Annotated in this window: 67 protein-coding genes, 5 tRNA genes and 2 pseudogenes (2 of these 74 only partly in view); 26 read left to right on the top strand and 48 right to left on the bottom strand. The window is 31.9% G+C overall.

All coding sequences use genetic code 11. From position 1 onward, the window contains the following. The 13 genes from dnaG to FBF22_RS07945 form a co-directional block, all read left to right on the top strand. Positions 1-1,051 carry the 3' portion of a DNA primase gene (gene dnaG, locus FBF22_RS07885; protein ID WP_002871885.1) on the top strand. It extends 767 nt beyond the left edge of the window, so 1,051 of the gene's 1,818 nt are visible here — the last part of the coding sequence; its start codon lies off the left edge, out of view; it ends in the stop codon at positions 1,049-1,051. An 81-nt stretch (positions 1,052-1,132) separates the two neighbouring features. Further along, a complete protein-coding gene (locus tag FBF22_RS07890; RefSeq protein WP_002858971.1) occupies positions 1,133-1,405 on the top strand; it encodes a NifU family protein in 273 nt (90 codons plus the stop codon). Next, a complete protein-coding gene (locus FBF22_RS07895) occupies positions 1,392-1,943 on the top strand; it encodes a hypothetical protein (protein ID WP_002851410.1) in 552 nt (183 codons plus the stop codon). The genes FBF22_RS07890 and FBF22_RS07895 overlap by 14 nt, the downstream gene beginning before the upstream one ends. Beyond that, positions 1,927-3,210: a UDP-N-acetylmuramoyl-L-alanyl-D-glutamate--2,6-diaminopimelate ligase gene (locus FBF22_RS07900; RefSeq protein WP_002885436.1), complete on the top strand. Its 1,284-nt coding sequence runs from the start codon at positions 1,927-1,929 to the stop codon at positions 3,208-3,210. Before FBF22_RS07895 ends, FBF22_RS07900 begins: the two co-directional genes overlap by 17 nt. Positions 3,211-3,213: 3 nt before the next feature. Next, positions 3,214-3,525, top strand: coding sequence for a YbaB/EbfC family nucleoid-associated protein (locus FBF22_RS07905; RefSeq protein WP_002851172.1), 312 nt, complete (start codon positions 3,214-3,216; stop codon positions 3,523-3,525). After that, on the top strand, positions 3,522-4,616 hold the full coding sequence (locus FBF22_RS07910; protein ID WP_002885437.1) for a PDZ domain-containing protein: 1,095 nt from the start codon (positions 3,522-3,524) through the stop codon (positions 4,614-4,616). Before FBF22_RS07905 ends, FBF22_RS07910 begins: the two co-directional genes overlap by 4 nt. After that, a complete protein-coding gene (locus FBF22_RS07915) occupies positions 4,613-5,458 on the top strand; it encodes a polyprenyl synthetase family protein (protein WP_002851379.1) in 846 nt (281 codons plus the stop codon). Before FBF22_RS07910 ends, FBF22_RS07915 begins: the two co-directional genes overlap by 4 nt. Positions 5,459-5,467: 9 nt before the next feature. After that, positions 5,468-7,366: a transketolase gene (gene tkt / locus FBF22_RS07920; protein ID WP_002858974.1), complete on the top strand. Its 1,899-nt coding sequence runs from the start codon at positions 5,468-5,470 to the stop codon at positions 7,364-7,366. Position 7,367: 1 nt separating this feature from the next. Further along, positions 7,368-8,477: an ABC transporter permease gene (locus FBF22_RS07925; protein WP_002885439.1), complete on the top strand. Its 1,110-nt coding sequence runs from the start codon at positions 7,368-7,370 to the stop codon at positions 8,475-8,477. Further along, complete coding sequence (locus FBF22_RS07930; RefSeq protein WP_052777724.1) at positions 8,478-9,200, top strand: ATP-binding cassette domain-containing protein; 723 nt, start codon at positions 8,478-8,480, stop codon at positions 9,198-9,200. It begins immediately after the preceding gene. A gap of 2 nt (positions 9,201-9,202) precedes the next feature. Then, the gene (locus FBF22_RS07935) at positions 9,203-10,093 is read left to right on the top strand and encodes an MlaD family protein (RefSeq protein WP_165433228.1); all 891 of its coding nucleotides are present in this window, start codon (positions 9,203-9,205) and stop codon (positions 10,091-10,093) included. Beyond that, positions 10,093-10,692: an ABC-type transport auxiliary lipoprotein family protein gene (locus tag FBF22_RS07940; RefSeq protein WP_057096983.1), complete on the top strand. Its 600-nt coding sequence runs from the start codon at positions 10,093-10,095 to the stop codon at positions 10,690-10,692. Before FBF22_RS07935 ends, FBF22_RS07940 begins: the two co-directional genes overlap by 1 nt. 55 nt (positions 10,693-10,747) lie before the next feature. Beyond that, the gene (locus tag FBF22_RS07945) at positions 10,748-11,248 is read left to right on the top strand and encodes a flagellar FLiS export co-chaperone (protein WP_002851413.1); all 501 of its coding nucleotides are present in this window, start codon (positions 10,748-10,750) and stop codon (positions 11,246-11,248) included. Positions 11,249-11,618: 370 nt separating this feature from the next. Here FBF22_RS07945 and map read toward each other — a convergent pair whose 3' ends face one another. The 6 genes from map to FBF22_RS07975 form a co-directional block, all read right to left on the bottom strand. After that, the gene (gene map / locus FBF22_RS07950; protein WP_002858980.1) at positions 11,619-12,377 is read right to left on the bottom strand and encodes a type I methionyl aminopeptidase; all 759 of its coding nucleotides are present in this window, start codon (positions 12,375-12,377) and stop codon (positions 11,619-11,621) included. Between the two features lie 9 nt (positions 12,378-12,386). Further along, positions 12,387-13,130 (bottom strand): glutamate racemase, encoded by a 744-nt coding sequence (gene murI, locus FBF22_RS07955; protein ID WP_002868283.1) that lies wholly within the window; start codon positions 13,128-13,130, stop codon positions 12,387-12,389. Position 13,131: 1 nt separating this feature from the next. Further along, entirely contained in the window at positions 13,132-13,590 is a 459-nt protein-coding gene (locus tag FBF22_RS07960) for a C40 family peptidase (RefSeq protein WP_002826385.1), read from the bottom strand. A gap of 8 nt (positions 13,591-13,598) precedes the next feature. Continuing rightward, complete coding sequence (gene nhaA / locus FBF22_RS07965) at positions 13,599-14,768, bottom strand: Na+/H+ antiporter NhaA (RefSeq protein ID WP_002868282.1); 1,170 nt, start codon at positions 14,766-14,768, stop codon at positions 13,599-13,601. Next, on the bottom strand, positions 14,765-15,913 hold the full coding sequence (nhaA, locus tag FBF22_RS07970; protein WP_002799206.1) for a Na+/H+ antiporter NhaA: 1,149 nt from the start codon (positions 15,911-15,913) through the stop codon (positions 14,765-14,767). Before nhaA (FBF22_RS07970) ends, nhaA (FBF22_RS07965) begins: the two co-directional genes overlap by 4 nt. A gap of 142 nt (positions 15,914-16,055) precedes the next feature. After that, entirely contained in the window at positions 16,056-16,238 is a 183-nt protein-coding gene (locus FBF22_RS07975) for a YjfB family protein (RefSeq protein WP_002787583.1), read from the bottom strand. A 322-nt stretch (positions 16,239-16,560) separates the two neighbouring features. Here FBF22_RS07975 and FBF22_RS08570 point away from each other — a divergent pair. From FBF22_RS08570 to traF, 9 genes and pseudogenes are all read left to right on the top strand, one after another. Then, positions 16,561-16,763: pseudogene (locus FBF22_RS08570) on the top strand (hypothetical protein). A gap of 351 nt (positions 16,764-17,114) precedes the next feature. Next, entirely contained in the window at positions 17,115-19,205 is a 2,091-nt protein-coding gene (locus FBF22_RS07985) for an FTR1 family protein (RefSeq protein ID WP_165433229.1), read from the top strand. Beyond that, positions 19,202-19,741 (top strand): iron transporter, encoded by a 540-nt coding sequence (locus FBF22_RS07990; RefSeq protein ID WP_002778842.1) that lies wholly within the window; start codon positions 19,202-19,204, stop codon positions 19,739-19,741. Before FBF22_RS07985 ends, FBF22_RS07990 begins: the two co-directional genes overlap by 4 nt. A gap of 82 nt (positions 19,742-19,823) precedes the next feature. Beyond that, positions 19,824-21,227, top strand: coding sequence for a Fe-S-containing protein (locus FBF22_RS07995; protein ID WP_002860100.1), 1,404 nt, complete (start codon positions 19,824-19,826; stop codon positions 21,225-21,227). Next, positions 21,214-22,506, top strand: coding sequence for an ABC transporter permease (locus FBF22_RS08000; RefSeq protein WP_079264878.1), 1,293 nt, complete (start codon positions 21,214-21,216; stop codon positions 22,504-22,506). The genes FBF22_RS07995 and FBF22_RS08000 overlap by 14 nt, the downstream gene beginning before the upstream one ends. Next, a complete protein-coding gene (locus FBF22_RS08005; protein WP_002884234.1) occupies positions 22,496-23,614 on the top strand; it encodes an FtsX-like permease family protein in 1,119 nt (372 codons plus the stop codon). Before FBF22_RS08000 ends, FBF22_RS08005 begins: the two co-directional genes overlap by 11 nt. Then, positions 23,611-24,264, top strand: a complete 654-nt coding sequence (locus FBF22_RS08010; RefSeq protein ID WP_002858988.1) for an ABC transporter ATP-binding protein — start codon at positions 23,611-23,613, stop codon at positions 24,262-24,264. Before FBF22_RS08005 ends, FBF22_RS08010 begins: the two co-directional genes overlap by 4 nt. Next, a complete protein-coding gene (locus FBF22_RS08015; RefSeq protein WP_002884226.1) occupies positions 24,261-24,749 on the top strand; it encodes a TlpA disulfide reductase family protein in 489 nt (162 codons plus the stop codon). Before FBF22_RS08010 ends, FBF22_RS08015 begins: the two co-directional genes overlap by 4 nt. Beyond that, positions 24,710-25,213, top strand: a complete 504-nt coding sequence (gene traF, locus FBF22_RS08020; RefSeq protein ID WP_002851157.1) for a conjugal transfer protein TraF — start codon at positions 24,710-24,712, stop codon at positions 25,211-25,213. The genes FBF22_RS08015 and traF overlap by 40 nt, the downstream gene beginning before the upstream one ends. 9 nt (positions 25,214-25,222) lie before the next feature. Here the strand turns inward: traF and FBF22_RS08025 are convergent, their stop codons facing one another. From FBF22_RS08025 to recA, 12 genes and pseudogenes are all read right to left on the bottom strand, one after another. Further along, on the bottom strand, positions 25,223-25,660 hold the full coding sequence (locus FBF22_RS08025) for a DUF411 domain-containing protein (RefSeq protein ID WP_002858990.1): 438 nt from the start codon (positions 25,658-25,660) through the stop codon (positions 25,223-25,225). A gap of 280 nt (positions 25,661-25,940) precedes the next feature. Next, positions 25,941-26,366: a hypothetical protein gene (locus FBF22_RS08030; protein ID WP_002884223.1), complete on the bottom strand. Its 426-nt coding sequence runs from the start codon at positions 26,364-26,366 to the stop codon at positions 25,941-25,943. A gap of 195 nt (positions 26,367-26,561) precedes the next feature. Next, positions 26,562-26,646 (bottom strand) — tRNA-Leu (locus FBF22_RS08035). Between the two features lie 4 nt (positions 26,647-26,650). Next, positions 26,651-26,727 (bottom strand) — tRNA-Arg (locus FBF22_RS08040). Positions 26,728-26,741: 14 nt separating this feature from the next. After that, positions 26,742-26,818, bottom strand: a tRNA-Arg gene (locus FBF22_RS08045). A 3-nt stretch (positions 26,819-26,821) separates the two neighbouring features. Continuing rightward, positions 26,822-26,898: transfer RNA gene (locus tag FBF22_RS08050), tRNA-His, on the bottom strand. A 24-nt stretch (positions 26,899-26,922) separates the two neighbouring features. Then, positions 26,923-27,000 (bottom strand) — tRNA-Pro (locus FBF22_RS08055). A gap of 42 nt (positions 27,001-27,042) precedes the next feature. Beyond that, positions 27,043-27,890 (bottom strand): annotated as a pseudogene (locus FBF22_RS08060) (DNA ligase). Beyond that, on the bottom strand, positions 27,890-28,546 hold the full coding sequence (gene cgpA / locus FBF22_RS08065; protein ID WP_002884222.1) for a glycoprotein CgpA: 657 nt from the start codon (positions 28,544-28,546) through the stop codon (positions 27,890-27,892). Before cgpA ends, FBF22_RS08060 begins: the two are co-directional and overlap by 1 nt. Beyond that, positions 28,536-28,739 carry a hypothetical protein gene (locus FBF22_RS08070; protein ID WP_002839177.1) on the bottom strand — a complete coding sequence of 68 codons (204 nt, stop codon included), beginning with the start codon at positions 28,737-28,739 and terminating at the stop codon, positions 28,536-28,538. The genes cgpA and FBF22_RS08070 overlap by 11 nt, the downstream gene beginning before the upstream one ends. A gap of 65 nt (positions 28,740-28,804) precedes the next feature. Further along, complete coding sequence (gene eno / locus FBF22_RS08075) at positions 28,805-30,049, bottom strand: phosphopyruvate hydratase (RefSeq protein ID WP_002856489.1); 1,245 nt, start codon at positions 30,047-30,049, stop codon at positions 28,805-28,807. After that, the gene (gene recA, locus FBF22_RS08080; protein ID WP_002884219.1) at positions 30,049-31,080 is read right to left on the bottom strand and encodes a recombinase RecA; all 1,032 of its coding nucleotides are present in this window, start codon (positions 31,078-31,080) and stop codon (positions 30,049-30,051) included. Before recA ends, eno begins: the two co-directional genes overlap by 1 nt. A gap of 105 nt (positions 31,081-31,185) precedes the next feature. Here recA and FBF22_RS08085 point away from each other — a divergent pair, with 105 nt between their 5' ends. The 3 genes from FBF22_RS08085 to FBF22_RS08095 are packed head-to-tail and all read left to right on the top strand — an operon-like array spanning position 31,186 to position 33,100. Then, positions 31,186-32,046, top strand: a complete 861-nt coding sequence (locus FBF22_RS08085) for a menaquinone biosynthesis family protein (RefSeq protein WP_002856256.1) — start codon at positions 31,186-31,188, stop codon at positions 32,044-32,046. 11 nt (positions 32,047-32,057) lie between these two features. Continuing rightward, positions 32,058-32,327, top strand: coding sequence for a flagellar biosynthesis protein FliQ (fliQ, locus tag FBF22_RS08090; protein ID WP_002851290.1), 270 nt, complete (start codon positions 32,058-32,060; stop codon positions 32,325-32,327). Next, entirely contained in the window at positions 32,324-33,100 is a 777-nt protein-coding gene (locus tag FBF22_RS08095; RefSeq protein ID WP_002884217.1) for a UDP-N-acetylmuramate dehydrogenase, read from the top strand. The genes fliQ and FBF22_RS08095 overlap by 4 nt, the downstream gene beginning before the upstream one ends. A 23-nt stretch (positions 33,101-33,123) precedes the next feature. Here FBF22_RS08095 and FBF22_RS08100 read toward each other — a convergent pair whose 3' ends face one another. The 6 genes from FBF22_RS08100 to topA form a co-directional block, all read right to left on the bottom strand. Beyond that, complete coding sequence (locus tag FBF22_RS08100) at positions 33,124-33,894, bottom strand: hypothetical protein (protein ID WP_074482806.1); 771 nt, start codon at positions 33,892-33,894, stop codon at positions 33,124-33,126. 40 nt (positions 33,895-33,934) lie between these two features. Next, positions 33,935-34,699 (bottom strand): 3'(2'),5'-bisphosphate nucleotidase CysQ, encoded by a 765-nt coding sequence (locus tag FBF22_RS08105; protein WP_002868269.1) that lies wholly within the window; start codon positions 34,697-34,699, stop codon positions 33,935-33,937. A 79-nt stretch (positions 34,700-34,778) separates the two neighbouring features. Beyond that, positions 34,779-36,047, bottom strand: a complete 1,269-nt coding sequence (locus FBF22_RS08110; protein ID WP_002851494.1) for a citrate synthase — start codon at positions 36,045-36,047, stop codon at positions 34,779-34,781. Between the two features lie 114 nt (positions 36,048-36,161). Further along, positions 36,162-37,337 carry a cation:proton antiporter gene (locus tag FBF22_RS08115; RefSeq protein WP_002884215.1) on the bottom strand — a complete coding sequence of 392 codons (1,176 nt, stop codon included), beginning with the start codon at positions 37,335-37,337 and terminating at the stop codon, positions 36,162-36,164. Then, entirely contained in the window at positions 37,318-38,154 is an 837-nt protein-coding gene (locus tag FBF22_RS08120; protein ID WP_002884213.1) for a biotin synthase, read from the bottom strand. The genes FBF22_RS08115 and FBF22_RS08120 overlap by 20 nt, the downstream gene beginning before the upstream one ends. 1 nt (position 38,155) lies before the next feature. Continuing rightward, the gene (gene topA, locus FBF22_RS08125; RefSeq protein ID WP_002884212.1) at positions 38,156-40,258 is read right to left on the bottom strand and encodes a type I DNA topoisomerase; all 2,103 of its coding nucleotides are present in this window, start codon (positions 40,256-40,258) and stop codon (positions 38,156-38,158) included. Positions 40,259-40,452: 194 nt separating this feature from the next. Here topA and FBF22_RS08130 point away from each other — a divergent pair, with 194 nt between their 5' ends. After that, positions 40,453-41,724, top strand: coding sequence for an MFS transporter (locus tag FBF22_RS08130; RefSeq protein ID WP_002873254.1), 1,272 nt, complete (start codon positions 40,453-40,455; stop codon positions 41,722-41,724). A 27-nt stretch (positions 41,725-41,751) separates the two neighbouring features. Here FBF22_RS08130 and secY read toward each other — a convergent pair whose 3' ends face one another. The 24 genes from secY to rsmA all read right to left on the bottom strand — a co-directional run. Next, positions 41,752-43,017: a preprotein translocase subunit SecY gene (gene secY, locus FBF22_RS08135; RefSeq protein ID WP_002864789.1), complete on the bottom strand. Its 1,266-nt coding sequence runs from the start codon at positions 43,015-43,017 to the stop codon at positions 41,752-41,754. Beyond that, positions 43,017-43,409, bottom strand: a complete 393-nt coding sequence (gene rplO, locus FBF22_RS08140) for a 50S ribosomal protein L15 (protein WP_002851292.1) — start codon at positions 43,407-43,409, stop codon at positions 43,017-43,019. Before rplO ends, secY begins: the two co-directional genes overlap by 1 nt. A gap of 4 nt (positions 43,410-43,413) precedes the next feature. Further along, positions 43,414-43,857 (bottom strand): 30S ribosomal protein S5, encoded by a 444-nt coding sequence (gene rpsE / locus FBF22_RS08145; protein WP_002779428.1) that lies wholly within the window; start codon positions 43,855-43,857, stop codon positions 43,414-43,416. A gap of 11 nt (positions 43,858-43,868) precedes the next feature. After that, positions 43,869-44,225 carry a 50S ribosomal protein L18 gene (gene rplR / locus FBF22_RS08150; protein ID WP_116491749.1) on the bottom strand — a complete coding sequence of 119 codons (357 nt, stop codon included), beginning with the start codon at positions 44,223-44,225 and terminating at the stop codon, positions 43,869-43,871. Between the two features lie 9 nt (positions 44,226-44,234). Then, positions 44,235-44,771 (bottom strand): 50S ribosomal protein L6, encoded by a 537-nt coding sequence (rplF, locus tag FBF22_RS08155; RefSeq protein WP_002851302.1) that lies wholly within the window; start codon positions 44,769-44,771, stop codon positions 44,235-44,237. 78 nt (positions 44,772-44,849) lie between these two features. Continuing rightward, complete coding sequence (rpsH, locus tag FBF22_RS08160; protein ID WP_002851353.1) at positions 44,850-45,245, bottom strand: 30S ribosomal protein S8; 396 nt, start codon at positions 45,243-45,245, stop codon at positions 44,850-44,852. Positions 45,246-45,254: 9 nt separating this feature from the next. Then, a complete protein-coding gene (locus FBF22_RS08165) occupies positions 45,255-45,440 on the bottom strand; it encodes a type Z 30S ribosomal protein S14 (RefSeq protein ID WP_002851478.1) in 186 nt (61 codons plus the stop codon). Between the two features lies 1 nt (position 45,441). Then, positions 45,442-45,987: a 50S ribosomal protein L5 gene (gene rplE / locus FBF22_RS08170; protein WP_002851453.1), complete on the bottom strand. Its 546-nt coding sequence runs from the start codon at positions 45,985-45,987 to the stop codon at positions 45,442-45,444. A gap of 3 nt (positions 45,988-45,990) precedes the next feature. Beyond that, positions 45,991-46,224 carry a 50S ribosomal protein L24 gene (gene rplX, locus FBF22_RS08175; protein WP_002779437.1) on the bottom strand — a complete coding sequence of 78 codons (234 nt, stop codon included), beginning with the start codon at positions 46,222-46,224 and terminating at the stop codon, positions 45,991-45,993. Next, a complete protein-coding gene (rplN, locus tag FBF22_RS08180; protein ID WP_002779438.1) occupies positions 46,224-46,592 on the bottom strand; it encodes a 50S ribosomal protein L14 in 369 nt (122 codons plus the stop codon). Before rplN ends, rplX begins: the two co-directional genes overlap by 1 nt. Beyond that, positions 46,592-46,843 carry a 30S ribosomal protein S17 gene (rpsQ, locus tag FBF22_RS08185; RefSeq protein ID WP_002851549.1) on the bottom strand — a complete coding sequence of 84 codons (252 nt, stop codon included), beginning with the start codon at positions 46,841-46,843 and terminating at the stop codon, positions 46,592-46,594. Before rpsQ ends, rplN begins: the two co-directional genes overlap by 1 nt. 9 nt (positions 46,844-46,852) lie before the next feature. After that, on the bottom strand, positions 46,853-47,038 hold the full coding sequence (gene rpmC / locus FBF22_RS08190; RefSeq protein WP_002851566.1) for a 50S ribosomal protein L29: 186 nt from the start codon (positions 47,036-47,038) through the stop codon (positions 46,853-46,855). After that, complete coding sequence (gene rplP, locus FBF22_RS08195) at positions 47,025-47,450, bottom strand: 50S ribosomal protein L16 (protein WP_002779441.1); 426 nt, start codon at positions 47,448-47,450, stop codon at positions 47,025-47,027. The genes rpmC and rplP overlap by 14 nt, the downstream gene beginning before the upstream one ends. A 2-nt stretch (positions 47,451-47,452) precedes the next feature. Next, positions 47,453-48,154: a 30S ribosomal protein S3 gene (gene rpsC / locus FBF22_RS08200; protein ID WP_002884209.1), complete on the bottom strand. Its 702-nt coding sequence runs from the start codon at positions 48,152-48,154 to the stop codon at positions 47,453-47,455. Continuing rightward, entirely contained in the window at positions 48,154-48,579 is a 426-nt protein-coding gene (gene rplV, locus FBF22_RS08205) for a 50S ribosomal protein L22 (RefSeq protein WP_002884207.1), read from the bottom strand. Before rplV ends, rpsC begins: the two co-directional genes overlap by 1 nt. A gap of 10 nt (positions 48,580-48,589) precedes the next feature. Then, a complete protein-coding gene (gene rpsS / locus FBF22_RS08210) occupies positions 48,590-48,871 on the bottom strand; it encodes a 30S ribosomal protein S19 (protein ID WP_002884204.1) in 282 nt (93 codons plus the stop codon). Between the two features lies 1 nt (position 48,872). Next, a complete protein-coding gene (gene rplB, locus FBF22_RS08215) occupies positions 48,873-49,703 on the bottom strand; it encodes a 50S ribosomal protein L2 (protein ID WP_002884202.1) in 831 nt (276 codons plus the stop codon). Between the two features lies 1 nt (position 49,704). After that, positions 49,705-49,986, bottom strand: a complete 282-nt coding sequence (locus tag FBF22_RS08220; RefSeq protein ID WP_002779446.1) for a 50S ribosomal protein L23 — start codon at positions 49,984-49,986, stop codon at positions 49,705-49,707. Positions 49,987-49,988: 2 nt separating this feature from the next. Continuing rightward, positions 49,989-50,603 carry a 50S ribosomal protein L4 gene (gene rplD, locus FBF22_RS08225; RefSeq protein ID WP_002783544.1) on the bottom strand — a complete coding sequence of 205 codons (615 nt, stop codon included), beginning with the start codon at positions 50,601-50,603 and terminating at the stop codon, positions 49,989-49,991. After that, on the bottom strand, positions 50,600-51,175 hold the full coding sequence (gene rplC / locus FBF22_RS08230; RefSeq protein ID WP_002779987.1) for a 50S ribosomal protein L3: 576 nt from the start codon (positions 51,173-51,175) through the stop codon (positions 50,600-50,602). The genes rplD and rplC overlap by 4 nt, the downstream gene beginning before the upstream one ends. A 9-nt stretch (positions 51,176-51,184) precedes the next feature. After that, positions 51,185-51,496, bottom strand: coding sequence for a 30S ribosomal protein S10 (gene rpsJ, locus FBF22_RS08235; RefSeq protein ID WP_002779353.1), 312 nt, complete (start codon positions 51,494-51,496; stop codon positions 51,185-51,187). 197 nt (positions 51,497-51,693) lie between these two features. Continuing rightward, entirely contained in the window at positions 51,694-52,455 is a 762-nt protein-coding gene (locus FBF22_RS08240) for a pseudouridine synthase (RefSeq protein WP_002853086.1), read from the bottom strand. Between the two features lie 35 nt (positions 52,456-52,490). Beyond that, positions 52,491-54,485 (bottom strand): ribonuclease J, encoded by a 1,995-nt coding sequence (locus tag FBF22_RS08245; RefSeq protein ID WP_079264877.1) that lies wholly within the window; start codon positions 54,483-54,485, stop codon positions 52,491-52,493. Beyond that, positions 54,454-55,057: the 3' portion of a 16S rRNA (adenine(1518)-N(6)/adenine(1519)-N(6))-dimethyltransferase RsmA gene (gene rsmA / locus FBF22_RS08250; protein WP_002860133.1), read on the bottom strand. Its footprint extends 197 nt past the window's final position; 604 of the gene's 801 nt are visible here — the last part of the coding sequence; the start codon falls outside the window, past its right edge; its stop codon occupies positions 54,454-54,456. Before rsmA ends, FBF22_RS08245 begins: the two co-directional genes overlap by 32 nt.

The raw sequence follows: 55,057 nt of genomic DNA on the forward strand, positions 1-55,057 counted from the left end.
CATGGATGCAATAGCTTTTCACAAAGCAGGGTTTAACAATGCTGTAGCAGTTCTTGGAACAGCATTAACCGAACATCATCTACCCTTAATCCGCCGTTATGATGCAAAAGTGATTTTATGTTTTGACAATGATGAAGCAGGATTAAAAGCTGCGACACGATCTGCATTTTTATTAAGCACAAACAAAATAGACGGTAAAGTGGCAATTTTGCAAGGCGGAAAAGATCCTGCTGAGCTCGTAGCAAAAAATGAAAGCACAAAACTCCATAATATACTCGATGAAGGAATAGAGCTTGGTGAATTTTATATCAGACGCTTAATATCCACTCATTCCATAATTTCTGCTCTTGATAAACAAAAAGCTTTAGAAACTATACAAAAATTCACCTTTAATCTTGAACCTTTAGTGGCAAATTCTTACACTAGTCTAGTTTCAAATTTATTAAAAGTGGATGAAAAATTTATTGTCTTATCACAAAATTCAAAAAAAACCATACAAACCCCTTTAATTTCTCAAAATAAATACAATTTTCCTAAAGAAAAAATTCACATTGCAGAATTAGAACTTATAGCCTTTTTAAAACAGCATCCAGATATATGTAACGATTTTAAGCAAATTAGTGATAGTGTTTGTTTTAAACATAAGATTTTATTGGATAAAATTTTAGAAAAAAAAGGTTATGAAGATAGTGATATTAGAGAATTTGAAAGTAAAAATATTCGAAAAAATTTAAACTATAGCGAATTCTTGTTAGGTATTTGCAAGGTTAATTTAGCTTTTTTAAACAATGTAAAAATTAAAAATTCTACACTCGCATTAAAAAAACAACTTTTTACGCTTATTGATAAAAATTTAAATCTTTTAATTAAAAATTTAAATACCGAAGAATTAAATAATTTTTTAAAAGAATATTTAAGCTTCTTAAAATATGAAAAAAACGAAGAAATTCTGCAACAATCATTTAGAAACTTAAATGGAATTTTTGGTAACAAAAACTTTACAGCTTATGATTTAGGATTTAGCATACAAAATAATGACGAACCTTTTTAATTTATTTAAATTTCAAGCCTTAATTTACCTTTTTTTAAACACAATCACGCTAAAGTATATAAAAATTTTTAAGGATAAATTATGATGCCTTTTAGTGATGAAGAGCTTATAAATCCTGTTAAAGCAAGTTTAGAAAAGAGCTTGCCTATGCTTGAACGTGATGGCGGAGGGCTTGAATTTTTAGGAATTAAAAATGGGATCGTTTATGTCCATTTAATAGGAGCTTGTAAAGGCTGTGCATCGAGTGGAACAACGCTAAAATACGGTCTTGAAAGGCAACTTAAGATTGATATTCATCCGGAAATCACTATAATCAATTTAAACGGCGGAGCAGACGAATTTGCAAAATTATAAAAAACTTGGAATTGAACATTTTTACAAGAAAGATTTTAAAACTGCAAAAATGTATTTTTCTATGGCTTATGAAAAACGCAAAAATAAACGCTTGCTAAATTTTATCTGCCTTTGTGATCTTGCTTTAAAATCTCCTAAAGAAGCTTCTTTACTTTTTGATTTTTATATAGAACATTACAAAATCTCTAGCATTGATAAAGACTTAGAAGAAATTTTAAGTACAATTGAATTTAAAAAACAGGAAAACAAACAAGAAAACGAATTTGAAGATGGGCATGCACTAAATTATCAAGATTTTTTAAAAAGCGAAGAAGAACTTGGCTTTCAAAAAAGTTTTGAAAATATCATTAACAGCACTAAATTAGTTATTGATAATCGTGATGATTTTTTAGATTTTTTGGAAAAATTACTTGATAATGGCTATAAAGATATGACTTTAAATTACATAGAAAATGTTATGCCTCATTTTTGGGCAAATGATAGATTTATCAAACTCCAAGAAAAACTCATGGGATTTAAAAGTGAAATTAAAACTTGAAAATTCATTCATTACAGATAACACCTTAGAGTGTGAAAAAGAATACTTTTTTTTGCAAACCACACAAAATGCTAAATTTCACGCTCAAGCCTTAGAAAAAGGTGCAAAAATCATTGATGTAAATGAGTGTAAAAAACTTTTAAAAATCGATGAAAAGATTCAAATCATAGGAATCACAGGAACCAATGGCAAAACCACAACCGCAGCAGCGATTTATTCTATCTTATTGGATTTAGGTTATAAGTGTGGGCTTTGTGGGACAAGAGGAGCTTTTATCAACGATGAACAAATCGATGAAAAATCCTTAACCACCTCCCCTATTCTTAAAACCTTAGAATACCTACAAATAGCCACTCAAAAAAAATGTGATTTTTTCATCATGGAAGTAAGCTCACACGCCTTAATTCAAAACCGCATCGAAGGCTTAAATTTTGCTGCTAAAATTTTTACCAATATCACTCAAGATCATTTAGATTTTCACGGTACTTTTGAAAATTATAAAGAAGCAAAAGAACTTTTTTTTACCGATGAGAGTTTAAAATTTATCAACAAAGATGCTTTGGCTATTAAATTTAATGTGCGTAATGCTTTTACTTATGGCATAGAAAATCCTGCTTTATATCAAATCAAAGCTTATTCTTTAGAAGAAGGCATTAGTGCTATTGTAACAAATAAAAATCAAACTTTTCACATAGACTCGCCCTTGCTAGGACTTTTTAATCTTTACAATCTTCTAGTTGCTAGTGCTTGTGTGAATGAACTCGTAAAGCCTGATTTAAAAGACTTGGAAAAAGCTATCAGTGGATTTGGCGGGGTTTGTGGCAGGGTAGAACAAGTAGCAAAAGGTGTGATTGTAGATTTTGCTCATACGCCCGATGGCATTGAAAAAGTGCTTGACACTCTTAAAAATAAAAAACTCATCGTTGTTTTTGGAGCAGGTGGAGATAGAGATAAAACCAAACGCCCTTTAATGGGAAAAATCGTCGAACATTTTGCAAAAATTGCTATCATTACAAGTGACAATCCACGCAGCGAAGAACCAAAAACCATCATGGAAGAAATTTTATCAGGCTTTACTAAAAAAGAAAAAGTTTTAATGATAGAAGATAGAAAAGAAGCTATAAAAAGAGCTTTAGAACTAAAAGAAAATGACGATTTAGTCGTTATTTTAGGCAAAGGTGATGAAACTACTCAAGAAATTAAAGGGATAAAATATCCTTTTAGTGATAAAGTAGTTGTTAATGAAATTTTAAAAAATCAAGGATAATCAATGTTTGAAAATATGGATTTTTCTAAAATGGGAGAACTTTTAAATCAAGTTCAAGAAAAAGCAAAAAATATAGAACTAGAACTTGCAAATCGTGAATTTAGTGCCAAAAGTGGAGCAGGACTTGTTAAAGTAAGTGCCAATGGAAAGGGTGAAATTATCGATGTTAGCATTGATGATTCTTTACTTGAAGATAAAGAATCCTTGCAAATTTTACTTATTTCTGCAATTAATGATGTTTTGGCTATGGTTGCACAAAATCGTTCAAGTATGGCGAATGATGTTTTAGGCGGTTTTGGAGGTATGAAATTATGAAAAAAATTTTAATTATTTGCATGCTTTTTACTTTGTCTTTTGGTATAGAAAGACCTAAATTTGAAGATTTTTTAGCAGGTTATGAAAGAAATAAGGCAAGCATGCTCAACTATGAAGGAATACCAGCTTTTGCACTCAGTGAAAATTTACTTGCTGTGTTAAAACAGCCTAATGCTAAGCTTAACAAATATGTAAAATACGATCCATTTTTAAATTTATATCTTGTAAGAACTGACTTTAGCCTAATCCCTACTCCTATGGGTGATGAAGAAAAACTTACTCGTAATGATTGGGTTGGAATTTGGGATCCTAATAAACCTTATATAGGGCATATTAAGTATTTAGCTCAAAATATTGATGAAAAAGATCAACTTGATTTTAATTCTAAAATAGGACTTTTAGGGACTCCATGCTGTGAAATGATGGGGATTGCTTTAAATAATAGCTCTTTTATAGGCAATCGCTATTTAAAACATTTTATGAAATATAACGATGTTTATTGGGGGGATATTGGTGTTGATTTTGTTGTTCGAGAAAATAAAATTTATGTTAACAATGTAAGAAAAAATCCACAATTTTTAATCAACGATCAAGTTGTAAGTGTTGATGGCTTGCCCGCCAATGATTTAAGAAAACTCAATGAAAAAATTCTTTTTGCAGATCGCGGAAGCACTCTTTATTTTCAAGTGTTGCGTGATAATATGGATTTAAATATTTCTACTGAAGTTTTTGCAAAAGATTTGAGCAAATTTAACCTTCCTGATTCTAAACCAAAACCAAAAATTACAAATTTCACAAGCAATCTTGGTTTAACGGTTAATACTAGTCTTGTTGTAACCAAAATAGATCCAAAATCAAAAGCATCAAATGCAGGATTTATGGTAGGAGATAAAATTTTACGCGTTAATAATATTATTTTAAATAATTTTAAAGAATTACAAAATATTTTAAGTGCTGGTAATGACTTTAGCATCTTAATTGAACGCAAAAGTACTAAATTACCTTTATCAAATTTCAACAATGAACTAGGCGGAAATGCCAACTCAGGTGGCGATGGTAAATTTCAATTTTTCATAAGGCTTACTAAGTGAATTTAAAAGAACTTTTTATCCATCACTTAGAAAAAAATCTACCTAAAGTTGAAAGCTTTCATCCTTTTTTTAATGAAGCTTTAGCACTTATGTTAAAAGCGGGGGGAAAGCATTTTCGCGCACAATTGCTTTTAAGCGTAGTACAAAGCAATAAACCTGAACTTTTAAATCAAGCTTTAGATGTGGCTTTAGCTTTGGAGTTTATCCATACTTATTCACTCATACACGATGATTTACCCGCTATGGATAATGCAGACTTTAGACGAGGAATTCCAACCTTACACAAAAGCTACGATGAAACTACAGCCATCTTAGTGGGTGATGCTTTAAATACTGAAGCTTTTTTAGTTCTAAGTCATGCTCATTTAAAAGATGAAATCAAAATCAAACTCATCAAAACCCTTGCCTTTAATGCAGGACTTAATGGAATGGTCATAGGACAAGCTATTGATTGTTTTTTTGAAGACAAAAGACTGAGTTTAAATGAACTTGAGTTTTTACACACACATAAAACCGCAAGATTAATCGCTGCAGCTTTAAAAATGGGTTGTGAAATTTGCGAACTTAACAACGAAGAAAGCAATCAAATTTACAAACTTGGTTTAAAACTAGGACTGATTTTTCAAATCAATGATGATATTATCGATGTAACCACAAGTCAAGAACAAAGCGGAAAGCCTACTAACAACGATATTCATAAAAATTCTTTTGTCAATTTACTTGGACTTGAACAAGCCATAAAAACAAAAGAAAATCTTCTTAGTGAATGCGAACAAGACTTAGAAAAACTTAATGAAAAACTCGCACAAATGATACAAAATTTAATAATTCAATACTTATAAAGGCAAAAAATGGACATTCAAATTTTACAAGAACAGGCAAATACTCTAAGATTTTTAAGTGCCGATATGGTGCAAAAAGCAAACTCAGGACACCCAGGTGCACCTTTGGGTTTAGCAGATATTTTAAGTGTTTTAAGTTATCATTTAAAACACAATCCTAAAAATCCCACTTGGCTAAACCGCGATAGACTTGTATTTTCAGGCGGACATGCAAGTGCTTTGCTTTATAGTTTTTTACATTTAAGCGGCTATGACTTAAGCTTAGAAGATCTTAAAAATTTCCGCCAACTTCATTCTAAAACCCCTGGACACCCTGAAATTTCAACTCTTGGAGTAGAAATCGCTACAGGCCCTTTAGGACAAGGCGTTGCCAATGCTGTAGGCTTTGCTATGGCAGCAAAAAAAGCACAAAATTTGCTAGGCAGTGATTTAATCGATCATAAAATTTATTGTCTTTGCGGAGATGGGGATTTACAAGAAGGCATTTCTTATGAAGCTTGTTCTTTAGCAGGACTTCACAAACTTGATAACTTCATACTTATTTATGATAGCAACAATATCTCCATAGAAGGCGATGTAGGTTTAGCCTTTAACGAAAATGTAAAAATGCGTTTTGAAGCACAAGGATTTGAAGTTTTAAGTATAAATGGACACGATTATGAAGAAATCAATAAAGCCTTAGAACAAGCTAAAAAATCCACAAAACCTTGTCTTATCATCGCAAAAACAACTATAGCAAAGGGTGCAGGAGAGCTTGAAGGCAGTCATAAAAGCCATGGCGCACCTTTGGGTGAAGAAGTGATTAAAAAAGCCAAAGAACAAGCAGGTTTTGATCCAAATATCAGTTTTCATATCCCACAAGCAAGCAAAATCCGCTTTGAAAGTGCTGTAGAACTTGGGGATTTAGAAGAAGCAAAATGGAAAGATAAGCTTGAAAAAAGTGCTAAAAAAGAACTTTTAGAAAGGCTATTAAATCCTGATTTTAACAAGATAGCTTATCCTGATTTTAAAGGAAAAGATCTTGCTACAAGAGATAGTAATGGTGAAATTTTAAATGTTTTAGCTAAAAATTTAGAAGGATTTTTAGGTGGAAGTGCAGATTTAGGCCCTTCGAATAAAACAGAACTTCACAGTATGGGAGACTTTGTAGAAGGTAAAAATATCCATTTTGGTATCAGAGAACACGCTATGGCAGCGATTAACAATGCTTTTGCAAGATATGGAATTTTCTTACCATTTTCGGCAACTTTTTTCATCTTTAGCGAGTACTTAAAACCTGCCGCAAGAATAGCAGCTCTAATGAAAATCAAACATTTTTTCATTTTCACACACGATAGCATAGGCGTGGGCGAAGATGGACCAACACACCAACCTATAGAACAACTTAGCACTTTTAGAGCTATGCCAAATTTTTTAACCTTTAGACCTGCTGATGGGGTGGAAAATGTCAAAGCTTGGCAAATAGCCCTAAATGCTGATATTCCGAGTGCTTTTCTGCTTTCACGCCAAAAACTCAAAGCTCTAAATGAACCTGTTTTTGGAGATGTAAAAAATGGAGCGTATTTACTCAAAGAAAGCAAAGAGGCTAAATTTACACTTTTAGCAAGTGGAAGTGAAGTTTGGCTTTGTTTAGAAAGTGCAAACGAACTTGAAAAACAAGGTTTTGCTTGTAATGTTGTTTCCATGCCTTGTTTTGAACTTTTTGAAAAACAAGATAAAGCTTATCAAGAAAGATTGTTAAAAGGTGAAGTTATAGGTGTTGAAGCAGCACATTCTAATGAACTTTATAAATTTTGCCATAAAGTGTATGGCATAGAAAGTTTTGGAGAAAGTGGCAAAGACAAAGATGTGTTTGAACACTTTGGATTTAGCGTTTCAAAGCTTGTAAATTTTATCCTTAGCAAATAAAATGAATACAAATTTCAAATTTCAAAATAACACTCTTTTTATCTTTGGAATTTGGGATAAAACAAGCATTTATAAGTTAAAAATAAAAGATTTTTTAGCTTTGATCCAAAGCAAGGAAGTGATTTTTGATTTTAAAGATCTAAAAGCAATCGATACCGCTGGAGTGAGATTTTTCCTTGCTTTGGAAAATGATCTTAAAGATAAAAATATTAAAATCGCCAAAGAAGGCTTAAATTCACGCTTTCAAACCCTTTTTGAACTTTGTGAAAAAAACTACCAAAGACTAAGCAAAACAAAAAAATCACATAAAAATTTCAGTGAATACTTTATCGATCTTGGAAAATTAAGTTTAGAACTTTTAAAAATTTTAAGAAAATTCATCAATTTCACAGGAGCTTTTTTCACAAGTCTTTTTTTATGCCTTAAAAATCCTAAAAATTTTCGCTTTATTGCTTTTTTATATCATATAGAAAATTCTGCTTTTAAAGCCTTACCTATAGTTATTTTAACTGCTCTTTTAGTAGGAGTGGTTTTAGCCTATCAGGCTGCTTATCAACTCGCACAATTTGGAGCCAATATTTTCATAGTGGATTTGATGGGAATTTCAGCCACTAGAGAACTTGCACCTTTAATCGCTGCCATAGTGATCGCAGGAAGAAGTGCAAGTTCTTATACCGCACAAATTGGAGTGATGAAAATTACTGATGAAATTGCAGCTATGAATACTATGGGTTTTCGTTCTTTTGAATTTATTATTATTCCACGTGTCATGGCTTTGATAGTGGCTATGCCTTTAATCGTTGCCATTAGCGATGCAATCAGTATTATAGGTGGAATGATGGTTGCAAAATTAAATCTTGATATTTCTTTTACCGAATTTTTAAGACGCTTTAGAGAAGCTGTAGATATAAAACATATCTTTATAGGACTTGCAAAAGCACCTATTTTTGGATTTTTGATAGGACTTATTGCTTGTTTTCGTGGTTTTGAGGTAAAAAACACTACACAAAGTATAGGAATTTATACAACAAAAAGCGTTGTAAATGCTATTTTTTGGGTGATAGCCTTTGATGCTTTATTCTCCGTTATTTTAACTTCTACAGGAATTTAAATGGTTATTAAAGCGCAAAATATCATTACAAAATTTGGAGAAAAAATCGTCCATGATGGCGTAAGTTTTGAAATCAAAAAAAACGAAATTTTTGGTATTTTAGGAGGTAGTGGAAGTGGAAAATCTGTCCTTTTAAAACAAATGCTTATGCTTGAACATTTTGATGGTGGAGAATATGAAATTTTAGGCTATAAGCTTAAAAATATCAACGAAAAAGATGCACTTGCTTTGCGTAAAAAATGGGGTGTGGTTTTTCAATTTGCTGCACTTTTTAGCTTTTTTAATATTTATGAAAATATCGCTATTCCTTTAAAAGAATACACTCATTTAGATGAAAATAGCATACAAGAACTGGTTTTAATGAAACTAAAAATGGTAGGTTTAAACGAAAGTGTTTTAAAACAATTTCCAAGTGAACTTAGTGGCGGCATGCAAAAAAGAGTGGCAATTGCTAGAGCTTTAGCACTTGATAGTAAATTGCTTTTTTTAGATGAACCTACTTCAGGACTTGACCCTCATAGTAGTCGCGAATTTGACGATTTGGTTTTAGAGTTAAAAAAAAGTTTTGATTTAAATATCATTTTGGTTACACATGATAAAGAAAGTATGAAAAATTTACTCGATCGCTTTATCATTTTAGAAAATAAAAAAGTTGGATTTTGCGGTACTTATGAAGAATTGCGCTTGCAAAATGAACGACTTTTTAAAAAATTTATGGAGTAAAAGTGGAAAATAGAGCAAATTATTTTTTTGTAGGACTTTTTGTTTTTGGAGTATTTTTTGCAAGTCTTGGTTTCATACTTTGGCTTGGGGGATACTCTAAAGAAGAAAGTTTTAAGTATTATGAAATTCACACACAAGAATCCGTTGCAGGACTTGGCATAAAAGCACCCGTAAGGCTTTTGGGCGTGGAAGTAGGTAGCGTAGAAGAAATCAGCATTTACAATCAAGATGAACTCGGCGTTAACATACGCATCAAGGTCAAAAATAACACCCCTATAAAAGAAGATACTTTTGCTACTTTACAACTTCAAGGTATCACAGGACTTAAATTTATCCAACTTCAAGGCGGAAGTAAAAATAGTAAAGATCTAGTATCTATACAGGGAAAACTTCCAGTCATTCCTTTTAAAGAAAGTTTTTTAGCAACCATAGATAGACAAAGTGAACATATTTTTTCTTTAGTTAAAACGGCCGATGATAAATCAAAAGAGCTTTTAAGCGAAAAAAATCTTAAAAATCTAGAAATCCTTTTGCAAAATCTAGCAGAATTAAGCGCAAATTTAAACGCTAATTCTAAAAATTTAAGCCTTAATCTTTCAAACACAAGTTTAAAAATAGGAAAAATGGCTGATAATATAAGCCTTAGTGCGCAAAATTTCAACTCCAGTCTTAAAAACATAAAAGAAAGTACGATGATTTTAAAAAATTTCATAAAAAAAGCTGATGAAAAATTAAACACTTATGATGATATTAAAGCATCTTTGATGCAAAATTTAGAACTTTTTAAACGAGTTTTAATTGAAAGCAATATTCTAATAGAAAATTTACAAAACAGCCCTGCTGATTTGATTTTTAAAGAAACCAAACCTAAACTAGGACCAGGAGAAAAATAATGCTAAAGCAATTATTCTGTATTTTGACTTTTATTTTTATGTTATGCGGATGCTCTTTAAGACACGAAACCATCAATAAAAATGAAAATATCATATTAAAAGACGAAGGAATAGACTCAAATATTTTTTTTAAAAAAACCGGTAAAATTCTTAAAATTCGCAATACAAATGCACCTTTGTATTTAAACTCGCGAGCTATTGTTTATATAGATAATGGTTTTAGCAACAAATACGCACATTATTTCTGGGGAGATTTGCCAAGCAATCTTTATTCTTTTTTAATTTTATCAAAATTTGAACAAAGCAATATTTTTACAAGCTTGCTTTCTTCAACAAGCTCTTTAAGTGCGGATTATGCTCTTGAAAGCAGGATTAACTCTTTTGAGCAAATTCTTAACAACAATGAAAACTACGCTCAAATTTCTGTAAGTGTAAATTTCATAAATCTTGAAAACAATCAAATAATAGCTCATAAAATTTTCAATACTAAAGAAAAAATAGAAAAAAAAGATATCCGCTCTACCTATAATGCTTTTCAAAAAGCCTTGAATAAAATTGGCAATGAGATTGTTTTTTGGGTAAATTCTAACTTATCCTAATTTAGGAACACTTTTTGCTTTTTAAATATTTAGCAATATTTTTGAAAGGTAAACAATGAAAAGTGATTTAGATATATTTAAAAAACACTTAGGTGAAATTCAGGGCGTGAATGAATTTAAAGCAAATCAAATTTGCTCTCAAATCAATGATGCAAATGATTTTATAGGAGCACTTCAAGTGCTTGATATGTCTTTAAAAAAAATAGAAAAAAGCATTCTAGAAAGAATAGATGAAAATTCAGATGATATGCAAAAAAGAACTCTTGATGCCACAGCGTCACAACTTATACAAAACTGCTCTTTCATGGGAACAGCTCTTTTTGGAAATATTTTCAATGTTTATGTTGGTAAAAAACTTTTTGAATTTGAAATTGCTAATCCACTTTTAATTCTTCAAACAAGTAATTACGAAGGTGTATTGGCCTATATACAAGATAAAAGAGATGAAATAAAAATCATTCTATCAGAATTATCAACTGCAATTACCATGGGCGAAACTATGGATAATGCTGGAATTTATAACTCTACAATGGATTTTAAAAATTTATTTAAATAAGAATAGTAATCGTTTGTTCTCTTTAAGCAAATATAATATATTTTAGCTTAAAGAGATTTTCCAAACTCTAAAAGAGAGTCAGGCTACGAATAAAAAGGGGGAGGGAAATAGCCTAACCCAAACGAGATCTTAAAAGATCTCTTTAAACTAAAATAAATATTTAGATAATTTAACAATTTTTATTAAATTATCTAAACCATATTTATGTTTTAGTTTAATACGATGTGACATTTTATTCTAAAAACACTTAATCTGCTATAAAAATATCATTTAGTAACTTAAATTATTAAAGAATATTACTACAATATTATTTAAAAAATTTTAAATTTTTAGAATTTTAAGAAAAAAATATTATTTTTATAATTTAATATCATATCATAGAAAGAATTTCAGCACGCCCATTAATCACGGCAACACAATGTTCATAATGAGCCGCATTAAGCCCATCAATACTTCCAGCATCCCATTTTCCATTATAATGCTTTGGTGTTCCATCTTTTTGGCATATCATAGGCTCTATGCAAAACACCATTCCATTTTTAATTTTAGGGCCACTTTTTGCACTCGCACCTTTTTCTAAATAGTTTAAAATTTCAGGCTCTCCATGGGGCTTTCGTCCTATACCATGCCCGCAATATCCACGAAGCGGGACAAAACCTCTTGCATGGATAAATTCGCCTAAAGCAGCTGAAAGTTCCTTAAAACGCATTCCATCACGAATAATATCTATAGCATGATATAACGCGTCTTTAGCACAAGAGATTAAAGCTTTATCAGCGGGTGAAACTTCTCCTATAGCAATAGTTCTTGCTGCATCCCCATAATACCCATCAATCAAACTTCCCACATCAAGACCTAAAATATCACCCTCTTTGATAATTTTATCATCTGGAATTCCATGGATACAAACTTGATTTAAAGATGTGCAAATGGCACCTGGAAAACCATAAAGTCCCTTAAATGATGGCTTGGCGCCAAGGCTTAAAATATAATCTTCTGCCATTTTATCGATTTGTTTTAAGCTCATTCCTATTTTAATTTCATTCTCTAAAAAATTTAAAGTTTTTGCTACAATTTGATTTGCTATTCTTAATTTTTCTATTTCATCTGGTTTTTTCAATTCTATCATTTTATTTCCTTATAAATTTAGCCAAATTTTAGCAGTATTTTTTAAAGATTCAACATCGCTTGAAGCATAAAAATGTAATTTTGCTTTATGATTTTTCAAATCTATATTTTCTCTTTCTTTAAGAAATTCAACTATAGCATCTCCTGAATGAATTAATTTTGTTTTATCACCAAAATACTTACTTAAAGAACGACCTAGTAAAGGGAAATGAGTGCAAGCGAGTATCAAAGCATCTGGAGTTGTGATATTTTTAAAATAATACTCCATAGCACTTTGCAAAAAATCTCCTTCAAAAATACCTTCTTCAACCATAGGCACAAAAAGCCCTGTAGCTAAAGCATTTATATTTGTATATCCTTGGGATAATAAACGCTTTTGGTATTCTTCTGATTTAATGGTTGCTTTTGTTGCAATGACTAAAATTTCTTTATTTTTATCATGCAAAGCTTTTATCGTTGCTTCAACCCCTGCATCAATTACACCATATACTGGAAAATGTGCTTTTGTCCTTAAAGCATCTAAAGTATAAGCACTAGCAGTATTACATGCAATGATAAGCATATCAATTTGAAATTGTTCAAAAAATTCCAATGCTTCAAGACAGAACTTTATAATAGTATCTTTATCTTTTACTCCATAAGGAACTCTTGCGGTATCTCCATAATAGATAATTTCATCAAAAAGTCTAGCTTCATAAAGAGATTTTAAAACGCTAAGCCCCCCTACTCCGCTATCAAATACACCTATTTTCACTTTAATACCTTCTTGCTCCTATATAACGAGCCTTCCAATAAGAACTATTTAGCTCGACTTCTTTTACTCCACCTTTAGTAGATAAATGTATAAATTTTCCCTTGCTCATATAAATACCAACATGCATACCATTTGGCCCTCTACCTGTCTTAAAAAATACCAAATCTCCTGTTTGCAATTTTGATTTAGAAACTTTTCTTCCAGAACCTAATTGAGTTTTTGTAGTGCGAGGTATGCGTATATTAAGCTGAGCTAATGCGCTCTGTGTAAATCCTGAACAATCAGCACCTTTTTTACTAGTTCCACCTAAAACATAAGGGGTTTTTTTCCATTCATTTGCAATAACCTTGAGCCTTGCTTCTTTATTTGTGTTGTAACTAGGACGATAGTTTAGATTCTGATAAAAACTACATCCACTTATAAAAAATATAATCGTAATAATAAAAAAAATATGCCTCATCAATCCCCTTAAGATCGAGTAGTAAAGAATTTAAGATAAATAAAACCCCAAATCCCAGAACAAAATGAGGCTATAAGAATAGCTAAGTTATCTGCATAATTAAAAATATCACTAACTTCATACGCCAATCCATCAATAAACAAACTCATTGTAAAACCAATTCCTGTAAGTATGCAAACCCCATAAAGTTGTTTCAAATTTGAACCTTGGGGCAAAGCTGCAAATTTAAAGCGGATTGCCAAATAAGAAAATAAAAATACACCCACTTGTTTACCCACAAAAAGCCCTAAGAAAATACCTATACTTACACCTGAAAAAATTGCTCCTATATCGATATTGGATAAATTTACTCCAGCGTTAGCAAAAGCAAATAAAGGTAAAATAATAAAAGCAATCCAAAATTTTAAGCTTTCATAAATTTCTTCTAAAAATGCTTCCCCATTTTTAGTTTGCATCGGTATAAAAAATGCTGTTACAATTCCAGCTAAAGTTGCATGTACTCCACTTTTTAAAACACTAATCCAAAGAATAACTGAGCAAATAAAATAAAAAGACTTTCTTGTTATCCCTAAAAGATTTAAAATAAGCATTACCAAAATAGCAAGTCCTGCAACGACAAAAGCAACTATTGATAATTTTGTCGTATAAAAAATAGCTATAATTAAAATAGCACCCACATCATCAAAAATAGCCAAAGAAAGTAAGAAAATTTTTAAACTTGATGGAATGTGCTTGCCACACATCATTAAAATCGCTAAGGCAAACGCTGTATCTGTGGCTGTAGGTATAGCCCAACCTTTTAAAGTATAAGCATCTCCTATATTTACCAAAGCAAACAACATCGCAGGTATAAGTATACCGCCTAAAGCAGCCATAAAAGGTAAAACAATATTTTTAGGATTTTTAAAATCCCCGTGCAAAAATTCCTTCTTAAGCTCAAGCCCTATAGCAAAGAAAAATATAGATATAAGCCCATCATTTATCCAAAGTAAAAAAGGCTTATTAAGCTCAAATTCACCTACACTAAATCCGACTTTTAAATTTAGAAATTCTCGATAATGTTCGCTAAAAGATCCATTTTGCACAAGCAAAGCAAGCAAAGTACAAACTATAAGTAAAACGCCGCCAAAAGCCTCATTTAAAACTAAAGTTTTTAATTTATGTACTATATTATTCATTTAACAATCTTAAGATAAATAAAACCAACAATGGCACTTAAAAAACTAGCTACTAAAATAGCAAGTTTATCCGCATATTCAAAAATATCACTATTTTTATAAGCCAAACCATCAATAAACAAGCTCATCGTAAAACCGATGCCTGTTAAAATACATATACCATAAAATTTTCCATATTTAATATTTTCAGGTAATTTTGCAAGTTTAAGTTTGATAGCAATAAAACAAAAAGTGAAAACACCTAATTGTTTTCCTAAAAATAGTCCTAAAATAATCCCAAGACTTACAGGAGAAAATACTGAACCAAGATGCATATCTCTAATATCAATTCCAGCATTGGCAAAAGCAAATAAAGGTAAAATAAAATAAACTACCCAAGGATTTAAATCCTTAAGAACTTCATGTAAATAAGGTTTTTTATTTTTTGTATCAAGAGGTATAAACAAAGAAATGATCACACCAGCCAAAGTTGCATGCACTCCACTTTTAAGCATAGCTATCCACAACACAACACCTACCAACACGTACAAAGAAAGATGGGTGATGTGATAATAATTTAACAAAAGCAGAGCAAATATACAAAACAAACAAATAATAATTGCTAAAGCTGAAAGCTGATCTGTATAAAACAAAGCAATAATAACAATAGCACCCAAATCATCAAAAATAGCTAAAGAGAGTAAAAAAAGTTTTAAACTTGTAGGAATTTTATTTCCCAAAAGCATTAAAATACCCACTGCAAAAGCTATATCAGTTGCTGTAGGTATTGCCCAACCTTTCATAGCAAAATCATGAGAATAATTAATAGCAATAAAAATTAAAGCCGGAGTAATCATACCCCCTAAAGCTCCAAATATAGGTAAAGATACAGCTCTTATATTTTTAAGTTGCCCACGTAAAATTTCATATTTTAACTCAAGCCCTATACATAGAAAAAATATAGCTATCAAACCATCATTTATCCATAAATCCAACGATTTTGAAATTTGAAAATGATCAAATCCTACTGTAAAATTAGCATGAAAAAAATCTGTATAAATAACACTTAAAGAAGAATTTTTACATAATAAAGCTAAAAATGTAAAAAATATAAGCAAAATACCAGGGAAAGTTTCACTTAAAACCATCTTCTTTATCATTTGCATCCTTGCTCCTAAGTAAATATTTGTAAAAATTTAATACGATAAATAAAATGGTAAAATTATAACGAAAAAATACTAAAGAAATAATTATTTAAAAAAACAAGCCCAAGATACCAAAAAGTTCTTAAGCTTGTTCTTAAGATATTTAAGCGTAAATATCCAAACCACTAGAGCTAGACGCTTGTGGAGCGGAGGCTTGAGAGACACCTTCCATACCTTCGATGAGTTCATTCATCAATGCCTCGTTTGTGTCCATAGATTTTTTCAAAACTGAAGTATTAACAGCAGTCATTAAATTAACATTACCCATAGAAACATCTGAAACCATACATCCTCCTTTTAGATTGAGTCTTAAGACTTTATTTAAATCGGATGATATTTTTAAAACTTAATATTTTTTACTAAACTTTTTAAAATTTTTCAAGGGAACCAATATCTGAAATTAAAAATCATAAATTTTTTAAGATAAAATCCTATTTTAAAAATTTTTACACTATGAAACAATAAGCAAAATATAAATGATTGATGCTTTTAAAAGCGAATTAAATGGATAAAAATTTATTTCAATAAATTTAAGTTTTATCTTATTTTATACAATTTTTAATATAATCTAAAATTATAATTTTAAATGAGAAATCAGGAGCTTGCTAATGTTACTTAACACGCCTTGCAGGGGGATAATAGATACAAATTTTGAAAGCAAAAGAATTAGCATAACTTCAACTTTAAAATTTCAAGAAAAAAAGAAAAAGTAGAAGCTAAGGCTGAGAAAGAAGAAGCAAATAAAGACAATAGCAATTCTACAAACACAAATACCAATAAAAAAGATAAACTTTTGGATATATCTGCTTAGTCTAAAATATACTATAGCTATATCTCCTTAAAGAATACGCAATAAATGATTTTTTGATTTTTATTAAGCTTTTAAAACATCGAAAAAAGGAAAAATTAAAAAACATAAAAACAATATCCCAAAGTCCATAGCTTAGAAGAAGACCTTGCGATACTTAAAAACAACCCATATTAAATCACAAAAATAAAATATATTTAAATATTTATTAAAATACATTTTATAATTTAATAAAAAAATATTATCAACATAAAAGCTTATTTTTTAGTTCTATTTAAGATTTTTAGTATTATACTAGCCATTATTTATTTTGATAATAAATATTATTTTTATCAAAAATCAAGGGTAATGATAATGAAAATTTTTAAAATTATATTTTTAATTATAGGTATTTTTTTATCAAGCTCAGCTTTTGCTAGGGTAGATGATTATATTAATGAAGCAAATCTTATCAAAGATATGCTAAAACAAAGCATAGAAACTTATAAAAAGGGCGATAATCTAGGCGCCAAAAAGCTTAGCGAAGATGCGTATTTTCAACATTTTGAAAATATGGAAGGCTCAATAGGAAGAAACATAGGAAGAAAAGCTATCACTATGGAACGTAAATTTGTAAATTTGCGTCGCATGTATAAAGATGAAGCTCCTTTAACACAAATTAATGCTTTAATTGATAGTCTTTATTATGATCTTGATGAAGTAGCTCCGATTTTACAAAATGGATATCGTTTAAAAGCAGAAGCAAGCGATATAAACTATGATAAGGCTAAAGCTGAAAAATCAAGCCTAGAAGCCAATGCCAAACGCGAAGCTGATGCAGAAGCTTTAATCGCACAAATGATGGGTGTAGATAAAAAAAATTTAGCACAAAGCTCTTTAACCACCCAAGCTCCTATACCTGTAAATAATGATACAAGCAAACTTACAGATGATAATGCAAGCGCTGATTTACAAGCTGCCGCTGCAATGGACGCAAGATTGCAATTTATACTAGATAATATCTCTACCAAATTTTCACAGGCAGCTAATGCTTTTAAAGAAAAAAACTACCAAACTAGTAAAGATTTTTTAAATGATGCCTTATTTAGTGATTATCGCAATACCAAAGTAGAAATTTTAGTAAATAAATTTACCAAAGCAGGAAACGATCAAAAAATTCAACAAGCCATACGCACCCTTATACGCCAAATCAACGATGCAAAAATAGATGAAAAAGGCTTAAGAGATGGCTTAGATAACATAGAAGAACAAATTTTTGATGTTTTCTTACAAATTCCAAATTCAGAACTTTCAAGTTTGCAAATTTCAGGCTTTAATGATGAAACAAAAGGCAAAGATTATGCCAAAGTTTCTAATGATATCAAACTTGCTTTAGATGGAATTTTAAAAAATTATGATGGCTTTAGTGCTTCTATAGTAGATGATTTACAAGGAATTTATCTAGATATTTTTGAAGCAAGCGGTATGGAAAATAAAATCGGTGCTGTAGATAGCGGCTTAAAACTTAAAATAGAAAGTTTATTTTCCAAAGGCGTGGCACTGATTAAAGCAAGTGCAGATAAAAAAGAGCTTGAAGCTACTTTTAATGACTTAGAACAACTCATAGCAAGCAGTGTGGATAAAATTCAAGATTCTACTCCTTATTCGCTGTTTATATGGGCTTTAGGTATTATTTTGCGTGAAGGCTTGGAAGCTTTGATTATCATTGTAGCCATTGTTTCTTATCTTGTGCAAAGTGGCAACAAAAATCGTTTAAATATCGCCTATAGTGCTCTTTTTACAGGAGTAATTTTAAGTTTTGTTACCGCTTTTGGAGTTTCTTGGCTATTTAAAGAAAATGCAGGACAAAGTAGAGAGCTTATAGAGGGTATTACCATGCTTATAGCCGTATTACTACTCTTTTATGTGGGCTTTTGGCTACTTTCAAACGCACAAAATAAAAAATGGACAAGCTTTATCAAACAAGGTGCTATAGATGCTATATCAAACAATAGTGCAAAAACCCTTTGGATTACCGTATTTTTAGCTGTTTATAGAGAAGGTGCAGAAACTGTGCTTTTTTATCAAGCCTTGCTTTTTGATGCTAAAACAAGCACTGATTTTGGTGCTGTTTTTGGCGGACTTGGACTTGGAATTTTAATACTTATTGTTTTATATTTTCTTTTAAAAGCAGGAGCCATTCGCATACCTGTAAAACAATTTTTCTATATCACTTCTTACATTATTTTTTACATGGTTTTTGTTTTTACAGGCAAAGGCATAGCCGAACTCATAGAAGGAAAAGTCATCATTCCTAGTCTTATACCTATGAATTTTGAACCGATTTTATGGCTTGGAATTTATCCTTACTATGAAACTTTAATCCCTCAATTTATAGTTTTAATTATGCTAATTATTGGCATTTTAATAACAAAACAAATTTCAAAAAAAGGAGTAAAATCATGATAAAAAAAGTTTTATCAGTAGTTGCTGCAGCTGCGGTTATTAGTACAAATTTATTTGCAGGCGAAGTGCCGATCGGCGATCCAAAAGAACTTAATGGCATGGAAATAGCCGCTGTTTATTTACAACCTATTGAAATGGAGCCAAGAGGTATTGATTTAGCTGCATCTTTAGCAGATATTCACCTAGAAGCTGACATTCACGCACTTAAAAACAATCCAAATGGTTTTCCAGAAGGTTTTTGGATGCCTTATTTAACTATAGCTTATGAACTTAAAAATACCGACACAGGTGCAATTAAACGTGGAACTTTGATGCCTATGGTGGCTGATGATGGTCCTCACTATGGTGCAAATATTGCTATGGAAAAAGATAAAAAAGGTGGCTTTGGCGTAGGAAATTATGAACTTACTTTTTATATCTCAAATCCAGAAAAACAAGGTTTTGGACGCCATGTTGATGAAGAAACAGGTGTGGGTAAGTGGTTTGAACCTTTTAAAGTAGATTATAAATTCAAATACACAGGCACGCCAAAATAATTTTACGCTCGGATTTTCCGAGTGTTTGAATATTTTTATTTTTATTTGAAAAATTAAAATAACAATGTTTAAAGAGTAAATTATGAGTATATATTTTGTGCATTTTCTTATCAGTGTTTTACCGCTAAGTATTTTAATGGCCTTTATCACTCCTAATAAAAAATATATTTTTAAAAGTTTTTTAGTAGTTTTTTTGGGCTTTTTATTTGGATATTTTGCTTTTTTTATCGCAGCACAATTTTTAAAAACCGAAAATTTAATCTTTAATTTTGATTTTGTTTTTATAGGTTTATTGCTAGTAAGCTTTATATTTTATTTTTGGAAAAAAATTGAAATTTTAAATTTTATTTTATTGGGAATTTTAAGTTTTTGCACCGCTTTGCATTATTATTTTTTAAGTCAAGATTTCCCTATTTTTACTAGCTCTTTAATCGATAGCGAAGGTATAAGTTCTTTAGGTTTTATTGCTTTAGCCTTGCTTGTTTGTATTTTGATTTTCTTCTTTTTAAAATGGCAAAAAAATTTTAATCAAAAAACAAGCTTTATGCTGTTTTTACTGCTTATCCTTATAGAAAGCGATAAAGCTCTAGCCAATATCTTGCTTACTTTAATGCGAAATTCCATCATAGAAACTCATGCTTTTTTGGTGAGTTTTGTAGGAAAAAGTAATTATTTTGGTGTTTTTGGAATTTATGTTTATTTAATTTTCATCACTTTTTTAGCATTCTTAAGCTTAAAAATTCGCAAAAAAAATATAAGCAAAAAACAAATTTTAGATATAAATTATCGCAAAAACGAAGCTAAAACAAGTCTTATTAATCGCTATTTTTCCAGTGTTTTTATCTCCTGTGTTATAAGTTTTTGCATTGTTTTATACTTTTTTATGGTAAGCTCTAAGCCTTTAACCATAGATGAGCCTAAAGAAATTTTACCCGATAAGAATGGCAAATTTATCTTTGATATAGCTCTTTTAAGGGATAACAAACTCCACCGCTTTGCTTATATCAGTGCTGAAGGCAAAGTGATAAGGTTTTTTCTTATCAACAAAAGAGAAGATAAGGATTCTCCTGTAGCTGTTTTTGATGCTTGTATGATTTGTGGAGATATGGGCTATATCAAAAAAGATGGACAACTCATTTGCATTTCTTGCAATGTGCGTATTTTCTTGCCAAGTGTAGGTAAAAGCGGGGGTTGCAATCCTATCCCACTCAAATACGAATACGATGGTAAAAAAATCACCATAGATGTTAAAGATGTAATAGCAGGATCTAATTATTTTAGTCAAATCAAAGAAATTGAAGTGCAAGATCCTGTATCAAAAACAAAGGTTATAAACACCCAAGCTCCTTTTTCTTATAGCTATAAAGGGATTACTTATTATTTTTCAAATCAAAACAACTATGAAGAATTTAAAAAAGATCCTACAAAATATGTAGAAGAAAACGAAGCCCAATTTTTAATCCAAAGGAGAAATGATGTTGGCTAAAATGATTTTTAACTCTATATTTAAAAACAAAATTCAAAAATTTTTAGCCTTTCTTACTTGTTTTTTAGCCACGCTTTTGCTCTCTACTATGCTAAATATTACCCTAAGTATAGGTGATGAAGTAACTAAACAACTCAAAAGCTATGGCTCTAATATCCTTGTTTTACCCAAAGGCTCAAGCCTTAGTATAGAAATAGGTAATGAACTTTATGAACCCTTAAAAAACAAAAACTACCTAGAAGAAAAAAATTTATATATGATTAAAGACATTTATTGGCGTAACAACATCACCGCACTTGCTCCTTTTTTGGAAGGTAAAATCACAATTGAAAACTCCCAACAAAAAGCACTTATTTATGGTACTTATTTTCAAAAAGCCATAAAAATTAAAGATGATGATGATTTTATCACAGGTATAAAAAGTCTTTATCCTTATTTAGCAGTGCAAGGAGAATGGACAAAAGATGATAGCAATGAAATCATGCTAGGCGAAGACTTTGCTAAAAACAATAAATTAAAATTAGGAGATACTATCAAACTCATAGGAGAAAACAATCAAAGCAAAGAAGCAAAAATCGTAGGCATTTTACTTCATGGCAATCCTAAAATGTCAAATAAAATCATCGCTCCTTTAAATTTAGCTCAAGATTTACTCAACAAACAAGGGCTTTACTCAAGTGCAGAAGTAAGAGCTTTTACCATACCTGAATCAGCCCTTTCTGAAAAAGTACGTCGCATGGGAGAAGAAAAATTAGATCAGTTAGAATATGACAAATGGTATTGCTCAGCTTATGTAGGCTCAATCGCTAGTCAAATTAGCGATGGCTTACCAGGTGCTGATGCAAAAGCTCTAAATGCTATAAGCGATGCTCAAAGCTTGGTGGTTAAAAAGATCCAATCCTTAATGGGCATTACTTGCATTATTTGTCTTATTGTTGCAAGCATTGCGATTTCAAGTCTAATGAGTTCTGAAATTCATCGCAGAAAGAAAGAAATAGGACTTTTAAAAGTACTTGGTGCTAATACTTTTCAAATTTATCTCATCTTTGCTAGTGAAAATTTAATCGTAGCTTTATTTGCTGCTTTATTTGGCTTTATTTTTGGCACAGCACTTTCTCAAATCATCAGTCTTAGTATTTTTGGATATTTTATTGATATAGCCTTTATAGCTTTACCTTTAAGCTTTATTTTTGCAGGACTTATTGCCTTACTTGGTTGCTTGCTTCCTATAAAAAATATCACACAACTTTCAGCTGCAGGAGTGCTTTATGGTAGATAAGTTTTTCCTTAATGAGCTTTTTAAAAGCATTAGCTTTTCTTATCAAAGACTTTTTATAATAGTTTTAAGTGTTTTTATAGGAGCACTTACTTGCTCAGCTTTTTTAAATATTTATTTTGATATTGACACCAAACTTTCTAAAGAATTAAAAGCTTATGGAGCAAATGTAATGATAAGCCCTAAACAAGATGAAAATTTTATCTCCAATGCTGAGTATGAAAAAATAAAAGAAAATTTAAAGGCTAGGGCTTTAACTCCTTTTTTGTATGATTTTTTAAATTTAGGCAGTACAAGCGGAGTGGTTTTAGGCACTGATTTTAAGGCTTTAAAAATCACTAAACCTTTTTTAGAAGTTAAAGAAGGAAGCTTTTCTCTAAATGATTTTGATGAAAATTCAGCCTTTTTAGGGGTTAATTTAGCCAAGCAACTAGGCCTAAAAACAGGTAATGAACTTCAAATTTACAATCCAAACAATGGAAAAAGCATAAAACTTACCATAAAAGGCATACTTTCAAGCAATGATGAATTTGATAGCATTGTTTTAGCCCCTTTAAGCGTGGTGCAAAATTTAAGCGATAGAGCCGGTATTAACTATGCTAATGCTGTAGTTTATGGAAATTTTGATGAAGTTAAAGCCAAAACACAAGCAATCAGCAATGAATTCATCGATGCAAAACCTATATCTTCAGTATCCTTAAGTGAAGGTTTAGTGCTTGGAAAAATCAAAGCTTTAATGTTTTTAATCATACTTGTAGTATTGATCATAGTTACTACTAGCGTTAATACAACTTTAAGTTCTATTGTATTTTCTCGCAAAAAAGAAATCGCACTGCGTTTAGCCTTGGGTGCGAAAAAAAGTGAAATTTTTAAACTTTTTGCTAGTGAATGCTTTATAGTAAGTTTTTTTGCTAGTTTAATCGGAGCTTTTTGTGGGATATTTTTAGCCAATGTCTTTGGTTATTTGATTTTTAATTCTAGTATTGATTTTAGATTTATAGCTGTTTTTATAGCCTTAATCATTTCTTTGATTTTTGCCTTTTTGGCTGCATTTTTTCCTATAAAAAGAGCATTAAAAATCAATGTGTGTGAAAATTTGAAAGGTGAATGATGAAAAAAGAACTTATTAAAATCAACAATTTAAATAAAGAATTTGGCAAAGTTAAAGCCTTAAACAATATCAACTTAAGCGTCTATGAAGGAGAATGGCTTGCCATCATGGGTCCATCAGGAAGTGGAAAATCAACGCTTTTAAACATACTATCACTCATGGATACTCCAAGCTCTGGAGAGTATATCTTGGATAATGAAAACCTAGAGCAAATGGATGAAGAGCAAAAAATCACCTTGCGTCGTGAAAAAATAGGGCTTGTCTTTCAACAATTTCATCTTATCCCCTATCTTAACGCCTTAGAAAATGTTATGCTCTCTCAGCATTATCACTCAAGTGTAGATGAAGAAGATGCCAAAATGGTTCTTGAAAAAGTAGGACTTTCGCATAGACTCACTCATTTACCTAGCCAATTAAGTGGCGGAGAACAACAAAGAGTTTGTATAGCAAGAGCTTTAATCAACAACCCAGAGCTTTTACTCGCAGATGAACCCACAGGAAATTTAGATGAAGCCAATGAACAAATCGTTCTTCAAACCTTGCAAAAATTAAAAAATGAAGGTAAAACCATAGTTTTAATCACACACAATCCTGATTTAGCCAAATTCGCAGATCGAACCCTTATCTTACAACATGGGGTGTTAAAATGAAAAAAAGCCTTTTAATCTTAAGCATTTTGTTTTTGCTCAATGCTTGTTCTTTTGAAAATTCAAAAGATACTGGAAAAGTTGGAGAAAAAAGCGCTGAAATTTCAGCTAAAGATACCTTAGGAAAAGCTGTAAAACTTGCTGATGATAATACAAGTTTAAAAGTCTTAGTCTTTTTTCAAAATGGCTGCCCTTCTTGCTTAAAAGAACTCCCTTCTTTAGATGAATTCATACAAAATCACCCCAATAAAATCAGTGTTTATGCTATAAATTCCATCGATAATGCCAATGTGGTTAAGGTTTTAGCCGAACAATTTAACTTTAAAAATGTAAAAGTTTTAAAAGACGATCTTAAAATCACCAATGATCGTTACGCTGTGTTTGCAACCCCTACTACCATCATCATTAAAGATGGGATGATAAAAGATAGAATTTTAGGAGAAAAACCATGGGAATTTTTCGAATCCAAGCTTATTTCTTTGCTTTAATCATAGCTTTATTTTTTGTAGCTTGTGATAGTGGAGAAAATTTTAAAGCTTTAAATAGCGATAAAACCTATAATTTTGCCTACAATGGTTTTGAAAAAAGCCTAAAACTAAATGATAAAGCACAAAATTTTGCCTTAGTATTTTTCACAAAAGATTGCGGAGTTTGCAAAGAACAAATTCCTATTTTACAGAATTTGGCTAAAAATTATGATTTTAATATCTTTGTGGTTTTAGGCGATGCAAACGATGCAAACGATGCAAAAGCTTGGGCTGATGAAAAAGGTTTATCTAATTTAGCAATGTTTTATGAAAAAAGAGCAGCTAAATACCTTTCAAGTGCCATTGGGGAAATATATGGAGTACCTGTGCTTAGTTTTTTCAAAGAAGGAAAAATGGATGAAAAATTCATAGGCTTAACTCCTTATAGCATACTTGAAAAAGAAATCAAAAAAGTAAAAAGCTAAAAATTTACTTTAAAGCTTTTTATCCCCTATAAAATATCCATAAAGCTCATAGCTTCCATCTTTTTTCATCAAAATTACAGGATATTTTTCACTATAACCTTGTTCCATTCCTGGACTTCCTTGCGGCATGCCAGGAGCTGAAATTCCTATAACATCTTTAGGTTTGTTTTCAAGCAACCATGCTATAGCACTTTCAGGAACATGCCCTTCAATAGCATAGCCTTCAATCACACCTGTATGGCAACTTTGATACTCATCTTTTATACCCATTTTTTCTTTGATTTTAAGAAAATCATTGGTTTTATGAACACTAACCTCATAACCCTTAGCTTTCATATAATCAGCCCAAAGATCACAACAGCCACAAGTAGGACTTTCATAAACTTGTATTTCCTTAGCCTGCGTAAGAGTGAGTAAAAAAAGAATGGTTAAAATTGTTTTTTTCATAATTGCTATCCTAAGTAAAAAATATATAATAATACTTTTATAAAGTTAATATCATCACATTTTTAACACTAAAAATGAATTTACAAAAATTTAATCAAGAAAAAGATTTTTAATGGGTGCTGATTTTGTCTTTACGGCAAAGATATAAAAGATAAAACGATTTTAAAAAACTAGAATTTTTTAACTTAAAAAGCTTAAAATTTAGATATATTTTATACTATGTTTTTTATAGTTAAAACCTTTATAGTGTGAAAGCTCTAAAATATAGAGCTTTCAAGTATTATTTGAAATTATAGAACTTATCAGCAGCTCCACCATCACAAGAAACCTTATCGCTTGATTTTGTATATTTATCCCCTTTAACACATTCAATATTCCATTCAGCAGCCCAATTTGTTTTTCTATCTACAACTAAGAATTCATTATAATAAACAATCTTTCCTTTTGCTATCTTTTGTTTCATTACTTTAAAAGAACCCCTTTGAATAACATTATAGTGCTCTGGATCATCTTTCTTGATGCTTTCTATAGCGTAAATCTCTAAGTTATCAGTGTTAAATTGACTTTTCATTTCTTCTTTAGCATCTTCTAAAGCCATTTTTGCATAGGCATCATCTCCCCCTGATACTTTAACTAAATTAGAATCATGTATAGTGATGATAACACCTGCAAATGCTGACACATTTAAAGCAACTAAAACTGCCAAAGCTAAACCTAATTTTTCATTTTAATCTCCTTGAATTGAATTTTGTATATTTTAATTATTTTTCAAATCTTTTGCAAGATAATTTTTAAATTTATCTAAATTAAATTTGCATTTTATCTAACAATCATAAGAAATTTTAAAATGAAATAAAAATTTATGAGAAATCAACTCTTGTTTGAAAATGATAAAAGTAAGTGGTGCGGATGAAAGGACTTGAACCTTCACGCATTGCTGCACCAGATCCTAAGTCTGGCGTGTCTGCCAATTTCACCACATCCGCAAAGTGGTACGCCCAAGAGGATTCGAACCTCTGACCTACGGCTTAGAAGGCCGTTGCTCTATCCAGCTGAGCTATGAACGCATATAAAATCTTGGTGGTGCGCCCGATAGGAATCGAACCCATAACCTACAGATCCGAAGTCTGTCGCTCTATCCAGTTGAGCTACGAGCGCTAGTGGGGTGAGTGATGGGAATTGAACCCACGACCCTCAGGACCACAATCTGATGCTCTAACCGACTGAGCTACACTCACCATTTTGTATAAATTTATAAAAAATGGTCGGGGTGAAAGGATTCGAACCTTCGGCCCCTTGGTCCCAAACCAAGTGCGCTAACCAGACTGCGCTACACCCCGAATAAATAAAAGGAAATATTTTATCACAAAATAATTTTAAAGTCAAGGATTTTCATCTCTTAGTCTTAAAAAAACTGGAAAGCGAGGTAAGGAATTTTTGGTCAATCCATTAAATTTATAAGTCACAATACTACCAATTTTTGGAGGATTTTTTCTATCTTCATCTTTTAAACCACTGCCTATTTTAATGATTTGTCCATTAGGCATTTTACAAAGTAAGGCACCTACTTGATTTTCAAATTTACCCTTGCCCTTGCGAAATCCTACTAACTCACACTCTGCATCATCATAGGGTTTTAATTTCATAGCATTTTTACTTCTGCCTTTTTCATAAGGACTTAAATTTTTGCGTATGACAATACCTTCACCTTGATTTTTTATAATGCTTTCGTAAAATTGATTTAAATTATTTTGATTTTCAACTGGAATTTGAGGAATAATTTTTATATAGGCACTAGGATATTTTTGCAAATACTCTTCTAAAACAGCCAAACGATTTTTAAGAGTACAAGTAGAAATTTGAAATTCTTCGCAAGCATTTGGCACATCAAAAATATTATAAGTTACTTCCTTCCATAAGGTCAAATTACTATCGCCACTACGAATTAAAGCTGAAATTTCATCAAATTTATTTCTTGCTATCCAAAGCTCACCATCAATAGCAAAAGGAGGGAAATTTTTGTAAAAAAGTCAGGAGTTTTTATTTTGTAATTTTGGCGAGTTTTTAGATATTTCCCATCCCAAATTCCACGCACTCCATCAAGTTTTTCGCTCATCAAATAAGCATTAAAATCTTTAGAGTTAAAATCTTGCTTATCGAATTTGCTAAGAAGTAAAATTTCATTAGCAAAAACTAAACAAGCACAACATATTAAAAAAACAAACCTCATCAAAGCAGATTAATCATATATCCAGTTGCATCTTTTTGAATATTATAATTATAAGTTCCATCAAGATATATTACAAGTCGATAATATCCTTTATGAGATCCAAAGTCTATGCGTTTAAAAATAGAATTGCTAAGGCGTATGTTTTTTGTAGGGCTAATCATTTTAGATCTAAAATCTATAACGATTTTACTTGGATTTCCTACTGAAAAATCTGTAATCATTTCATCACTAGTGTTAAGTTTTATTTTATTTTTATAAACCGCATAAGAAATAAAATCATAAATCTTTGCAACCTGTAAAGGTATTTCAACATTGGCTGTTGAGTTTTGTTTGGAGCTATTTTTTTCAGGTATAGTAACTGAAACATCGAGTACTTTTGAAGGATCAGGACTTTTAAATCTTGATATAGTATAAGTATCGTGCCAATCAATACTTTTATTGACATCTAAATCGATCTTATCTTCACTTCCGTCTAAATTGATATAATTAAAACTGATGCTTTTTAAAATTCTTGCACTAGAATTAAATTTAACTTCCTCTTTTTGAAATTCAGGTGGAGCAACCAAGGTTATATTTTGATCTGTCTTAAAAGGATTTTCATCAGCATATAAAAGAGAGGTAAAAATAAAAAATATTGCCAAAATTCTAGTTTTCATTTGGGTATAATCCTTTTAATTCAAAATAATCTTTTTGTGCTTTAGCATTTTGTTCTTTGAGCAAAATAATCTTTTTATTAAGCTCTTCTTTGGTATTTTCTAAGCTTAATAAAGTATCTAAAGAATACTGCCCAAAAAACATATTGCCAAAATAAATCGCTCCAATTACAACAAGAAAAGCCCAAAAAATCATTTTTATAACATGGGTATAAAAACTTTTTTTTCTTGTGCTTTCGTCGTATTCTTTAAGTAAATCGCTCAGAGCTTTTCTCCTAAGTATTCATCGCTTTCAAGTTCAATTTCAAGCAAGCGATTGTATTTTGCGGTTCTTTCACCTCTTGCTAGGGCTCCTGTTTTGATTTGTCCTGTATTTAAAGCCACAGCAAAATCCGCTATAAAAGCATCTTCACTTTCGCCGCTTCTATGACTCATCACACATTTATAGTTATTTCTTTGCGCTAAACGCACAGTTCTCATAGTTTGGGTAATAGTTCCGATTTGATTTGGTTTAATAAGCACAGCATTTGCCATTTTTTTGATGATGCCTTCTCTTAAAATATCTTCATTAGTTACAAACAAATCATCGCCTACAAGCTGAATTTTATTGCCCAATTTTTCAGTAAGCTTAATCCAACCTTCAAAGTCATTTTCAGCTAAGCCATCTTCGATACTGCAAATTGGATATTTTGCACAAAGTTCTACATAGCGTTCGATCAAATCCTCGCTTGAAAAAGCCTTGCCTTCCATGTGATATTTGCCATCTTTGAAAAATTCTGTACTTGCCACATCAAGAGCGATTTTTACACGATTTTCATAACCTGCTTTTTTGATACAAGTCATTAAAAGATCGATAGGTTCTGTGTTGTTAGCTAAATTTGGAGCAAAACCGCCTTCATCACCTAAAGCCGTAGAATGTCCAGAATTTGCGAGTTCTTTTTTTAATATCGCATAAATTTCACAAACTGAACGCAAAGCTTCTTTAAAGCTAGTAAAACCAAAAGGCATGATCATAAATTCTTGAAAATCTACATTGTTGTTTGCATGAGCACCGCCATTTATGATATTACACATTGGCACGGGTAAAATGCTCGCATTTGCACCACCTAAGTAGCGATATAAAGGCATTCCCAAAGCAGCTGCAGCCGCACGAGCTGTTGCCATAGATACTCCTAAAGTCGCATTTGCACCTAAATTTGAGTAATTATTTGTTCCATCAAGCTCACGCAAAGTATCATCAAGTTGAGTTTGATTAAAAGCATCTAGTCCTAAAATTTCATCTGCAATGGTCTCATTGACATTTGCAACAGCTTTTAAAACGCCTTTTCCGCCAAATCTTTCATCATTATCACGCAATTCTAAGGCTTCTTTTGAACCTGTACTTGCACCACTTGGAACTATGGCCGCACCTACACTTCCATCGCTTAGCGTAACTTCGGCTTTTACGGTTGGATTTCCTCTACTATCAAGAACTTCATAGGCTCTAACATCTTCAATTACTAACATTATTCTTCTCCTTCGCCATCTTCGCTACCGCTGATCATACCTTCTATTCCCATAGAATTTTGAATTGCTTTTGTGATTTCATCTGCAATTTCAGGGTTTTCTTTTAAGAAAGCTTTTGAATTTTCTCTACCTTGTCCAAGTTTTTTATCTTTATAAGAAAACCACGCACCACTTTTATCTACGATATCAAGTTTTACACCATAATCGATCAATTCACCTTCACGGCTTAAACCCTCTCCAAACATCACATCAAATTCAGCTTGTCTGAATGGAGGAGCAACTTTATTTTTAACTACTTTTACTTTAACGCGGTTTCCTATAGGTTCTTCGTTTTGTTTTAAGGTTGCTACTTTTCTAACATCTAAACGCACAGAAGCATAGAATTTTAATGCATTTCCACCTGTTGTAGTTTCAGGAGTGCCATAACCCATAGCACCAATTTTCATACGAATTTGGTTGATGAAAATTACTGTGGTATTCATTTTATGAACTATACCTGTAAGTTTTCTTAGAGCTTGAGACATAAGTCTTGCTTGAAGTCCTACATGTTGATCGCCCATATCGCCTTCAATTTCTGCTTTTGGAGTAAGTGCTGCAACGCTATCTACTACGATAAGATCTACTGCGCCACTTCTTGCTATAGTTTCTACAATTTCTAAGGCTTGTTCTCCAAAATCAGGCTGAGAAACATACAAATCATCTGTATTTACACCCAAATTTTTAGCATATTTTACATCAAGCGCATGTTCTGCATCGATAAAAGCACAAACTCCACCTGCTTTTTGGCATTCTGCGATAATATGTAAAGTTAGAGTGGTTTTACCTGAACTTTCAGGTCCATAAATTTCTATAATTCTTCCTTTTGGAACACCGCCTATACCTAAAGCAAGATCAAGCCCAACTGAACCTGTGCCTATGCTATCGATTTGCTCGACTTCTTTATCCCCTAGTCTTAAAATAGTGCCTTTTCCAAAGGTTTTATCTAAACTTTTTAGGGCAGCGTCTAGAGATTTTCTTTTATTATCATCCATAACTTTCCTTAAAAATTCTAAATTTTTAGTTAGAATTCTAACAAAATAAAATTAAATAATGATTTATTTTGCTAGAATTAAAGCAAAGATTTAAAGGAAGCATAGATGAAAAAAATTACTATTGCACATTCTCCTGATGCTGATGATATTTTTATGTATATGGCTATTAAATTTGGGTGGATAGGGAATGATTTTGCTTATGAAAATACAGCTTTAGATATACAAACTTTAAATGAATTTGCCTTGAAAAATGAATTTGATGCTACGGCTATTTCTTTTGGGCTTTATCCTTTAATCGCTTCTGAGTATGCGCTTTTACGCACAGCAGTGAGTTTTGGTGAAGGTTATGGGCCAAAACTCATCAAGAAAAAAGACACGCATTTAAAAAGAAATTTTAAAGTCGCTTTGAGTGGAGCAAATACCACCAATGCTTTGATTTTTCGTATGAAATATCCTGAAGCAAGAATTATTTATAAAAATTTTTTAGACATTGAAAATGCGGTTTTAAGTGGCGAAGTAGATGCAGGAGTTTTGATCCATGAAAGCATTTTAGAATTTGATCAAAGTCTTTGCGTAGAAGCAGAACTTTGGGATATATGGCTTGAATTTGCTAAAGAAAATTTACCTTTGCCTTTAGGTGGAATGGCTTTGCGTCGCTCTTTGCCTTTAAGCGATGCGATTAAGATTGAAAGGGATTTAACCAATGCTGTAAAAATTGCCGATGCAAATCGTAAAATTTTAGCCCCCATGCTTATGGAAAGAAAACTTATCCGTGTTAATGAAGAAAAACTTGATACTTATCTTAATTTATATGCCAATAAAAACTCTATTAGCATGAATCAAACTCAACTTTTAGCTGTAGATACGCTTTTTAAACTAGGATATGATTATAAATTTTATGATAAAATCATACATGTAAATGATTATCTTATCCCTAGCGAATACGAAGAAGCTAGAAATTCTTAAAAAGGATAAAAATGGACGAAAGTACCTTAGTTGCTCTTGGAGTGCAAACCTTTAAAATCACACTTTTACTTTCCTTGCCTATGCTTTTAGCAGGGCTTATTGCAGGGCTTGTAATCAGTATTTTTCAAGCAACTACACAGATTAATGAAATGACACTTTCTTTTGTTCCTAAAATCATCTTGGTTGTGGTTATTTTAATCTTTTTAATGCCTTGGATGACTACAACTATGATTGATTTTACTGAGAATATACTAAATCAAATTCCAACTTTTATCAAATGATCATTGATTTTAAAAAATACTCTTCTGTGCGTATAGGAAACGAATTTGAAGTTTTAGTTTTGGATCAAATTTGTGATTTTGATGGTTTTTTAATAGGTGGTGCAAATAACCTTTTAATTAGCCCAAAACCTAAAAATATAGGAATTTTAGGAGATGGTTTTGATTTTATACAAATTTTAGATCAAAATAAAGATTTTATACATCTTCGCATAGGCTGCAAAACAAAATCAAGTAAAATATATCGCTTTGCTAAAGAAAATAATCTTAAGGGTTTTGAGTATTTAAGCAAAATTCCTGGCACACTTGGTGGGCTTTTGAAAATGAATGCAGGGCTTAAAGGAGAGTGTATCAGTCAAAATTTAATCAAAATTGCTACTTCTCAAGGCGAAATTCTAAGAGAAAATATAAATTTTGATTATCGTTTTTGTCCTTTAAATATGCCTTTTTTTTGGGCTGAATTTAAATTAAATTTCGGTTTTGATACCCTTAAAGATGAAGCTTTAAAAAATGCAAGAAGCAACCAACCTAGTGGAGCAAGTTTTGGCTCTATCTTTAAAAATCCAAAAAACGACTTTGCAGGACGTTTAATCGAAGCTGTAGGGCTTAAAGGCTTTAGTAAAGGAGATGCTATGTTAAGCGATAAACACGCAAATTTTTTAATCAATAAAAAAAATGCAAGTTTTGAAGATGCGTTTTTTCTTATCGAATTAGCTAGAAAAAAAGTCTTTGAAGAATTTGGCATAAACTTAGAAAATGAAGTGATTATTATCTAAAAATTTTTCAATATATCTTTAAATTAATTGATAGTTAATTTTAATTTTTTTATTTCATTATCTATAACACTAGCTAACATTTTTGGCATTTGATTTACAATATCTTGATAATTTTGTTTTGCATCTTGATCTTTTAATGTCAAATTTAATTCTGCATTTTTTGCTACAAGAATTTTTCCATTGCTTGTAGAAATAATTTTAAAATTAACATTAGCCACACCCTCTTTACTAGTTGTGATAAAATAATTTGTAATATTTACATAAAAATCTTGCAAATTTACCACCACAACATAATCTGTAAATTTAGCATACATTTTAGCCTTATCTTTTTCTTGTGTTAAAAAAGGACTTACATTTATAAGTTTTGCATCCTTAGGGCTAAAATATGACAAAGTTTTAGGACTTTGATAAATACCATTTGCAGCAGAATTAACCCAATTAAGCTTTAAACTTTGAATCAAATTTTTAGCAAATAATGTAGAAAATTCCTTATCACTCACCCTAAAACCATCTAAAAAATAACCAAAATTTTTCCTAGAAGTTAATACAATAGCAAAATCAATATCCTTATCTTTGGTGATTTGCGATTTTTTTTCAATTAAAGTAGAACTATCAAACAATGCTTTTTGTTGATTTAAATTTGGATTTGCAACATTTTGATTTAGATCTATTACTTCAAAGCTATCTGCGCTTTTTTCAATTTTAATAACCTTTTTCTGAGAAAAATTATTCGCTAAAAGATTAGAACTTAAAACTAAACTTAAAAACAAAATGAAACAATACCTCATCTTCATCCTTATAAACTATTTAAATATAAAAATTATACTCTTTATTTTATAAAAAATCTTGTAAAAAATTCCTAGATGAAACACAAATAAAAGGATTGGATTTATAACTTAAAGGGTTATATAAAATGTATTTTTTAGAAAAATCGCCCATAAATCCTCCATTTTGATTAATCAAAAAATCTCCTGCTACAATATCCCAAATATTAAGCTTTTCAAATCTTTTATAAACTCCTGCCCTAGCCTCTAAAATAGCACAAAATTTCAATCCAGAGCCTATATTAATAGCTTCTAATTGATGCTCTTTTGCAAAGTCTTCATCTTCTTTGCTAAGATGATTAACACTCAATAAGGCTTTATATTTATTTTTCTCGTATTCTTGCTGGTCAATTTGCAAAGGTTTATCGTTTTTATAAACCTTGGTTTTTGCATGAGCATAGAATATATCACCTTTTGATGGATTTTGTATGAGTGATAAAACAGGGCGATTGTCATGAACCAAACTTATCATAACGCAAAATTCATCACTGCCTTTTAAAAAACCACTTGTTCCATCAAGAGGATCGATAAGCCAAAAAGTTTTTAATTCTTCACACTCTTCTTTGCTGAGTAATTTTTCTTCTGATAGAATTTTAATATCCGTAGAACCCAAAATATCATTTAGAATTTTATTAGAAGCAAGATCTGCTGATGTAAGCGGGCTTTTATCTTCTTTTTCCCAAGTTTTGAAATTTTTTCTCTCTTCTAAAATAGCTTTAGAAGCTTGATTGCTAGCATTTATAGCAATTTCTAAAAATTTATCAAGATTAAGCATGATTATAAACTTTCTATAAGATTTTTTAAAATTATACAAGAAGATTTTGTGGAATTTTTAATTTCCACAAAAATTTTAATTAAATTTTACTAGTTTCACCCAAATAAAGTTGTCTTGGACGGACTATTTTAAGACTTTCTTGCTCTTTTTGTTCTATCCACTGAGCTATCCATCCTGGGGTGCGCCCTATAACAAATAAAGTAGCAAACATTTCATTTGGAATACCTAAGGCTTTTAAAATAAGTCCACTATGAAAATCAACATTCGGATATAACCCTCTTTGAACAAAATAATCATCGCTTAAAGCAATCTCTTCTATACGCGTTGCTACTTTAATAAGATTGGTATCAATACCCAACTCATCAATAAGTTGATCACGAAGTTTTTTAAGTACTTTTGCTCTAGGATCAAAATTTTTATAAACCCTATGCCCAAAGCCCATCAAGCGGAAAGGATCGTTTTTATCCTTAGCTCTTTTGATGAATTCATCTACCCTATCAACACTACCTATTTGCTCAAGCATTCTAATAACACCTTCATTAGCTCCACCATGTGCATGACCCCAAAGCGCACCAATACCTGCTGCTATACAGGCATAAGGATGAGCGTGAGTTGAACCCACAGCACGAACTGTTGAAGTTGAAGCATTTTGCTCATGATCTGCATGAAGCATAAAAACTGTATCAAGTGCTTTTACTTCTATAGGTTTAAGCTCTACATGATCGTAAGGATAGGTTCTTAACATATATAAGAAATTTTCTGTAAAACCACGATCTAAATTTGGATAAGCCATAGGAAAGCCGTGTTTATATCTATAAGCAGTGGCCACTATAGTAGGGATTTTAGCTACTATTCTAGCTGCCATTTCCATATATTCTTCTTTTACATTCATGTTTAAATGATCAGGATAAAAAGCACTAAGCGATGAAACAGCACCTTGTAAAACTGCCATAGGATGAGCATTATCAGGGAAAGAATCAAAAAGACGATGCATACCTTCATGGATAAAAGAACGCTTTTTCATTTCATAACGAAATGCTTCAAGACGCGTAGCATCAGGCAATTCTTTATAAAGTAAAAGATGAACCACATCTAAATAAAGTTTGTTTTCAGCAAGCCACTCTATAGGATAGCCACGGTGCATTAAAATTCCGTTTTCTCCATCAATATAAGTGATTTTTGATTTACAAGTAGCTGTAGAAGTCAAGCCCTCATCATAAGAAAACATTCCTGTTTGTTTATAAAAACTTGACATATCTACAACGCTTGGTCCAGTTGTACCGTCATATATAGGAAATTCATAGCTTTTTCCATTTCTATTATCGGTTATAGTAACGGAATTTGACATTTTCGCTCCTTTTATTGTTACTTTTATTAATTCTAACAAAAAAGGACGATTATGAGTTTTTTTATTATTAAATTTTTAAGATTTTATTTGCTTTTTTGAGTAAAAAAGTAACTTTCATTTTTTAGAATTAGAAAAAAATTTAATCATACTCATAACAATAACAGCCTCAAATAACGCTGTTAAAATAAGTGCTGAATAAAGCTTCTCATCAATAACCTTGCCCGAATAACCCAGAGTAGCTGTTGCTATAAGCAAGGTTAAAGGCATAGAATGACTAAGACCAAATAAAATCATATTTTTAAAACCAATTCTTTTTAAAAAAACACTTGCACATAAAATTCTTAAACCCACCATAACAAACATAAGTAAAAATGCTTGTAAAACGATTTTATAATCTAAAATCATTTTAAGATCAAAGGTTGAACCTATATGGATAAAAAAAATAGGGATCAAAAACCCGTGTCCAAAAGTAGAAAGCTTGTGCTCAAGATCTTTTTTATGATCAAAAAAAGTAGCTATAAATGAACCTGCTATAAAAGAACCAAGAACGATTTCAAGTTTTGTAATAACCATAGCAACAATGATCAGTATAAAAATGGCCATACAAAATCTTATATCTTTTTCATTTTTATCTTCCCATGGCATAAGCACAACTTTAAGCTGAGGATACCACCAAAAAAGCACACCAAGCATTTTAAATCCGAGCAAACAAAGTCCCAAAAAGATATTAAGATATAAAATACTTTGCGCTACATCAATAATACCTGTTCCTTCGCGCAAAAAAGCTCCCGCTATAGTCAAAAGCACAATAGAAATCACCTCAGCTAAAGTAGCCACTATCATAGCAATATTTAGCCAATAACACTCTTTTCCAAAATCCTTAAAAAGCAAAGATAAAAGCCCTACACTCATCACAGGTATAATGATAACAAATACTAAAGAAAGTCCAAAAATCCATACTATAAGAGAAGATAAAGCGTAAAGTAAAAAAATATAAAAAAAACTTTTTTTGGCGACTTCTTTATCCATATTAAAAAAGGCTCTTAAATTTACCTCCATACCCGCTATAAACATTAGATAATAAAAACCTACATTGGCTAAAAGTGCAAAATTTTCACTTTTTCCTATGAAACCAAAATATGCTATTATTGCCCCTAAAATAATTTCAGTAGCTGAAAGAGGCAAGCGTAAAATTTTTGCAATATGCGGAGAAAAAAGTAAGCATAAAGCTATAACAATAAGAATTTTTAGATCAATTAAACCTTGTGGATCAATGACACTCTGATGCAAAAGTAAATCCCATTTCTTTTAATTTTATTATATCTTGACTTGGTTCTTCACCTTTAGTGGTTAAATAATCCCCTATAACAATAGCCCCAGCACCTGCTTGAAAAATTTCATACTGCCTTTCTTGCAATACCACTTCACGTCCACCTGCAACCATGATTACAGTTTGAGGCAAAGCCTCTTTGGTGTCACGCACGATTTTTAAAGCTTCATCAGCACTAAGTCTTGGAACTTGTAGTTTTAAATTTTCATTTGCTATAAAAAAATTAATAGGCGTTGAAAAAGGTTGTAATTCTTGCAAAGATTTTCTAAAACTTAGCCTATCTTCTTCGCTCTCACCCATACCATAAATTCCACCACAACAAAGCATAAGCCCTGCTTCTTTAGCGTTTAAATTGGTTTGAAATCTACTTTCCCAAGTATGTGTGGTGCAAATTTGTGGAAAAAATTCCTTAGAACTTTCAAGATTGTGATTATAAGAAAAAATTCCTGCTTTTTTAAGTTCTTTGAGTTGTTCCACGCTTGCCATACCATTACAGGCAATTAAAAGCAAATTAGGCACTTCTTTTTGCACAGCCTTGGCAGCTTCGCAAACATACTCAAGCTTTTCATCATCAAGCCCAAGTCCTGCCGTAACCAAACAAAAACCCAAGGCTTCATTTTTCTTTGCCATTTTTGCTTCTAAAACGATTTGTGAAAGTTCTTTACGACGATATTTTTGAATATCTGTTTTTACATGAGCACTTTGGGTGCAGTATTTACAGTCTTCCGAACAATTTCCACTCGCTATATTTGAAATAGCACAAAGCATGATTTGCATTCTAATCCTTCATTTCTTTTTTGATTTTACACTTTAAACATTCTAAGAATGTACCTTTTTTAAGCTCTTTTATCACTAAAGTTTCGCCACACTCTTCGCATTTTTCTTCACTTGGTTTGTATTTGCTTATAAAATTGCATTTTGGATAAGCACTACAGCCATAAAATTTACCACGTTTTGAAAAGCGTTCTACGATTTCACCTTTTTGACAACTTGGACAAGTAATGCCTGTACCATTAGCTTTAGCTTTTGCGGCTGTATTTTCGCTTTCGTTTTTGCTTTCACTTTTTAAATTTCTTGAATACTTGCATTTTGGGAAATTTAAACACGCTACAAATTCTCCAAAACGCCCTTTTCTAATAGCAAGCTCTCCGCCACAATCAGGACAACTTTCGCCTAGTTTTGTGACAGTTTTTTGACTAGCTATTTTTGTTTTTCCTTCTTCGATTTTTCTCATAAAAGGATAGTAAAATTCTTTTAAAGTTTCTTGCCAATCTGCCTTATCTTCTGCGATTTCATCTAGGGTATTTTCAAGGTTTGAAGTAAATTTACTATCTACTATATCGCTAAAATTTTTCTCAAGCACTTCGGTTACATTAAAAGCAACATCGCTAGGAATGAGTTGTTTTTTATCTATTATTACATAATCACGGCTTGTAAGTATAGAAATGGTTGGTGCATAAGTAGAAGGGCGACCTATGCCTAAACTTTCAAGTTTTTTTACAAGTCCTGCTTCTGAATACCTTGAAGGTGGTTCGGTAAAATGCGAGTTCATTTCTAAATTTTGCACTTTTAAATTTTGGCCTATTTTAAAATTTGGCAAAATTTTATCCTTATCCATATCACCATAAACTTTATAATATCCATCAAAAAGGATTTTTCTACCGCTTATTTTAAAAACTGCTCTATCATTTTTTACAAATACATTTTGAGTTTGAGAGATAGCAGGACTCATCTGACAGGCTAAAAAGCGATTGTAAATAAGTGTGTAAAGTTTTAACTCATCTTTGTCTAAAAATTTAGCCGAAATTTCTGGAGTAAAACTTAAATTTGTAGGGCGTATAGCTTCATGAGCTTCTTGAGCGCCTTTAGTCTTTGTAGTATATACATTTGCTTTGCTTGGAAGATAGTCTTTGCCAAAATTTGCTTGTATGAATTTTCTTGCATTTTCTACTGCTTCTTTGGCTAAATTTAAACTATCGGTTCTCATATAAGTAATAACCCCCATCACGCCTTCATGGGTATTTACTCCTTCATAGAGCTTTTGAGCTATCATCATGGTTTTTTTAGGGTTAAAACCAAGGCGATTGCTGGCACTTTGTTGTAAAGTTGAAGTCATAAAAGGAGGCGGCGGAGCGATTTTTCTTTCTTTGCTTTCAATGTCACTTATACTATAAACTTCATTTTTACAAGCTTCTAGTATAAGTTTAGCACGATCTTTGTTGGTAATGGTAAGTTTTTCTATCTTGACTTTATCAAACTCAACTAGTTCTGCATCTAAATCTTTTTGAAAAATCATATCAATACTAAAGTATTCTAGGGGTACAAAGGCACGAATTTCTTTTTCACGATCGACTATGATCTTTAAAGCCGCACTTTGAACACGCCCAGCACTAAGTCCTCTTTGAATTTTTTGTCCTAATAAAGGGCTTAGCTTATACCCTACAATGCGATCTAAAAGACGTCTGGTTTGCTGAGCATTTACAGAGTGCATGTTTAATTGTCTTGGATTTTTTAAAGCATTTTCTATAGCGCTTTTAGTGATTTCATGAAAAACAATGCGTGGTAAGGTGTTTTCATCTTTTCCTATAGCTTTTGCAATATGATAGGCTATAGCCTCTCCTTCTCTATCTTCATCCGTTGCAAGATAGACTTCTTTGGCATCTTTGGCTTTGCTTTTAAGTTCTTTAACTAAGGCGCTATGATCACTTGTGATTCTATACTCAGGGATAAATTCATCATCTTCTATTTTAATCCCAAAGCTTGATTTAGGCAAATCTCTAATATGTCCTTTAGAAGCGATAACTTCATAATCTTTTCCCAAAAAATTTCCTATGGTTTTAGCTTTTGCAGGAGATTCTACTATGATTAAATTTTTCTTCATTTTGCACCCTTGTTAAATAAAAAGCTGAATTTAGCTAAAAATATTTAAAATTCTACTTATAAAATATATTTTAATCAAGCTAAAATATTTTAAAAACAAAACTATCATAACAAAATAAATAAAATATAATTTTAAGTAATTTTAAATACAAACCATAATTTTTGGAGTATAATAAAATAAAAAAGGTAAAAATTATGAATGACAAAACTTATAAATTTCATCCAAATGACACAAAAATGGATAAAAAAATAATTCAAATTACTGAAAAGTCCGGATTTAAAGCAGCTGTGTTTTCTATGGCTGCTATGACTATGCTAGGAAGCGTGGTCATTTCATCTGCTCTGCCTGCTATCAACAGACATTTTGAAGAACTTTTAACCCAAAGTGGCGCTACTCTTGCTTCAAGTTTCACATTAGCTCATCTTGATATACTTGTTCGCTTAGTTTTAACCATCCCTGCTATTTTTGTTGTCATTTTATCTCCATTTGCTGGTATTTTAATGGATAAATTTGGCAAATTAAAATTCATTCTTCCAGCTATGGTGGTTTGGACTATTTCTGGGATAAGTGGCTTTTTCTTAAATGATATTTATGCTATACTGACTTCAAGAGCTATTTTTGGTATGGCAACTGCTTTTATAATGACAGGCGCTTCGGCTTTGCTTGGGGATTATTATAGTCGTGGTGGCTTTAATCGCAGAGAAAATGCTTTAAGTCTTCAAGGATTTTTTTGTGCGGTAGGGGGTGCTGTTTTTATTTCTATTGCTGGATTTGTTTCAAGTTATTCTTGGCGTTATCCTTTTTTGGTATATGGACTTGGAATTTTAATTACCTTAATGGCTATCATTTATCTTTTTGAACCTAGAAAATTTAAATTCTATAATCATACAAAAATAGAAACAAAAACAAATTATTGGCAATTTTTCCCTATCTATTTTATAGGTTTTTTTATCATGGTAGTTTATTATATTTCGCCAACTCAACTTCCTTACTATATAGAAGAACATTTGGGATTGGATCCTAAATATATAGGTATTTCGATGTCTGTATCTGCACTATGTTATGGTTTTTTCTCTCTAAGCTATAGATATATTATAAAATTCTTAAGTATTAAAACTATCTATGTTTTAACTCTTTTTATCGTATCTTGTTCTTTTTTGCTGCTTTTTTTAGTAGATAGCTTTTTCACAGTTTTAATCGCCTTAGCTTTGCTTGGAATGGGTGGAGGTATTATGCTTGTAAATAATACGGCTTATCTTTTTTCAATCTGTCCTGAAAATGCTCGCTCTAGGGCTTATGGAATTTTAGCAAGTTGTATATTTTTAGGACAATTTTTAAGTCCTATTATCTCTCAACCTATCGTTAGACAAATGGGTCTTGTAGATGCTTTTTTAATATGGTCAATAGTAATTTTTATAGTGTGCATTGTGTTTTTATTTTTAAAGCAAAAACCTAGAATAAATTAGCAAGAAAAATCTTGCTAATTTTATTTATTACAAACCTACCGCACTTAAAGTTTGGTATTTACTCATATAAATTTGAGCTTCAATTTTTCTCATCGTATCAAGTGCTACTTGAACTACAATAAGTACAGAAGTGCCGCCAAAATGAAAAGGCACACCCATAAATTTCACCAAAACCCAAGGTAAGGTTGCAACAAGCCCTAAATAAATAGAACCTGATAAAGTTAAACGAGAAGCCACTTCGTTAAGATAACTTGAAGTTCCTTCACCTGGACGAATTCCAGGGATAAAACCGCCTTGTTTTTTCAAATTTTCTGCTATGTCTTTAGCGTTAAATACGATAGAAGCATAAAAATAAGCAAAGAAAATTACAAACAAGAAAGTTAGAACATGAAACAAATAACCATTTGGATTTAAAAAGTCATTAATGGCTTGTAGATAAGGATTTGTACTAGTTTGTAAAATTGTTGTTGGAAACATCAAAATCGCACTAGCAAAAATCGGTGGAATAACCCCACTAAGATTGAGTTTAATAGGAATATAATTCATAATGCGTTTGTTTTGATTTTGCATTACAACTTTACGAGAATAAGAAATAGGAATTCTTCTTTCTCCAAGTTCTATATAAATAATCACCCCTATGGTGATTAAAATCAAAGCAAAAATTGCAAAAGCGGTTAAGAAATTCATCTCGCCTGAATTGATTTGTCCTACAGTTCCTGAAATCGCTCTTGGAATACCTGAAACAATACCTGCAAAAATGATTAAAGAAATACCATTTCCTATACCTCTTTGTGTGATTTGTTCGCCAAGCCACATTAAAAGCATAGTTCCAGCAAGCATAGAAATAGCACAAAGTGCGATAAACATATTTAAATCTTCTACCATTATAGCCCCTGCACCACCACGACCGTGCAAGCTTTGCAAACCTATAGCAACGCCTATACTTTGAACCAAAGTAATCACAATAGTCGCATAACGGATAATTTGCATATATTTTTGCATACTATCACGCTCTTTTTTCATCTTACCAATATTTGGAAAAGTTGCTGCAAGAAGCTCCATAATAATAGAAGCAGTAATATAAGGCATAATACCTAAAGAAATGATAGAAAAGCGTTCAGCCGCTCCACCACTAAAAACATTAAATAAACCCAAAGCATTGTTTTGATTGTTATTAAAAAATTCCGCAATCACATCAGCATTGACGCCAGGAACTGGCACATAAGCCAGAACCCTATAAGCAAATAAAAATGCTAAGGTGATTAAAATCTTATTCGTCAATGCTCTATTCATTATTTTGATCCGGTGACGCTAATATTCTCGTCTTTGATTTTTGATACTAAGTCTTTTGCACTTGCACCAATTAATTTGATTTTATTCACAGATTTTGAAATTTTGTGAACACTTTTAATGCTCTCAAATGTAATTTCACTAAGCTCTTTTACAGCTGTGATTTTTTCAACATTGATCACATAAGGTTTTTGAATTTTAGAAGTAAAACCTACTTTTGGTAGTCTTCTTTGAAGTGGTTGTTGACCCCCTTCAAAACCTCTTTTTTCATTATAACCTTTTCTAGCAGTTTGACCTTTACCCCCTTTAGTAGCAGTCTTACCCATGCCAGAACCTTGACCACGGCCAATTCTTTTAGTTTTATGCGTTGAACCCGCTGCTTTTGTTAAATTCATCTTCTTATCCTTTTAACATTGTTAAAGCTTTGATTGTAGCACGAACCACATTAGCTGAATTATTTGAACCCAAAGACTTGGTTAAGATGTCTTTAATACCTGCAAGTTCCACGATAGGGCGCGTAGAACCACCTGCGATAACTCCTGTACCTTCGCTAGCTGGTTTAAGTAAAATTCTACTTGCGTTGTATTTCACCTCTACATCGTGAGCGATAGTTGAACCTTTAGTTTTAACTTCAACGATATTTTTAAACGCATCGTCAACAGCTTTACGGATGGCATCTGGAACTTCCTTAGCCTTACCATAACCAACACCTACTAAACCTTTGCGGTTTCCAACGATAACTAAAGCAGTAAATCTAAATCTTCTACCACCTTTAACAACCTTAGTAACTCTGCCGATATCGACAATTACTTCTTCAAATTCTTCTCTATTATATTTTTCCATCGATTTACCCCTTATAGCCTAATGCCATTTTCTCTTAAAGATTCAGCCAATGCTGCGATAACACCATGATATACATAACCATTTCTATCAAAAACAGCTTGTTCTATCTTTTTAGCTTTTAAAGTTTTAGCAAATTCAGCAGCGATTTTTTTAGCACCTTCTTTATTTGCTTTAACGCCAAGTTTGCGTCCATCAACTGCTGCTAAAGTTACAGCTTTTACATCATCAATCGCTTGGATATATAGAGTTCTGTTTGATTTAAATACAGAAATTCTTGGAAAATTTTCACAACCTGAAATTTTCGCTCTAATTCTTTTTTTTCTTTTGATTCTTAAAGTTAGTTTTCTTTTTAATACATTTACTCTCATATTCTACCCTTACTTCTTAGATGTCTTACCAGCTTTGCGGATAATGCGTTCATCAGAATACTTAACGCCTTTTCCTTTATATGGCTCTGGTGGTCTAAATTCACGAATTTGAGCAGCAACTTGACCTACAACTTGTTTATCACTTCCTTTAACTGCAATAGTATTTTTATCCACTACAATTTCAATTCCTTCTGGAATATCATAATTAATAGGATGAGAAAAACCAAGGCTTAGTTCTAAAACTTTACCTTTTAAAGCTGCTTTATAACCAACTCCATTGATTTCAAGAGTTTTTGAAAAACCTTGAGTTAAACCTACAACGATATTGTAAGCTAAAGCTCTGTAAGTTCCCCAATAAGCTCTACTTTGTCTGTCTTCACCTTTTGGAGAAAAAAGAATATTATTATCTTTAATCTCAACATTTACATTTGCTTTAGTATCAAGTTCTTTTGCTAAATTTCCTTTTTTAAATTTAAGCAAATTTCCTTCTAATTTTACTTCTACTCCTGCTGGAATAGCAATCGGTTGTTTACCTATACGAGACATATTTTTCCTTTTTATTTGTCTAGGATATTTCTACTTTTTTAAAAGAATGGATACCCAATGCCATAAAAAGCAGATTTTTTACCAAATGGTACATAAAATTTCGCCGCCAACACCTGCTTTATAAGCTTCATCATTAGCTAAAACGCCATGACTTGTGCTAACTACGATAGTACCATAACCATTTTTAAAACGCTTGATTTCATCTTTACCTTTATAAACACGACGACCAGGCTTAGAAATTCTTTTAAGCTCATTGATAACACTCTTACCTTTTTCATCGTATTTTAAAACTACATTGATAAATTTCTTTTTATCTTCTTCAATAACATTAAAACTCTCAATATAGCCCTTAGCTTGAAAAATTCCAACTAAAGCTTCTACAACTTTAGAATGTAAAAGCTTGGTTGTTTCAAGCTTTCTCATTCCTGCATTTCTGATACGAGTGAGTGAATCTGAAATAATATCATTTATCATATTTTATCCTTACCAACTTGCTTTCTTAAGACCTGGAATCAAACCTTCGTTGCCCATTTTTCTTAAGCAAACTCTGCAAATTCCAAAATCTCTATAAACCGAATGCGGACGCCCACAAATTTGGCATCTTGTATAAGCTCTAACTTTAAATTTAGGCTTGCGTGCCGCTTTTGCAATCATTGATTTTTTAGCCATCTTACTTTCCTTTTGTAAATGGCACACCGATAAGTTCTAATAACTTTTGTGCCTGTTTGTCATTTTGTGCTGTTGTAACTATAGAAATGTTCATACCATGAGTTCTTAAAATTTTATCATACTCCACTTCTGGGAACATCAACTGCTCATCAAGACCGAAGTTATAGTTTCCGCGTCCATCAAAACCATCTCTACTTAAACCTCTAAAGTCTTTCACCCTTGGCAAAGCAATAGAAATTAATTTATCAAGAAAAGCATACATATTTTCTTTTCTTAAAGTTACCATTACACCCACAGGAAAACCTTCGCGAACTTTAAATCCTGCAACTGATTTTTTAGCTTTAGTAATCACAGCCTTTTGTCCTGCAATTAAAGAAATAGTATCTGCAACATTTTGCAATACTTTTTGATCTTTAGCCAACTCACCAGCACCTACGCTGATAACTACTTTTTCGATCACAGGGATAAGCATAGGATTTTTAATATCAAATTCTTTAACCAATGCAGGTTTAATGCTTTGATTATATTTTTCTTTTAATCTCATCATCGCTTACTCCTGAACTTTTGCCACATTGGAAATATCCATTGGCATTTCTTTATTGATAAAACCACCATTTGGGTTTTTCTCACTCGGCTTAATAGCTTTTTTAGCGATTTTACATCCTTCAACTACCACTTTAAGTGTTTTTGGATATACCGCTAAAACTTTACCTGTTTTACCTTTATCATCACCTGTGATAACCTTAACGCTATCACCTTTTTTGATTTTTAATTTAACCGCCATTATAATACCTCCGGTGCTAGTGAAACGATTTTCATAAAGCCACCATATCTAACTTCTCTGCCCACTGGCCCAAAGATACGAGTTCCGATAGGCTCTCTTTTGTTGTCAAGAATAACCGCAGCATTTTCATCAAAACGAATCAAAGAACCATTATCTCTATGAATTTCTTTTTTAGTTCTAACGATAACCGCTTTTACCACTTGACCTTTTTTAACTTTTCCATTTGGTAAAGCTTTTTTAACAGATGCAACGATTACATCACCTACGGTAGCGTATCTTCTTTTGCTACCCCCTAAAACCTTGATACACATTAATTCTTTTGCACCGCTATTATCAGCAACTGCAAGTCTTGTAAAACTTTGAATCATTACTCAACTCCTGTAGCTAATACAGATTTTAAGCGAAATGATTTTCTTTTTGAAAGTGGTCTGCATTCTACTGCAACAACAGTATCACCCACTTTAACTTCATTTCTCTCATCATGAATTAGATATTTTTTAAAGCGTTTAACAATTTTTCTATATCTTGGATGAACCACTTTTCTTTCAACCAAAACACTTGCGGTTTTTTCACCAGCGATTTTAACAACAACGCCTTGAATTTCTCTTTTAAATGCCATTTTCTATCCTTATCTTAAAGCGTTAATTGCTGTATTTATTCTAGCAATGTCTTTTTTTACTTGGCTAATCTCTTTTGGATTAGTAAGTTGCATTGTTTTTAGCTTTTGTTTTAAAGTGAATAAAAGCACCTTTTTTTCTTTTAGCATTGTTGCAAGCTCAGCTGCTGTTTTATCTTTAATCTCAGTATATTTCATTTTGGCTCTCTCTTGTAACAAACTTAGTTTTAAATGGAAGTTTATGCATAGCTAAAGTCAATGCTTCTCTTGCCATTTCTTCGCTTACTCCTGCCATTTCATAAATGATACGACCTGGCTTGATATTCATTACCCATTCCTCAACAGCACCTTTACCTTTACCCATACGAGTTTCTAAAGGTTTTTTTGTCAAAGGCTTATCTGGAAAAACTCTAATCCAAGTTTTTCCTTGTCTTTTAACAAAACGAGTTAAAGCGATACGCGCTGCTTCGATTTGGCGTGAGTTAATGCGTCCTGCTTCAGTTGCTTTTAATGCAAATTCACCAAAAGTAAATTCTGTTCCACGATTAGCATAACCTCTGTTACGCCCTTTCATCATTTTGCGATATTTAGTTCTTTTTGGCATTAACATGATTATTTACCCCTTCTTGTGCGTCTTGGCTTTTTAGCTGGAGCACTTTCTTCAGTTTTTTCAGGTTGCATACCTTTGTGCAATACTTCACCTTTAAAGATCCATACTTTAACTCCTATGTTTCCATAAGTAGTTCTAGCTTCTGCAAAACCATAATCGATTTTTGCTCTTAAAGTATGAAGTGGAACGCGTCCTTCAAGATACCATTCTGTTCTTGCCATTTCAGCACCGCCTAAACGACCGGAAACTGAAACTTTAATTCCTTTAGCACCTGCTTTTTGCGCACCTTGGATTACTTTTTTCATTGCTCTTCTAAAAGCAATTCTTTTTTCAAGTTGAGTTGCAACACTTTCAGCAGCAAGTTGAGCTGAAGCTCCTGCTTTTCTTTCTTCTTTGATATTGATATTTACATCTTTACCGATTAAATCTTGCAATTCTTTTCTTAAATTATCAACATCACTACCTTTTTTACCGATGATGATACCTGGTCTTGCAGCAACTACAGTAACGCGAAGTTTTTTAGCAGTTCTTTCTACTAAAATTTGGCTAATTCCTGCGTAATAAAGTTTTCTTTTTAAGAAAGCTCTGATTTTGTAATCTTCACCGATATTTTCTATTAAATTTGCTTTAGTTGGAAACCATCTTGATTCCCAGTTTCTATTGATTCCTAGTCTTAGACCAATTGGATTAACTTTTTGTCCCATTAGCTTTCCTTTTTCGCTGTTGCTTTTTTAGTGCTTGTTGTTTTTTTAGCTGGAGCTTTTGTTGTAGTAGTTTTTTTAGCTACTGTTTTTTTCTCTTCAGCTTTCACTTCCGCTTTTACCACTTCTACTAAAATATGTGAAGTTGGTTTTCTAATACGACTTGCACTTCCTCTAGCTCTTGGTCTAAATCTTTTTAATACCGCAGCTGCGTCAACACGACAACTTTTTACAATCACTTCGTTTGCTTCAAAGCCACCATTTGCTACTGCACTTGAAATTGCATTTGCGATATATTTTGCACCTTTATTTGGCATAAATTTTAAACTAGCCATAGCTAATTCTGCATTCATCCCCTGAACTTCTCTAGCAATCAATCTTGCTTTAGTTGGAGATAATCTTATGAATTTAATTAATGCTTTACTCATATCTTATCCCTTACTTACCAATTTTCTTTTGCACAGAGCCTTTATGCCCTTTAAATGTGCGTGTTGGAGCAAATTCACCAAGCTTATAACCGATGTGATTTTCAGTAATATAAACTGGAATAAAGCTTTTACCATTATGAACATTAAATGTAAGTCCTATCATATCAGGAGTAATTGTGCTTCTTCTTGACCAAGTTTTAATTGGTTTATTATCATTAGCCTCTTTAGCAGCGATGACTTTTTTCATTACATGATCATCAACAAAAGGACCTTTTTTTAGTGATCTAGCCATCTTACTTTCCTTTTCTTCTTGAAATTATTAGCTTATCGCTAGCTTTTTTACGACGAGTTTTCGCACCTTTGGTTGGTTTACCCCATGGAGTTACTGGATGACGGCCTGAATTTTTCTTACCTTCACCCCCACCGTGCGGGTGATCTACTGGGTTCATAGCTGAACCACGAGTTTGTGGGCGGATACCTCTATGGCGATTTCTACCTGCTTTACCGATAGTTATATTAGCCCATTCTTCATTTCCAACTTCGCCGATACTTGCCATACATTCAGCCAAAACTTGTCTCATTTCACCACTTGCAAGTCTTAAAATAACATATTTTTCTTCTTTACCCATAAGTTGTGCATAAGCACCCGCAGAACGAATCATTTGACCGCCTTTACCTGGTTTTAACTCAACATTATGAACAATAGTACCCACAGGAATGTTTTTAAGTTTCATTGCATTACCTGGTTTAATATCAAGTCCGCTTTCAGCAGCTGCAACGATATCACCAACGCTTAATCCACGTGGTTGAAGAATATATCTTTTTTCCCCATCTTTATAAGCAATCAAAGCAATTCTACAATTTCTGTATGGATCATACTCGATTGCTTCTACTTTGCCTTCTATACCGAATTTACGACGTTTAAAATCAATAATTCTGTAAAGTTTTTTAGCACCCGCTTCTTTATGACGACTTGTAATTCTTCCATAGCTGTTACGACCCGCGTGTGCTGGAAGTTTAACAAGTAGTGAGCGTACACTTGGTTTAGCTGTAATATCTTCAGAACTTAAACCTGTGATATATCTTCTACTTGGAGTATATGGTTTATAAGTTTTAATTGCCATCTTAAGCCTCCGCATTTTCTAAGCTAACACCTTCAGGTAGCTTAACATAGAATTTTTTATAATCGTTTCTTTGACCTAAACGACCTCTAAAACGCTTAACTTTTCCATCCATTCTTAAAGAATTGATGCTTTTTGGAGTTACACCAAAATACTCTTTTAAAACCGCTTTTAAGCCTGTTTTAGTCATTTTTGGCGAAGTTTGAATAACTACGACACCTTGCTCTTGCAAATTCAAACTTTTTTCTGTGTAAAGTATAGTCTTTATATCAGTAATATCTGCCATAATTATCCCTCTTTTGTAATAGATTCTAACGCTGATTTTTCCATAATAACAGCATTAAATACAGATACTAAATAAGCATTTACTTCAGTTACATCAACTACATAGCAATTTGCTAAATTTCTGTAAGCTAAAAGTGTTTTTTCATCTAGTAAATCTTTAACGATTAAAGCATCTTTGACGCCAAGTTTTTTAATCACAGCGTTTGCATCTTTTGTTTTACCACTTTCAATAGCCAAAGAATCAGCAGTAAATAACACACCTTTAGCTGCTTTATCTGCTAAAGCTCTTTCAAGCGCCAATCTTTTTTGTTTTTTATTTACTTTTTGGAAGTAGTTTCTTTCATTTGTTGGACCAAAAGCAACCGCACCGCCTACCCAAACGTTAGTTCTTGTTGAACCCGCTCTAGCACCGCCACGACCTTTTTGTCTCCAAGGTTTTTTACCACCACCACTTACATCACTTCTACCTTTAGTATGAGCTGTATTTGCTCTTAAACTTGCAAGGTAAGATTTTACATACAAGTAAAGATTGTGTGGATTTACTTCCGCATATTTTGAAGGTAAATCAAGTTCACCTGCTTTTTCTAATTTATCATTTAAAACAACTACTTTACTCATTTTGCAATCCTTATTTTACCCATAGCACCATTATAACCTGGTACTGCACCTTTAACTACTAAAATTTTATTTTCAGCATCATAAGATACAACTTCGTTTTTAACAGTTACTTTAGTATTTCCATAGTGTCCTGCCATTTTCATACCTGGTTGAACACGACCTGGCCATTCTCTATTACCAATAGATCCATGGCGTCTGTGAAATCTAGAACCGTGACTTGCTGGACCCCCTGCGAAGTTATGTCTCTTCATAACACCGCTATAACCTCTACCTTTAGTGTTAAAGCTTACTTTTAAAATTTTTGCTTCATTTAATGGAGTTTCATCTAAATCTCCTGCTTCAGTATTTGCTACTTCTAAAGTCGCAAATCTATTGTATTCTGCAGAAAGATTGTATTTTTTTTGTTGTCCTGCGACACATTTATTACTTGCTTTACCTTTTGGATATGCTACTAAAGCCTTTCCGCCTTCAACTTCACATACTTTTGCATTTACAACTCTTAGTAAAGTTACAGCGATACTTGGATTAGTAATTGTTCTGCTCATTCCAATTTTTTCTACAATATATTCCATATCTTATCCTTACTTACCCATAGCTCTTACTTCAACGCTTACTTCTGGCGCTAAATCAAGCTTCGTTAAAGAATCAACTGTATCTGGAGTCGCTGCTACTATATCTAGCATACGCGCGTGAATTCTTATTTCAAACTGCTCACGAGAATCTTTGTTAATGTGTGGAGATTTTAAAACTGTATAGCGTTTGATTTTAGTAGGCATTGGTATCGGACCTCTAATATCCGCACCTGTTCTTTTAACAGCTTCTACGATTGCTGCAACTGTTCTGTCTAGTACTCGATGGTCATAAGCTTTTAGCTTAAGCCTAATTCTTTCCATAATATTTCCTTTAAAAAGAACTCGTTAGTTAAAAACTAACCAATTTATAAAAATTGAAATGAGAGTATATAAAATCTTGTTTTCAAAGTCAAGGAATTTGATGAAATTTTTCTATTATTTTCCTTTTAAAAAGGATAAAAATAGAATTTTTAGAATTTAAAAATTATCATTATTTTTTAAATTTTTGTATATAATGGTCAATATCTTATTTCATTAAATTTTAAAAAATCTCTTAATTTTTCATATTCGCCATTTTCTAAATAACGATGTTTTCCCGCCTTCAACATACCAAGATCTAAAGCCCCAAAAGCAACACGCTTAAGATCCATGACTTCAAGATCAAAATGTCCAAAAAAGCGTCTAAGCTCTCTATTTTTACCTTCATTTATAACCACTCTAAGCTTAGTATAGCCTCCACTTGATCCAAAAATTTCAAAGTCTATAAAAGGAGCAAAACTCATAGAGGTAATTTTAGTTTTTGCATGTGCGCCTTTTTTTTCATTTTTAATCTCAAGTCCATTTTGCATGGCTTCGATGACTTGTTTGCTCACCGTGCCTTTAACTTTAAGGTAGTATTCTCTTTCTAAATCGCTATGCATTAAAGCATCGGCAATCACAGGAGAATCTGTAAGCAAAAGTAAGCCTTCACTTGCATAATCCAGCCTACCTACGCTAAGCCAAGTACTAAATTGTCTTGGCAAGGTATCATATATAGTTTTTCTTCCACGATCGTCTTTTTTACTGACAATTTCACCTTTTTGTTTATGGTAGATTATCACGCTAAATTGCGTTCTTTTTTGTACTCTTTTACCTTTAACAAAAACTTTATCATCAAATTTAACTTCATCGCTTAAAAGGGCAATTTTGTTGTTTATTTTTACTAAGCCTTGTTTGATAAGTTCATCGGCTTCACGGCGTGAATAGCGGGTGTTATGGGATATAAATTTATTAATTCTCATTTGATCTTCCTTAAAAAGGGCGTTTTTGCCCTTTTTTACATTACAAAAATAGTTGGAACTATGGTTGGGTATTTTTTAATCTTTCTAAAGATGTGTTTTCTTAAAACTTGACGGATTTGATTTTCTAAAAATCTTGGATCATTGAGTACTTCATCTTTAACATTGATGAAAAATTGTCCTAAAACTTCAGCCATATCTTTGCTAAAAGCATGATCGTGTTTGTCAGCTACTAGCCCATAGCTAAATACTCTTGGTTTGTTGATCAGTGTTTTTGTAGCTTTGTCAATTTGTGCGATAATAACTACTATACCACTATCTGCAAGTTTTTGGCGATCTATAACTACATCATCGGCGATTTGTTTGTTGATTTGATTATCTACAAAAACTTTACCTGTTTTTACGGTTTTTATGCGTTTGACATATTTTTGGCAAAGTTCTACTTGATCGCCATCACTCATAAGATAAATATTTCTTTCAGGGATACCGCACTTCATCGCTGTTTCTTTGTGTTTGGTGATGTGATTGTATTCTCCATGAACTGGTAGGAAAAATTTAGGCTTAGTAAGGGTTAGCATAAGCTTTTGCTCTTCTATACTAGCGTGTCCGCTTACATGAATTTCACTAAATTCTTGATACGCTACTTTAGCTCCTGCTTTTAAAAGATAGTCAAGCACCGCAGAAACACTTGCTTCATTTCCTGGTATGGCTTTAGCTGAAATAATCACTTGATCTGTAGGTTTGATTTTTATAAATTTATGCTCATCAGTTGCCATTCTATAAAGTGCACTCATGGTTTCGCCTTGACTTCCTGTAGTTACGATAAGCACTTCATTGTCTTTATATTTGCTTACTTCATCAGCATCGATGAAAATTTTTCTATCAAGTTTGATGTAGCCTAATTCCATAGTGGTATAAAGATTTCTTTCCATAGAACGACCGATCACACAAACTTTTCTACCGTATTTTAAACCATAAGTGATAGCTTGATAAACGCGGTGGATATTAGAACTAAAAGTACTCATGATCACCCTACCCTTAGTACGCGCAAAAATTTGATCAAAAGTTGGCCCTACAGAGCTTTCACTTTTTGTATAACCTTCTTTATAAGAATTTGTACTATCACTTAAAAGACATAAAACTCCTTCTTCTCCATAATGTGCCAAACGTCCTAAGTCTGTTGGATAGCCATCGATTGGAGTTTGATCGATTTTAAAATCACCTGTGTGGATAATCGTTCCTGCTTTTGTTTTGATCGCAAGTGCTGAAGCATCAATGATAGAATGCGTGATGTGGATCCACTCTATATCAAATTCACCTATTTCATAAACTTTGCGTTTTTCTACAGGACGAAACCATTTGCGTTCTGCTTTTAAGCCATGTTCTTCAAATTTGTTTGAAATCATTCCTAAAGCCAAAGGCGTAGCGTAGATAGGAAATTGAAATTCTTTAAAAAAATAAGGCACCGCACCGATATGATCTTCGTGTGCATGAGTGATCACTATACCACGAATTTTATCTTTAATTTTTCTTACATAGTCAAAATCAGGGATGATGATATCTACCCCATGCATAGTTCCATCAGGAAAACTCATACCTATATCTACTATAATTGCGTCTTTATTGGTTTCAAAAACACTGATATTTCCACCAATTTCTCCTAAGCCCCCTAAAGGAGTGATGCGGATTTTATGCTCGCTAGAATTATTATATTTTAAAGGGTGTAAGCGGTTTTCATGTGAAACACGGTTAGCTTCTATGCATTCTGCAAGAGCGATTTGCCAATCTTCATTACCTGTGAGTTTTGAAGGAAGATTGCGATTTTTCTTCTTTTTTTTCTCAGTTTTATTTTCTGAGTTTTCAGAATTTTCCTTGTTGGAATTTTGATCAATTTTTGGAGTATCATTTTCATTTTGCAAAGAATCAGCTAATTTTTTTCTACGATTTTTATATTTATAGCGTTTATTGTTTTTTGAATTTGAGTTCGGATTTTGTTCGTTTTTATTTATCTCTTTGTTTTCGTCCATATTCATCCTTTAATTTGTCATAAATTTTAAGGTATAAATCAACGCAAATTTCATGTGGTCTGATGTTTTCTTTTAAGCCAAGAGTGCTTAAAACTTCTAAAACTTTTGCTTTATATGTTTTTAAATTTCCTAAGAGTTGTTTTCTAGGAGCTTTAAAACAATCTTTTAGAAAATTTTTGAAATTTTCTATTTCGCAAAGTTCATCAAAATCCTTAGTTTTAATCAAACTCATCACCGCTGACATAACTTTTGGTGGAGGATTAAAACATTGTGGATCAACATCAAAAAGTATTTTTCTTTCGCAAATCATTGCACTTAAAACACCTAAGGAAGAAAACTCACTATTTCCTTCTTTAGCGCAGAATTTTTCAGCCATTTCCCTTTGTACCATTACAATAAGCCCTAGACAATTTTTATCTTCTAAAGCTTTTAATATAATGTGACTTGCAACATAATAAGGCAAATTTGCAACCAAAAAATATGGTTTTTCATCAAGACTAGGATTAAAAGCTTCGCTTGCATCTTGATGGATCAAGTTAAATTTTCCACATTCAAGTTCTTTTTGAAATTTCTTTTTT

The organism is Campylobacter sp. CFSAN093260, from assembly GCF_012890095.1.
In the GTDB taxonomy this organism is placed as follows: Bacteria; Campylobacterota; Campylobacteria; order Campylobacterales; family Campylobacteraceae; genus Campylobacter_D; species Campylobacter_D jejuni.

What these genes read in the sequence shown, in the direction of transcription:
- FBF22_RS07975 (WP_002787583.1), bottom strand. Translation starts at nt 16,238, where the DNA reads ATGGTTTCAGATGTTTCTATGGGTAATGTTAATTTAATGACTGCTGTT.
- FBF22_RS07945 (WP_002851413.1), top strand. Translation starts at nt 10,748, where the DNA reads ATGAAAAGTGATTTAGATATATTTAAAAAACACTTAGGTGAAATTCAG.
- FBF22_RS08025 (WP_002858990.1), bottom strand. Translation starts at nt 25,660, where the DNA reads ATGAAAAAAACAATTTTAACCATTCTTTTTTTACTCACTCTTACGCAG.
- rpsQ (WP_002851549.1), bottom strand. Translation starts at nt 46,843, where the DNA reads ATGGCATTTAAAAGAGAAATTCAAGGCGTTGTTGTTAAAATCGCTGGT.
- FBF22_RS08010 (WP_002858988.1), top strand. Translation starts at nt 23,611, where the DNA reads ATGATGAAAAAAGAACTTATTAAAATCAACAATTTAAATAAAGAATTT.
- rpsE (WP_002779428.1), bottom strand. Translation starts at nt 43,857, where the DNA reads ATGGAAAAATATAATAGAGAAGAATTTGAAGAAGTAATTGTCGATATC.
- cgpA (WP_002884222.1), bottom strand. Translation starts at nt 28,546, where the DNA reads ATGAAAACTAGAATTTTGGCAATATTTTTTATTTTTACCTCTCTTTTA.
- FBF22_RS08015 (WP_002884226.1), top strand. Translation starts at nt 24,261, where the DNA reads ATGAAAAAAAGCCTTTTAATCTTAAGCATTTTGTTTTTGCTCAATGCT.
- rplD (WP_002783544.1), bottom strand. Translation starts at nt 50,603, where the DNA reads ATGAGTAAAGTAGTTGTTTTAAATGATAAATTAGAAAAAGCAGGTGAA.
- FBF22_RS08165 (WP_002851478.1), bottom strand. Translation starts at nt 45,440, where the DNA reads ATGGCTAAAAAATCAATGATTGCAAAAGCGGCACGCAAGCCTAAATTT.
- FBF22_RS08245 (WP_079264877.1), bottom strand. Translation starts at nt 54,485, where the DNA reads ATGAATATGGACGAAAACAAAGAGATAAATAAAAACGAACAAAATCCG.
- FBF22_RS07925 (WP_002885439.1), top strand. Translation starts at nt 7,368, where the DNA reads ATGAATACAAATTTCAAATTTCAAAATAACACTCTTTTTATCTTTGGA.
- rplV (WP_002884207.1), bottom strand. Translation starts at nt 48,579, where the DNA reads ATGAGTAAAGCATTAATTAAATTCATAAGATTATCTCCAACTAAAGCA.
- FBF22_RS08105 (WP_002868269.1), bottom strand. Translation starts at nt 34,699, where the DNA reads ATGCTTAATCTTGATAAATTTTTAGAAATTGCTATAAATGCTAGCAAT.
- rplR (WP_116491749.1), bottom strand. Translation starts at nt 44,225, where the DNA reads ATGAGAGTAAATGTATTAAAAAGAAAACTAACTTTAAGAATCAAAAGA.
- FBF22_RS07985 (WP_165433229.1), top strand. Translation starts at nt 17,115, where the DNA reads ATGAAAATTTTTAAAATTATATTTTTAATTATAGGTATTTTTTTATCA.
- eno (WP_002856489.1), bottom strand. Translation starts at nt 30,049, where the DNA reads ATGTTAGTAATTGAAGATGTTAGAGCCTATGAAGTTCTTGATAGTAGA.
- tkt (WP_002858974.1), top strand. Translation starts at nt 5,468, where the DNA reads ATGGACATTCAAATTTTACAAGAACAGGCAAATACTCTAAGATTTTTA.
- rplE (WP_002851453.1), bottom strand. Translation starts at nt 45,987, where the DNA reads ATGATGAGATTAAAAGAAAAATATAATCAAAGCATTAAACCTGCATTG.
- rplN (WP_002779438.1), bottom strand. Translation starts at nt 46,592, where the DNA reads ATGATTCAAAGTTTTACAAGACTTGCAGTTGCTGATAATAGCGGTGCA.
- rplP (WP_002779441.1), bottom strand. Translation starts at nt 47,450, where the DNA reads ATGTTAATGCCAAAAAGAACTAAATATCGCAAAATGATGAAAGGGCGT.
- FBF22_RS07905 (WP_002851172.1), top strand. Translation starts at nt 3,214, where the DNA reads ATGTTTGAAAATATGGATTTTTCTAAAATGGGAGAACTTTTAAATCAA.
- FBF22_RS07910 (WP_002885437.1), top strand. Translation starts at nt 3,522, where the DNA reads ATGAAAAAAATTTTAATTATTTGCATGCTTTTTACTTTGTCTTTTGGT.
- secY (WP_002864789.1), bottom strand. Translation starts at nt 43,017, where the DNA reads ATGAATAGAGCATTGACGAATAAGATTTTAATCACCTTAGCATTTTTA.
- FBF22_RS08000 (WP_079264878.1), top strand. Translation starts at nt 21,214, where the DNA reads ATGATGTTGGCTAAAATGATTTTTAACTCTATATTTAAAAACAAAATT.
- nhaA (WP_002868282.1), bottom strand. Translation starts at nt 14,768, where the DNA reads ATGAATAATATAGTACATAAATTAAAAACTTTAGTTTTAAATGAGGCT.
- fliQ (WP_002851290.1), top strand. Translation starts at nt 32,058, where the DNA reads ATGGACGAAAGTACCTTAGTTGCTCTTGGAGTGCAAACCTTTAAAATC.
- FBF22_RS08070 (WP_002839177.1), bottom strand. Translation starts at nt 28,739, where the DNA reads ATGATTTTTTGGGCTTTTCTTGTTGTAATTGGAGCGATTTATTTTGGC.
- rplB (WP_002884202.1), bottom strand. Translation starts at nt 49,703, where the DNA reads ATGGCAATTAAAACTTATAAACCATATACTCCAAGTAGAAGATATATC.
- FBF22_RS08005 (WP_002884234.1), top strand. Translation starts at nt 22,496, where the DNA reads ATGGTAGATAAGTTTTTCCTTAATGAGCTTTTTAAAAGCATTAGCTTT.
- traF (WP_002851157.1), top strand. Translation starts at nt 24,710, where the DNA reads ATGGGAATTTTTCGAATCCAAGCTTATTTCTTTGCTTTAATCATAGCT.
- rplF (WP_002851302.1), bottom strand. Translation starts at nt 44,771, where the DNA reads ATGTCTCGTATAGGTAAACAACCGATTGCTATTCCAGCAGGAGTAGAA.
- rplX (WP_002779437.1), bottom strand. Translation starts at nt 46,224, where the DNA reads ATGGCGGTTAAATTAAAAATCAAAAAAGGTGATAGCGTTAAGGTTATC.
- rpmC (WP_002851566.1), bottom strand. Translation starts at nt 47,038, where the DNA reads ATGAAATATACTGAGATTAAAGATAAAACAGCAGCTGAGCTTGCAACA.
- rpsH (WP_002851353.1), bottom strand. Translation starts at nt 45,245, where the DNA reads ATGATAAATGATATTATTTCAGATTCACTCACTCGTATCAGAAATGCA.
- rpsC (WP_002884209.1), bottom strand. Translation starts at nt 48,154, where the DNA reads ATGGGACAAAAAGTTAATCCAATTGGTCTAAGACTAGGAATCAATAGA.
- recA (WP_002884219.1), bottom strand. Translation starts at nt 31,080, where the DNA reads ATGGATGATAATAAAAGAAAATCTCTAGACGCTGCCCTAAAAAGTTTA.
- rpsS (WP_002884204.1), bottom strand. Translation starts at nt 48,871, where the DNA reads ATGGCTAGATCACTAAAAAAAGGTCCTTTTGTTGATGATCATGTAATG.
- nhaA (WP_002799206.1), bottom strand. Translation starts at nt 15,913, where the DNA reads ATGCAAATGATAAAGAAGATGGTTTTAAGTGAAACTTTCCCTGGTATT.
- FBF22_RS07990 (WP_002778842.1), top strand. Translation starts at nt 19,202, where the DNA reads ATGATAAAAAAAGTTTTATCAGTAGTTGCTGCAGCTGCGGTTATTAGT.
- topA (WP_002884212.1), bottom strand. Translation starts at nt 40,258, where the DNA reads ATGAAGAAAAATTTAATCATAGTAGAATCTCCTGCAAAAGCTAAAACC.
- FBF22_RS08220 (WP_002779446.1), bottom strand. Translation starts at nt 49,986, where the DNA reads ATGGCAGATATTACTGATATAAAGACTATACTTTACACAGAAAAAAGT.
- FBF22_RS07930 (WP_052777724.1), top strand. Translation starts at nt 8,478, where the DNA reads ATGGTTATTAAAGCGCAAAATATCATTACAAAATTTGGAGAAAAAATC.
- FBF22_RS07995 (WP_002860100.1), top strand. Translation starts at nt 19,824, where the DNA reads ATGAGTATATATTTTGTGCATTTTCTTATCAGTGTTTTACCGCTAAGT.
- FBF22_RS08130 (WP_002873254.1), top strand. Translation starts at nt 40,453, where the DNA reads ATGAATGACAAAACTTATAAATTTCATCCAAATGACACAAAAATGGAT.
- rpsJ (WP_002779353.1), bottom strand. Translation starts at nt 51,496, where the DNA reads ATGGAAAGAATTAGGCTTAAGCTAAAAGCTTATGACCATCGAGTACTA.
- FBF22_RS08120 (WP_002884213.1), bottom strand. Translation starts at nt 38,154, where the DNA reads ATGCAAATCATGCTTTGTGCTATTTCAAATATAGCGAGTGGAAATTGT.
- FBF22_RS07960 (WP_002826385.1), bottom strand. Translation starts at nt 13,590, where the DNA reads ATGAGGCATATTTTTTTTATTATTACGATTATATTTTTTATAAGTGGA.
- FBF22_RS07890 (WP_002858971.1), top strand. Translation starts at nt 1,133, where the DNA reads ATGATGCCTTTTAGTGATGAAGAGCTTATAAATCCTGTTAAAGCAAGT.
- FBF22_RS08110 (WP_002851494.1), bottom strand. Translation starts at nt 36,047, where the DNA reads ATGTCAAATTCCGTTACTATAACCGATAATAGAAATGGAAAAAGCTAT.
- FBF22_RS08240 (WP_002853086.1), bottom strand. Translation starts at nt 52,455, where the DNA reads ATGAGAATTAATAAATTTATATCCCATAACACCCGCTATTCACGCCGT.
- FBF22_RS08095 (WP_002884217.1), top strand. Translation starts at nt 32,324, where the DNA reads ATGATCATTGATTTTAAAAAATACTCTTCTGTGCGTATAGGAAACGAA.
- FBF22_RS08085 (WP_002856256.1), top strand. Translation starts at nt 31,186, where the DNA reads ATGAAAAAAATTACTATTGCACATTCTCCTGATGCTGATGATATTTTT.
- rplC (WP_002779987.1), bottom strand. Translation starts at nt 51,175, where the DNA reads ATGGAATATATTGTAGAAAAAATTGGAATGAGCAGAACAATTACTAAT.
- rplO (WP_002851292.1), bottom strand. Translation starts at nt 43,409, where the DNA reads ATGAATTTAACAAAAGCAGCGGGTTCAACGCATAAAACTAAAAGAATT.
- FBF22_RS08100 (WP_074482806.1), bottom strand. Translation starts at nt 33,894, where the DNA reads ATGAAGATGAGGTATTGTTTCATTTTGTTTTTAAGTTTAGTTTTAAGT.
- map (WP_002858980.1), bottom strand. Translation starts at nt 12,377, where the DNA reads ATGATAGAATTGAAAAAACCAGATGAAATAGAAAAATTAAGAATAGCA.
- FBF22_RS07940 (WP_057096983.1), top strand. Translation starts at nt 10,093, where the DNA reads ATGCTAAAGCAATTATTCTGTATTTTGACTTTTATTTTTATGTTATGC.